Source organism: Anaerococcus sp. HMSC075B03 (assembly GCF_001815585.1).
GTDB classification, from domain to species: Bacteria; Bacillota; Clostridia; order Tissierellales; family Peptoniphilaceae; genus Anaerococcus; species Anaerococcus vaginalis.
In genome coordinates, this window is sequence record NZ_KV821178.1 from 146356 (window position 1) to 192122 (window position 45767).

Consider the following 45767-nt stretch of genomic DNA (forward strand, 5'->3'; position numbering starts at 1 on the left):
GGATTAATTGAAGTTTTCCCAGCAGCAAGAGTTGGTCATATAGGAATGTATAGGGATGAAAAAACAATGAAACCTATAGAATATTATTTAAAAATTCCTAAAGATTCTAACAAAAGAGATATGTTAGTAATTGATCCTATGCTTGCAACTGGTGGTTCAGCTTGTGATGCCATCCAAAGATTAAAAGAAAAAGGCTGTACTTCTTTAAAATTATTAAATATAATTGCAGCACCTGAAGGAATTAAAAGAGTTCAAGAAGAACACCCAGATGTAGATATTTATATTGCTCAATTGGATGAAAAATTAAATGATGATTGTTATATAGTGCCAGGACTTGGAGATGCTGGAGATAGGTTGTTTGGTACTAAATAAGGGGATAGTATGAGTAAAGAAGAAATATTAGTAGTAAGAAAAAACGGACCATTAAAAGGAGAAGTTTATATTTCTGGAGCAAAAAATTCAGCTCTTCCAATTCTTGCTGCAAGTCTTTTGGCAAGCGAAGAAGTTATTTTAGATGAAGTGCCAAAATTAAAAGATATAGAAGTTATGGTGGAAATACTAAGAAGTTTAAATGCTAAGGTTGAATATATTACAGATACAAGTCTTAGAATTGATTCTTCAAATGTAGATAAATTTGAAACACCATTTGAATTGATGGATAAAATGAGAGCATCTTTTATAGTTATGGGTCCATTACTTGCAAAATTTGGACACGCAGTAACAAAAGCTCCTGGTGGATGTAATATTGGAAAAAGACCAATTGATTTGCATTTAAAAGGTTTTGAAGCTTTAGGTGCAAAAACAACTATGAATCACGAAGAAATATCTTCAAAAACAAAAAATGGTTTAACAGGAAATGTAATTTATTTGGATTTTCCTTCAGTAGGTGCTACTGAAAATATTATGATGGCAGCTACCATGGCAGAAGGGGAAACTGTAATTGAAAATGCAGCAAAAGAACCAGAAATTGTAGATCTTGCATCATTTTTGTCAAAAATGGGTGCAAATATAATTGGAGCAGGTACATCAAATATAATAATTAAGGGTGTAGAAAAATTAAAAGGAACAAGACATACAATAGTTCCAGATAGAATTGAAGCCGCAACTTATATGTTAGCTGCTGCAATTACTGGTGGAGATATTTTAATTAAAAATGTTTTGGGCTCTCACATCAGACCAGTTATAGCGAAATTAATCGAAATTGGTGCTAAGGTAGAAGAAATTGAAGATGATGATATGATTAGGGTAAAAGCTAGTAAAAAATTAAAATCTACAAGTATAAAAACTTTACCATATCCGGGATTTCCTACAGATGTCCAATCTCAATTTATGGCATTAATGACAGTATGCAATGGCGAATCTTCAGTTGTAGAAACTGTTTTTGAAAATAGATTTATGCACGTTGATGAGCTTAAAAAAATGGGAGCTGCAATAATTACTGAAGGAAATAGGGCAGTAATTGTTGGAGTTGATAAACTTCATGGAGCTGAAGTAAAAGCTACAGATTTAAGGGCAGGAGCTGCTCTTATCCTTGCTGGACTTGTAGCTGATGGAGAGACAAAAATATCTGATATTTATCATATTGATAGAGGATATAGTGATTTGATTGAAAAGTTTACAAAACTTGGTGCTCTTATTGAAAGAAAACAGGTAAATTAATAATGAAATTTGAAGGCATAATTAAAAGTATAATTTATAGAAATGAAGAAAATGGATACACTGTCTTATCCTTACAAACTTCTGACTCGCCTATAACTTGTACTGGAATTATGCCTTTTTTTAATGAAAATGATCAAGTTGTTGTTGAAGGCGAATTAATTTATCATGACAAATATGGAGAGCAAATAAATGTAGAAAGTGCTATGATAAAAAAACCTTCAGGAAAAAAAGCAATTATTTCTTATCTTTCTAGTGGAAATATTGAGTCAATTGGAAAAAAAACTGCTGAATTAATTTATGAAAAATTTGGGGACAAATCTATTGATGTTGTTTTTAATGAAACTGAAAAACTTTTATCTATACAAGGAATTGGCAAGAAAAAACTTGAAAAAATAAAAGAATCTACTATTGATGCTAGAGATAGTAGGGAGGCTTTGTTATATCTTCAAGGTTTAAATATTTCATTTAATTTGGCAAATAAAATTTATAAGGCCTATGGTGATAATACAATTTCAATAGTAAAAACAAATCCTTATAAATTATCTGAAGATATTTCAGGAATTGGTTTTGTGATGGCTGATAATATTGCTATGAATATGCAAATGAAAAATGATTCTAAATTTAGAATTTCAGCGGCTATCTCTTATATTTTAAAAAATGATGCAGAAATGAGTGGCTCTTGCGCTGTAAAAAAAGAAGATTTGTTGAATAAAACTTTTGATTTGATTAAAGTAGATAAAAATAAAATAAATGAACAGATAAATGAGGATCTTTTAAAATCAAAAATTCAAATTATAAAAATTGGAGAAGACGAATTTGTATATGATAAAGATATTTATATGGCAGAAAAATCATGTGCAATAAATCTTTCTAGGCTTCAAAATGAAAAATATATTTTTGATGTGAAAATAAATGAAGATTTTGATGCTTTTTCAAAAGAACAAGAAATTGCTATAAAAGAAGCTTTTAATAATATGCTTTTAGTAATTACTGGAGGGCCTGGAACTGGAAAAACTACAATAATAAAGGCTATTTGTAATATTTTAAATGAAAATAATTTAAAATTTAATCTTGCAGCACCTACGGGACGAGCTGCAAAAAGAATGCAAGAGTCTACAGAATATGTAGCTTTTACAATTCATAGGTTAGTAGGAATAAAACCAGAAAGCACGATTCCAGAATTTAATGAGGAAAATACTCTTGATTGCGATTATGTAATCCTTGATGAGGCAAGTATGATTGATATTAAATTAATGGATAAATTATTGAAATCTCTCTCATCAAAAACCGCTTTAATTTTGGTTGGAGATCACAATCAACTTCCAAGTGTTGGAGCAGGAAATGTTTTGAAAGATATTTTGGATACTGATATTAAATCTGTTAGATTAAAAAAAATATTTAGACAAGCTCAAGAAAGTAATATTGTAGTTAATGCTCACAAAATAAATGACGGTTTGTATCCAATTTTAAATCAAAAAAATAAGGATTTTTTCTTTATTAATTCAAATTCAAAAAAATTTCAAAACGATTTGTTGGATTTGGTAAAAAATAGACTTCCTAACTACTATAAGCTTGATCCTATCAACGACATTCAAATACTTGCGCCTAGCAAAAAATCTTTGTGGGGAATTGTTAATATAAATGATCTTTGCCAAAAAGAATTAAATAAAAATCCTAATTCAATTAAAATTAACAATAGAATTTTTAAATTAGGTGATAAGGTTATGCAAGTTAGAAATAATTATGAACTTGAAAGCTTAAATCCAGATGATTTTGATGATGGCGTTTATAATGGAGATATTGGTAGAATTATTGATATTGATAAAAATATGGAAAGTTTAAAAGTAGAATTTTATGATGGAAATATTGTTTCTTATAAAAAAGAAGATGTTAAAGATTTGGACTTATCTTATGCAATTACAATTCACAAATCGCAAGGATCTGAATTTGATTGCGTATTAATTCCAATGATGCCAGCATCTTTTATGCTTTTAAACAGAAATTTATTGTATACTGCCATAACAAGAGCAAAAAAATTGGTAATTTTACTTGGAGAAAAGAAAATTTTAAAACAAATGGTTAGAAATAATAATGAATCAAAAAGACTTACAAATTTAAGTTTTTGGATAAAAGAATTATCAGAGGCGTTAAAATGATTGGAGATTTTTTGTTTTTGGATGATAATTTGTGTCTTTTTTGCAAAGATGAAGAAAAAGAAAAATTTTCTTTGTGCAAAACTTGTCTTTCAAAGCTTGATTATGTTGACAATGAATTTGAAATTTTAAATTATAAGGCTAGAGTTTTGTATTTTTATAATCCTTTTATGGCACATTTGATTGGAGATTTTAAGTTTAATAGAAATACTTCCCTTTATAAAATTTTTGGTCAAATTATTTATGATTATATTAAGGAAAAATCTATGGATGATTTTGATTATATTCTTACGACGCCCTCATCAAAATCTGTTTTAAATAATAGGGGATTTGACCACATAAAACTTATTTGTGATTATTTTATAGATGAAACTAATATGAAATATTTAGAAAATTTTAAAAAAATAAAAAACACAAAGGCTCAACATAAACTGTCAAGAGAAGAAAGGGCAAAAAATTTAAAAAATTCTTTTGAATTTGACGGAGATTTGACTGGGAAAAAAGTTTTGATTTTTGACGATATTATTACAAGTTCCAATACTATGAAAGAAATTATAAGAACAATTGAAAAGGCAAATCCAAAAAATATAGGAATTCTTGCCCTTGCATCAAGTCATAGGGTAAAAAAATAAGGTGCATTTATAAATGCACCTTATTTCTATGCTTCTGCTTTTTCGCTTTCTTTTAAAAATTCGTGAATTTTTACGGCAAGTGCCATTTCTATTCTTTTTTTGAAAACTTTACATCCGTAATCGTAAATTTTATTTATATCGCCACCTGCATTATAATTATTTGCTGCGCAGCCTCCTGAGCAATACATTTGTGCCCAGCAGTCTTTGCATTTTTCTTGGCTATATAAATTATTTTTTTTGAAATTTTTAATTATTTCTGGTTTTTTAATTCCTTCAAAAACATTTCCTATTTTGAAATCGTCGTTTCCAACGAATTGATGGCATGGATATAATTCTCCTGTTGGTGTAACTGCCATATATTCTGATCCTGATCCACATCCCGAAATTCTTTTGTAAACGCAAGGCCCATTGTTTAAATCAATCATATAATGGTAAAAAATAAATTTGTCGTCTTTATCAATTGCATCTATTAACATATCTGCAAGTTTTTCATATTCTTCAAAAATTCTTGGAAGATGCTCTTCTTTTAGGGCGTAATCCTCTTCATTATTTCCAACAACTGGCTCAAGGGATGTTCTTTTAAAGCCTAAATCTAAATAAGTTTTTATATCTTCTGTAAAATCCAAATTATTTGCTGTAAAAGTTCCTCTCATATAATATTCTTTGTCGCCACGATTTTTTACTAATTTTTGAAATTTTGGAACAATTTTATCAAATGAGCCCTTTCCATCATGAGTTTTCCTAAATTCATCATGTTTTTCTTTTCTTCCATCAAGAGAAAGAACGACATTTTTCATATTTTTATTTAGATATTCGATTTTTTCATCATCCAAAAGCATTCCGTTTGTGGTTAAAGTGAAATTAAAATGTTTATTAAATCCTTTTTCCTTACTTCTTGCATAATCGACGGTATTTTTTACCAAATCCCAATTTAAAAGTGGTTCTCCTCCAAAAAAATCAATGTCCAAATTATAATGAGATCCTGAATTTTCCAAAAGAAAATCAATGGATTTTTTTGCAACATCATCTGTCATAATTGCCTCAGGACCATGGTATCGTCCTTCTTTTGCAAAACAATACTCACAAGAAAGATTGCAAGTGTGACTTACATTTAAGCACATTGCCTTTAGATAAGTTTTTCTTTTATCCAAATCAATGGTTAAATCCTTAAAATCATCATCTGAAAATAAAACTTTTTCGCTAACTAAACTTTTTACTTCTTCATAAGCTTCGTCAAATTGGTCTTGATTTATATTATGTAAATTTTTAATTTCTTTTTCTATGTAAGATTTTTCTTTATTTTTATTTAATAGGCTTATAATATCGTAAGAAATTTCATCAACTAGATGAACTGATCCGGAATAAACATCCAAAACAATATTATAACCCTTTGCTTTGTATTGGTGAATCATTTTTTCTCCTTAATTTATAGTAAAATACTTGGGATTTAATCCAATAAAAAAATAAGGGGCTTGCCCTTATTTATTTTTTGTGTTAACACATTCTTGGTTAGCAACTCCACAAGAAGTTTTGCAAGCTGATTGGCAAGATGTTTGACATTCGCCACAGCCACCATCTTTTTTGCTTTTGTGAAGATTTCTTGTATTTAAAGTAATAATTCTTTTCATATATGTATCTCCTTTTTCCTATAGATTCATAATAACAAAATGGATAATTTTTGTCAATTGATAATAGGAATGTGAGAATTTTCCAAAGATAAATCAATTCCCATAGTTTGAAGATATTTAATTTGGTCAATAATTTTTTTATTAATAATTTCTCCAGGAATAAGAAGGGGGATTCCTGGCGGATAAGCATAAATATATGAGGCAGAAATTTTGCCTTGAGATTTATCTAAGTCAACCAGAGAAATATTTTTACAAAAAGATTCTTTAATTGAAAGTTTTTTTTCACATTCAATAAATTCAAATGAAAAGTTTGATTTTTTATATTTTAAATTCTTGTCAATTTTAACTAGGGTATTTTTTAATCTCAAAAATCCCTCTTTTCTATCAAAAATACTTGCAATCAAAATCACATAAGTTGGGCTTGCCATTTCTATCTCGATTTTTTCTTTATATAATAAATCAGAAAGCTCATTTCCGTTAATATTTGTATTTTTGCAAGAAATAATAATTTTTGAAATATCTTTAGACTTAGAATTGATAAATTTTAAATTTTTCAATTCAGTTTTATACAAATAAGTTAAATTTTCCAATAAGTTATCCCACAGACCATAAAAATTTGAAAAATTAGAAATCATATCATCGATTGAGCCACTTACTAAATAAGATGGGGAAGATGTTTGAAATATTGCCATATTTCGTCTTAAATTTTTAATATCAATATTTTTATTTTTTATAATAATGCCACTAGCTGGAGTTAAAGCTGATAAATTTTTATGAAAAGATGTAATAGCTAGGTCGTAGGAAAAATTATTTTCATAATCGGATAAGATTGTATGAGAACCATGCGCCATATCAACAAGCAATAAAATATTTTTATCCTTTATTATTTCTTTAACCTTTTTTAAATCAATCATAAAGCCTTCATAAGAAGGAGAAGTAAGAAAAATCAAAGAATAAGAATTTTTTTCGATTTTTTCATTCAAATCCTCATAATCAATGTCATAAGCCATATCATTTTCATCAATTTTTACCTTTAAAAAATCTGCATTTAAATCAAAAAGCTCAATTGCATTAAAAATAGATTTGTGGGAATTTCTTTGGACTAGAATATTTTTATTTTTTTGGGTTAAAGCTCTTAATGATGCAAGAATTCCACAGGTTGAACCGTTAGTTGAAATTATAAAATCATTAGCTTTATAGATATGAGCAAGTTCATTTTCCATTTTTTTGAAAAGCCCTTGGGGATTATTCAAATTATCAAAATTTCTAATTTCTGTTATATCTCTTTCGTAAGAAATTTTTTTATTTAACAAATTTTTATTTCTTTTGTGTCCAGGCATAGCAAATGGATAATAATCTTCTTTTAAATAATCATCTAATTTTTCATTTAACATTTTTAATCCTTTCTTTTATCCAATATTATACTTAAAAAAATTTAAAAATAAATTTTTGAAATTAGACATTTTATTTACATAATCTGTGATATAATGTATAATTGTATTGGTAAATTTACATTAATTTAACATAAAATATATAAAAAATTCACAATTAGAAAAGAGAGGATTAAATGAATAAAAATAAAAAATTAAAAATTACTTCGTTTGTAATTTCTTTGATTGTAATGCTTTTTATTCAAAGCTTTATTGAAGATTTTTCTTTTAAAGTTTATACAAACGAAAAAATTGAAATTAGTCAATTGGAACCTAGCAGCCAATATTCGAATAATTTTAAAATTAATTCGATTTATCAAGGAGATAAACTTTTAGACTTAAACAAGGTTGATATTAAAGGATGGACAAAGGCAAATACAAAAACGGGCTATCCAATTCAAACAAATGGTTATAGCAAGGATAATAAATTAAGTATTAAACCTAGTCCAAGATTGATGTTTAATAAATTAACAGTAAATTTTGAAACAAGTCCAAAATATTCTACAGCTGTGATGACTTATTTAAAAGACCATACAATGACAATGTATGCTAGCTCATCTGATAACAGGTCATACGTAGATATTAATTACACAGACTTTTTATCAATTCTTACACAAACATTAATTTTTATCGGCTCAATTGTTCTATTTTCATTTTTTATTTATAACTTAATAAGAAGAATAGAAAAGGCGGAAAATAAGAAAAAAGAAATCTTATACATAGGTAAAGATTATATTTTGAATTTTTTAGTTTTTGGTGTATCTGTTTATGGTTTGAGTAAATTAAGAGATCATGTAAATAATGAAGTTTATTTTACTTTCTTCCATGCACCATTTACTTACAATGATTTGGTAGAATTTATATCAATTGTATTTTTAGCATCTCTTGGAATGAAAAGTATTTACAAGAGAAAACAAAACATAAAAGCACTTGATATGACAAATTGGATTTTATTTATCCTAAATCCATTCATGTCATTTTATATATTGGAGTCAGCTTACAATCCAAATTTTGCTTCAATGGAAATAATTTATATATTAATAAATGCTTTAATTTTATTCTTAATCCAAATTTTAATATATATTGTAATTAGGAAAAAAAGACTTTCAATGATTTTCATTTTAGTTTTATCAATTGCTTTTGGTATTGCTAATGATGCCTTGTATATTTTGAGAGATTCTCCACTTATACCAGCATTTTTGGGTTCCCTTGGTGTTGCAGCTGATGTTGCAAAAGATACAGTTATTCAATTAAATGGACATTCATTAATGGCATTTTCACTTGCAAGCTTGTGGCTTTTAGTAGTTTCTTCTATAAATGAAGGAAAAATTACAATTTCCAAAAAATCTTACGCAAAACAACTTGTTGGTTATTGTGCGATGTTTGGTTTGATTACTGTAGTGAGCGTAAATTATTTTATCAAGCAAAATGGAGTTGGAGTAAACTTATGGAGACCATCAAGAACTTATTATGTAGAAGGCTCCCCATACAGTTTTTATAGAATCTTAGCAAATCAAATTATAACAGCTCCAAAAGGTTATAATGAAAAAGAAGTAGAAGATACACTAGAAGAATATTACAACAAAGATATAGGAACAAAAGGAAATAAAAAACCAAACATAGTTATAATACAATCAGAAGCCCTTGCAGATTATTATGGAAAAGGAAATTTAAAACTTAGTGAAAATCCAATAGCATTCCAAAGATCTCTTGATGAAAATGCAATTCAAGGTAAAGCCTATGTTTCAGTTTTGGGAGGAGGAACTGTAAATTCAGAATATGAAACTTTAACATCAGTCCCATTAACATTTTTCCCACTAGGAGCATATCCATTCCAACAATATGTAAAAGAAGGACATACATCAGTTGCAAGAGTTTTAGAAAATCAAGGTTATCAAACATTTATAACTCACCCAAACAAACCAACAAATTATTCAAGACAAGAGGCTTGGCCAAATTTAGGTTTTAAAAATATGGCATTTTTGGGAGATTATGATAATAGTCCAGAAAGTTTTGAACCAACAAACGGATTTTTGAAAGAGTCAGTTGCTTTTGATAAAATAAAAGAACAATTTGAAAAAAAACCAGCTGACAAACCACTATTTGCATATCTTGTTACCATGCAAAATCATGGTGGATACACCTCAAATGTTCCAGGGAAAATAAAAGTATTAAATGAAACTAATGGAGATGACCAAGGTGCTAGCCACTATGTAAATCTATTAAAAAAATCAGACGAAGATTTAAAAAGACTTGTAGAATATTTCAAAGCATATAAAGAACCAACAATTCTTTGTATATTTGGTGATCATCAACCACAAAATTATGATGTATTTATGAAGCTAATTAAGTCAGGTGGAGATTATACAAATAAAGATGTATTCTATACACCACTTACTATTTGGGCAAATTATGATATTGATGAAGAAAAAGATTTAGATATATCTGTAAATGAATTGACCCCATACTTATTAGAAAAAGCTGGAGGAATTAAATTGTCAGCATATCAAAAATATATGCTAGACATTCACAAAGATTATCCAATAATTTCTACTAAGCAAATATATAATAATAAGGGAGAAGAAGTAAGTAAAGACGAAGAATTTCAAAAAAGAAATAATAAATTAAATTCTATAATTTATTATGAAATGAAGCAAGATACAAAATCAAATAAATATTTTAATGAAGCTTCAAAATAAAATTTTCCGAAACCAAGTAAATCTTGGTTTCGGTTTTTTCATGTTTAATTAATATGATATAATAGCTACATAAGAATTTAAAAAGGAGAATCAATGCAAAGTCTAATAGATTTTATTAGATCAAGTTTTTCAAATGAAATAGCCATAATAATTATTAGCATGCTGCCTTTAATAGAGTTAAAGGGTTCAATTCCTATTGGTCTTGCAATGGGATTTAAACCAGTTAAAGCTTATTTGTACTCAATTATTGGTTCAACTATTCCTGCAATTTTTATTCTTTTGTGGATTATGCCGATTTTTGCATACATGAAAAAAAATGCTAAACTTAAAAAAATTACAGCTTGGGCTTTGAAAAAGGCTGAGAAAAAAGAAGGAAAAATAAAAAAATATGAATATTTAGGTTTATTTTTATTTGTAGCAATTCCTTTGCCGGGAACAGGAGTTTGGATGGGATCTTTGATTGCATCAATTCTTGGCTTAAATAAAAAAAGATCTTTGTTGATGATAGCAGTTGGAAATGTAATTGCAGGAATTATTATTTATACTTTTTCTAATTTTTTCTTTTAAGGAGTTATATGAATATAAAAAAAAGAATTATAAAAGCAATACTGATTATCTTAATGGGATTAACAGTTTTATTTGCAATTCAACTTGTAAGAGGATTTATAGGATCACAAATAATAAAAGATGAAAATAATTTTACAGGAAGTGATCTTGGAGAAGGTAACAAGATTGAGCAAAAAAATAAAGATGAATTGCTATTTGTTTTTGCAGGTGTAGATGCAACTGGGGAAAAATTTGGTACAAGAACTGATACACTTATGCTTGTTTTGATGAACAAAGAAAACAAAACCATAGATATAATTTCTATTCCTAGAGATACAAGAGTTAATGTAGATGGGAATATGGATAAAATAAATGCTGCCCATTCATACGGTGGTATGGACGATACAATAAAAACTATAAGAAATTTCTTGTCAATCGATTTAGATTATTATGCAGAAGTTAGCTTTCAGGCAGTAGAAGATGGAGTAGATGCACTTGGTGGAGTGGATATAAATGTTCCAGACCAAATTGCAACAGCTCAAAATATTGAACCTGGTCTTCATCATTTTAATGGAAAACAAGCTCTTGATTATTGTAGATTTAGAAAAGGCTATGCAAATGCAGATTTGGGAAGAATTTCTTGCCAACAAGATTTTGTTGTACAATTTATAAAAAATATGACAAAGCTAAAAAATATAATAAAAATTCCTGGTGTAATTTCAAAAGTAAGTTCAAACATGGATTCAAATATAAGTATGTCAACTATTTTATCTTTTGCTTGGGCATTTAAAAATATAGATGATGCTCAAATAAATACACAAACAATTCCAGGATACCCAGATATGATTGATGGAATATCTTATTATATTCCCGACAATGAGGCAACAATAGATATAAGAAATAAAATATTATATAATTATTTATTAGAAGAATAAAGGAGAAATTATGGACATTAAATCAACAATAAGAGTAATTGAAGACTACCCAAAAGAAGGAATATCATTTAAAGATATAACAACACTTTTAAAAAACAAAGAGGCTTACAAAGAAACAATTGACCTTATGGCAGAAAAATTAAAAGATTTAGATTTTGATTATATTATTGGAATAGAATCTAGAGGATTTATTTTTGGAGCAGCACTTGCTGACAGATTGAATGTAGGATTTATTCCAGTTAGAAAACCAGGAAAATTACCGGGAGAAATAAAATCTTTATCTTATGATTTGGAATACGGACAAAGCACAATAGAAATTCACGAAGACGCTTTGAAAAAAGGGGATAAGGTTGTAATAGTTGATGATTTAATAGCAACAGGTGGCTCTGCAAAAGCCTGTACAAAATTGGTAGAATTATTAGGTGGCGAAATAGTTTGCTTAGAATTTTTGATAGAACTTACAAGCCTTAAAGCAAGAGAAGAATTAAAAGATTATAAAGTAATTTCATTAATTGAATACGATCATTAAAATTAAACCTTCATTAATTTGAAGGTTTTTTATTTTGGTAAATTTAAATAGATTCATAACTTTTAAGTTTTTAATAAATTTTCATAATGTTTGCCTAAAATTTTAAAGGGTATAGTATGTTTAAGGGAAAATAATTATTAGGAGGAAAAAATGGATCAATATAAGATGGTTGAAAATAAATTAAAAGAATTGGAAATAGATTTTAAAATAGTTGATCATCCGCCTGTAACAACGACTGAACTTGCTGATAAATATATAGAAGGGCATGATGGTGTTCGTACTAAATCTATGTTTTTAACTGATAGAAAAAAGAAAAATTTTTATTTGGTTATATTGGATGATTATAAAAGATTAGATATGGATCGTTTTAAAGATATAGTTGGAGAAAAAAAAGTAAAAATGGCATCTGAAAATTCTTTGATGGAAAAAATGAAACTTCCAGCAGGAACAGTTTCTCCTTTTGGATTATTAAATAATGAAGACCATGATATTAAATTTTTTATGGATAAAGAAATTGTAGATGAAGAAATAATGACTTTTCATCCAAATATAAACGAAAAAACTTTATTTTTAAAAACAAAAGATTTGTTCAAATACTTGGATAATATAGGATATGAAGTAAATATTATAGAATTGTAAGTTTAAGGCATCTAAATTTAGATGCTCAGATCGTAGACAAACCCTCAAGCACGAATATCTGACTCCAAAAATTGTTGATTTTTAAATTTCAAAATTCTAAAATCGCAAACTCGCTAACGCTCAAACAATGCGATTTTTGACGAATTTTTAAATTTGAAATCAAATCAATTTTTTCCGTATGCTATTCTTAGCATGAGGTTTTGTATACTTTGTCAACAGTCTAGGCATCTAAATTTAGATGCTTTTTATTTTTTTTATTTTAAAATAATTTTGATTTTTTTGTATAATTTTTGTAATATAAAATTGGTTTTAATAAAAATAAGTCTTAATAAAAGGAAGAAAAAATGAAAAAGAAAGAAAAAAAATTTAAGAAATTAAAATATATTTTGATAATTGTTTTTATAGGTTTTATTATAAGTTTAGGGACAAATAAATTTTTGAAAACTGATTTTGATAATTTGCCAAAGCTAGATAGACAAGTTATAGAAGAATACGATAAATTTCAAAAAAGTGATGAAAAATTATGGAAAGATTATAGGCTTGAAGATAAGGATATATTGATAATAAATAAAAATGTTGTCGGGAATTTTTATTTGCTTACTAAGGATAAAAATATAAAGTCGATTTTTGCTAAAAAAATAAAGACCAAAGAAGATAAAATAAATATTTATAGGATTTCTAAATTGTATCCAAAAAGATTTGAGTATTTAATTGGAAATTTTAATACTAAAGATAAAAATTATAAAATTTTGGGAAAGGATAATATTTTTTATGTAAAATATGATAAAGATTCAATAAATAAAAAATTTTCATCTTTACATTTTTTGCCTTTCCTAAGCCATGAGGCTTTGCATTATTATATGCAAAAAGATTGGGACAATATTACTTTTAGGGGATATTCTTACAATGATAAGGAATTGGATTTGTTGGATAAGGAGTATAAAATTTTAGGAAAAATTAAAAAAGCTCTTGATGAAAATGCTGATGTAAATACTTTAAAAAATTTGGGTAAAGAATATTTAAAGGTAATGGATGAAAGATTTGAAAAAACTAATCCTGAAAAAATCCAAGCTGAAATTTTTGAAGAAACAATGGAGGGAGCTGCAAATTATGTATCGATAAAAGCAGCAAAAATTGTTGGATATGATTATGGGATTTTGTATTTTGATAATACAAAAAATGTAAAATTTGATGAAATAGTTCCAACAATAAAAAAAGGACAAATTAATCAAAGTATAATCGGAGAAAAAATAGTTTATGAATCAGGAGCACTTTTGTGCCAGTATTTGGATAAGATTGAAGTTAAAAATTGGCAAGAAAAATTAAATAATAAGGGCAAAAAAGATATAAGTTTATATAGCATTATAAAAGAAAATTTAAATTAAGGAGTTTTTATGAAAGATGCAAAAAAAATTTCTATACAAGAAACTTATGGCGAAAGATTTCAACATTGTTGGGGTTGTGGACCAAAAAATGATAAGGGATTACATTTAAAATCTTTCCCAAGTGATGATAAAAAAACTGTAAGGGCAAAAATTATTCCAAACGAAATGTATACAGGAGGTGTCCCTCAAAATCTTTTTGGAGGAATGATTGCAATGATTTTTGATTGTCATGGCACAGCTTCAGCAGCTTATTTTGCTCATATCAACAAGGGATTGGAATTTGATGAAAATACATTAATAGGAAGATTTATAACAGCAAGACTTGAAGTTGATTTTAAAAAACCAACTCCTATGAATGAAGAGATTGAAGTAATAGCAAAGCTTGAAGAACTTGGCGAAAGAAAAGCAATTATTAATATGGAATTGTTAGCCAAAGGAGAAATCCGAGCAAAAGCAAAAATGGTTGCAGTTAAAGTAAAAGATAATATGTAAAATTAATCCAGCTATAAATTTTTTAAATTAAAAATATATAGCTGGAATTTTTTTTTAAAAATAATGTTAGCTAGTTGACAATCAAAATTCTCAAAGTATAATTTTTTCGTCAAGGAGGAAATTTTGCAAGAAGGAATTTTAAAAAAAATAAAAGATTTGGATATTTGTATGATTAGAAAAATGTCGGAACTAAAAAACTGTGCAGGACATGACCGTTCTAATGTAGCAAATCCAACTCAAGTAAAAATTTTTTCGTATTTGATAGAAAATAAAGAAGGGGATGTTTTTCAAAGAGATTTGGAAGAAGTTCTCAATATAAGACGAGCGACAATATCGAATATTTTGAAAAAAATGGAAGCAAATGAATATATTTTAAGAGAAACTGATAAAAAGGATTTGAGATCTAAAAAAATTATTCTTACAGATTTGGCTATCAAAAGGTATCAAAAGGGTTTAAATCACTTGAGAGATATTGAAAAGATAGCGACGAAAAATATAGATAAGAAAGATTTAGAAATATTTAGTAATGTTATTGATAAGATGATTATTAATATTGAAAATTATAATGGAGATATGAATAATGATAAAATTATTTAAAAATTTGAAAAAAATAGACATAATTTATGGTTTAATAGCCATAATTTTTATTGTCTTTCAAGTTTATTTAGATTTGAAAATGCCTGATTATATGTCAAAAATTACGGTGTTGGTTCAATCTGAAGTAAGTGAGCTTGATGAAGTTTTAAAATATGGTGGCTACATGATGGCTTGTGCCTTTGGTTCAATGATTAGTGCAGTTATTACTGGCTATTTGATTTCTACAGTTTCTGCCAGATTTTCTAAAAATGTTGGAAGAAAATTATTTGATAAGGTTACAAGTTTTTCAAGTGAGGAAATAAATGAATTTTCTACGCCAAGCCTTATTACAAGAAATACAAATGATATAACACAAGTACAAATGTTTTTGGCTATGGGCTTACAAATGTTAATAAAATCGCCAATAACTGCAATTTGGGCTATAAATAAAATTCTTGATAAAAGTTGGCAATGGTCAGCTGCTACAAGTGTAGCTGTAGTATTTTTGTTGGTTGTTGTAGGAATAATAATGGCGATTGTAGTTCCAAAATTTAAATTAGTTCAAAATTTAATTGATAAATTAAATAGGGTTACAAGAGAAAATTTAATTGGAATTAGAGTTATTAGAGCCTTTAATGCTGAAAAATATCAAGAAGAAAAATTTGAAGAAGTAAATACAGATTTGACAAATTTACAAACTTTTAACCAAAAAATGTTTGCTTTAATGATGCCAATTATGTTTTTTGTAATGAATTTTTTGGCTTTGGTAATTTATTTTATTGGATCAAGATTAATTGATGGGGCAATGATTGCAGAAAAAATTGAATTATTTGGAAATATGGTTGTATTTTCATCTTATGCTATGCAAGTTATTATGTCATTTTTAATGTTAGCCTTTATTTTTATGATGCTACCAAGAGCAAATGTTTCAGCAGATCGTATTAATGAAGTATTAAATACAAAAATTAAAATAGAAGATGGAAAAAAATCTTATAAAGACAATGGAATAAAAGGAAAAGTAGAATTTCAAAATGTATACTTCTCATATCCTGATGCAGAAGAAGCAGTTTTAGAAAATATTTCTTTTACAGCAAACAGGGGAGAAACTGTTGCCTTTATCGGCTCAACTGGTTCAGGAAAATCTACTTTGATAAATCTTATTCCAAGATTTTACGACGTAAGTGGCGGAAAAATTTTAGTAGATGGGATTGATGTTAGAGATTATCCATTAAAAGATTTATATAATAAATTAGGTTATGTTTCACAAAAAGCATTTTTGTTTAATGAAAGCATAGAAAATAATATAGATTTTGGAGAAGGACTAAAAGAAATTAGTGATAAAGATATAGAAAATGCTTTGGACATTGCTCAAGCAAGTGAGTTTGTAAATAAAATGGACGATGGTAAAAAATCTATGATAGCCCAAAGTGGTACAAATATTTCTGGAGGACAAAAACAAAGATTATCTATAGCAAGAGCAATAGCAAAAGATCCTGAAATATTTATCTTTGATGATTCATTTTCAGCGCTTGACTATAAAACAGATGCGATTTTGAGAAATGAATTAAAAAAATCTACAGAAAATTCTACCAAATTAATAGTTGCTCAAAGAATTGGAACTATTATGAATGCAGACGAAATAATAGTTTTAGATCAAGGAAAAATAGTTGGAAAAGGACGCCACAAAGAATTATTAGAAAACTGTGATGTTTATAGAGAAATTGCCTTATCCCAACTAAGTGAGGAGGAATTATATAATGGCTAGACATGGAAATGTAAGAGGAAAAATTGAAAAACCAAAAGATTTAAAGTCATCAATAAAAAGATTAACAAAAGAATTAAAAGATTTTAAATTATTAATAGGACTTAGCATTGTGCTTGCTATCGTTGGTTCAATTTTAACAATAATTACTCCAAATAAATTATCCGATATGGTTGATGAAATTTCTCTTGGAATTAGACCAAGAGTAGAAAATATTGAACCAATAGCTAAAAATATTCAAAAAGGAATGAAAAATAGAGGTCTTGTCTCAATCACAATAGATGGAGTTGAAATTAGCGTAGAAGATCAAATGGAATTTGCAAAAATAATGCAAAAAAACCAAGGAAAAAATATGGATATGAAAAATTTATCCAAAGAAGATCAGCTAAAAGAGCTAAAAAAATTGGAATCATTCCCAAAATCAATAAAAAAAGTAATTGAACCAAAAATGGATTTGGAAAAAATAAAAAATATCGCAATTGTAATTGCACTTTTATATTTTATAAGTTCATTTTTTACATTTATCCAGTCCATTTCAATGACAGAAGTTGCAAATAGATTTGCAAAAAAACTAAGAAATTCAATTTCTGAAAAAATTAATAGACTGCCATTGACATTTTTTGATAAAAATTCTGTTGGAGATATTTTATCAAGAGTTACAAATGATATTGATACAATTGCCCAATCAATGAACCAATCGTTGGCAAGTCTTTTCTCATCAATCGTTCAATTTTTAGGAACAATTATAATGATGTTTTACACAAATTGGCAAATGGCAGTAACTGCTATTGTTTCAAGCACATTTGGTTTTATATTTATGTTTTTGATAATTGGTAAAAGTCAAAAATATTTTTCAATGCGACAAAAATCACTTGGAAAATTGAATGGACACATTGAAGAAGTTTATTCGGGTTTAAATATTGTAAAATCATACAATGCCAAAAATTATGTTCTAGATAAATTTGATAAGGCTAATTATGATGTTTATAAAGCAAGTCAGATGAGTCAATTTTTGTCAGGATTAATGATGCCTTTAATGATTTTTATTGGAAATTTGGGCTATGTTGCAATTTGTATTGTAGGAGCTGTTTTGACAATTAAAGGGAAAATTACTTTTGGAGTAATTGTTGCTTTTATGTCTTATGTCAGATTATTTACATCTCCACTTTCACAAATCGGACAAGCTATGACATCAATTCAATCAACAGCAGCAAGTAGTGAGAGAGTTTTTGAATTTCTTGATGAAAAAGAAATGGAAGATGAAAAAGAAAAAAAAGAATATTTAGATCCACAAAAAGCCTTCGGAAATATTGAATTTAAAAAGGTAGAATTTACTTATGATGGAAATAAAAAACCAACTATTACAAATTTTTCAGCTGATATTAAAAAAGGACAAAAAGTTGCAATAGTTGGGCCAACAGGAGCTGGTAAAACAACTATGGTAAATCTTTTAATGAAATTTTACCAAATAAATAAGGGAGATATTATTATTGATGGAAAATCAATAAATGATTTAAAAAGAGAAAATATCCACGATTTATTTACCATGGTTTTGCAAGATACTTGGTTATTTAAAGGAACAATTAGAGAAAATATTTTATTTAATAGAAAAGATATTTCAGAAAAAAGATTAAATCATGTAATAAAATCTGTAAGCTTAGATCATTTTATAAAAACTTTACCAAAAGGACTAGATTCAAAAATTGATGATGACGATTCAGTATCCCAAGGACAAAGACAACTTCTTACGATAGCTAGAGCTATGATTGATGACAAACCATTTTTGATTTTAGATGAAGCAACATCAAACGTAGATACAAGAAGTGAAGAGTTAGTTCAAGAAGCTATGGATAAATTAGCACAAGGAAGAACTTCATTTATAATTGCCCACAGATTATCAACAATCAAAAATGCAGATTTGATTTTGGTAATGGATGAGGGAAATATAATTGAACAAGGAAATCATGAACAATTAATGAAAAAAAATGGGTTCTATGCTGATCTTTACAATTCACAATTTAGTTTATAAAAAGGAGAGGAAATGAAAAAAATAATAAATACAGCAATGTTTTATATGATTTATGGCTTAACAGCAGGAGCTTTTTATAGAGAATATACAAAATTTAAAGGATTTACAGGACTAACAAGTCTTTCAAAAGTCCATCCTCACGTTTTAGTTTTGGGAATGTTAGTATTTTTGATAATAGGAGCTTACGCTTACAACAAAGAAGATTTAATAAAAACAAAAAGTTTTTCAAGATTTTATAAAGTTTATAACATTGCTCTAGTAGGAACAAGTCTTACAATGTTTGTAAGAGGCTTAACACAAGTTAACGCAAGCCAATTGACAAAAGCAATGGACATGTCAATTTCAGGAATTGCAGGAGTATTTCATATATTGATGGCAGTAGCATTTTACTTTTTCTTTAAGTCTTTAAAATCTATTGCAAAATAAAAATTACAAATGAAAATTAAAAGGGACTGTAGGTAAATTATGATTATTAATAATTTTTCTATAGTCTTTTTTTTATGTAATTATTAAAAAAATAAAATAAATTGAAAGCTTTTAAGAATTTTTAAAATTTTTAAAGCTTACTGAAATTTTTAAGAGAAAAAAATTAATTCTTATTTATATTAAAAATTTAACTTAGCTATTAAAATAAAAATATTTTTAGCCATTTATTTTAATGGGTTATGATTTAATTATTTTACTTTATCTAGATAACAAAATAAAATAATTAAAATCAAAATTGACAATAAGCTCTTGATATTGTAAAATAATTATACGATAAAATTTAACATATAATTTTATCAAGGAATTATAATAAAATATAATTTACTATGAAAGGAATTAATATGAAAAAAGAAAAATCAATTAGGCTACCTAGTTTTTTTGAAGCGATTTTGCCGATTATAACTATGGTGTCTTTGATGATTTATGTATTTGCTTTTGCAAAAGAAAAAGTTGATGGAAAATTTGAATCTATTTATGATGGGGCACACATGCCTTTGATTTGTGGAATAATTGTTGCTTGTTTGGTTGGAATGATTTGCGGTCATTCTTTTAAAGAGATGATTAATGGAATGATTAATAGGATTAGCACGACTCTTGATGCAATTTTAATTTTACTTACTGTTGGGCTTTTGGTTTCTTCTTTTATGATTAGTGGAACAATTCCAGCTCTTATTTATTATGGGCTTGATTTATTAAATCCAAAATTATTTTTACCAATAGGTTGTATCATAACGGCGATTGTAAGTCTTGCTTGTGGATCTTCTTGGACTGCAACAGCAACAATTGGAATTGCATTTATGACAATAGGAAAGGGAATGGGAATTAATCCAGCGATTAGTGCTGGTATGGTAATTTCTGGTGCTTATATTGGAGATAAATTTTCTCCTTTATCAGATACTACAAATCTTGCAGCTGGTGTTTCAAAAACTGGTTTGTTTGATCACGTTACTGCAATGATTTCTACAACTGGTCCAGTTTTCATAATTTCTTTAATTTTATATACGATTTTGGGAATTAGGGCAAATGTTGTTAATTATGATCCAACAATTGCAGAAGGCATAAAAACTTCTCTTGCAAATAATTTTAATTTAAATCCTTTGGTTTTACTTCCGATTGCAATTATAATTTTAGTTTGTGTATTAAGAATTGAAGGCTTGGCTGGTGTAATGATTTCTGTCGTAGTTGGAATTATTTTTTCTTTAATTTTTCAACAGCCAAGATCTCTTGCTGAAATTTTTTCAATTTTACACTATGGTCCAGATATTGAAACAGGAAATGCTTTTGTTGATCAAGCTTTGGCAAAGGGAGGAATGGATAATCAAATGTGGACTATAAATTTAATTTTATTAGCTGTATCTTTTGGAGGAGCTTTAGAAAAATCTGGAGTTGTTGAAAAATTATTTGCTCACTTAAAAGAAAAAATTAATTCAGTTGGTGGACTTGTTTTTACAACAATGGCAACTTCAATTTTTTGCGATGCAACCATGTGTGATCAATTTTTAGGCATTGGAGTTCCAGCTCCACTCTATGAAGATAAATATGATGATATGGGTCTTTCAAGAAATTATTTATCAAGAACATTAGAAGATGCAGGTACTTTGTGGGCAGTTATGTTTCCATGGTCAGCCTGTGGAGCTTATCAAATGAAAACTTTGGGAGTAAATCCTCTTTATTATTTCCCATTTGCATTTGTAAATTTAATAAACCCAATATATGCTTTATTAACAGCGTATTTTAAAAGAAATATATTTTGGGCAGATGGTTCATACACAAATATTTTTGGAAAAACAAAAATGAAAAAGAAAGCACACGCACCAAAAGAAGTAGAAATTTATGCCACAAATCAATTAGATAAATTAAGAAAAGAAGGAAAAGCTCCAAAAATTTCACTTTAAATCCTCCATTTAAATAAGCTTTTCTTTCAAAAAAATAATGCTATACAAAAAAAAGTATAGCATTATTTTTTATTCTTCAATTTCTTTAGGATCTTTTGGAACTCTATCAAAAATTCCTGTAACCATAAGAGCTATTGCTCCATCGCCTGTTACATTACAAGCTGTTCCGAATGAATCTTGAAGGGCAAATATTGAAAGCATAAGAGCTGTTCCTGTATCATTAAATCCTAAGACAGAAATAATTAATCCTAAACTTGCAACTACTGTTCCTCCAGGAACTCCTGGAGCTGCTATTGCAAAAATTCCAAGTAATGCAATAAATACAATCATATTTGCATTTGATGGAACTTGTCCTGTTAAAATTTGTGAAACTGTCATAACAAAAAATACTTCTGTTAAAACTGAACCGCAAAGATGTGTGTTAGCACAAAGTGGAATTACAAAATCTCTTATTTTTGGATCTAATGTTTTTGATTTTCTAGCACATTTTAAGGCAACTGAAAGGGTTGCTGCTGATGACATTGTTCCTAAGGCTGTAAGGTAAGCTGGTAAATAATGACCAAAAACTTCTTTTGGATTTGTTTTTGAGAAAAGTCCTCCCAAAGAATATAAAAGTGTCATCCAAATAAAATGTCCAACTATTACTATTAAAATTATTTTCAAAAATACAGGCAATTCTTGTAAAACTACTCCTTCATAAGCTAAAACTGCAAAAGTTGAAGCAATATAAAAAGGTAGCATATTAATTACGACAACGTCTACGATTTTTAAAACAATATTATTAAGTTCTAATAATAAATTTTCCCAAGTTTGAGATTTGGTAAGAATAACTGCTATACCAAAAATAATTGATGTTACAAGAGCTGTCATAACTGGCATTATTGGATCTATTGATAATTTAAAAATAGATTCTGGAATTTCTTTTGCTCCTGCCACATTTGATGCAATATTTAAATGAGGAATAATAGCTTTTCCAGCCAAAAAACTAAATGTTCCTGCACCAATTGATGAAAGGTAGCAAATCAATAAAGTTACAGTTAGAATTTTTCCTGCATTTTCTTTTAGTGAAACAATAGCAGGTGTAACAAAACCTAGAATAATCAAAGGAACAATATATCCTATCAAATCTCCAAGAATTGTTTTTATTGAACTAACTACCAAAATTGCAGATTCATTTGAAATTTGTCCAATAATAATTCCTACAATAATTCCCATCACTAGCTTAAAAACTAATGAATTGAAAAAGCTTTTCTTTTTCATTTTTCATACCTCTTTCATTTATTTTAATAATATTCTACATTAATTCAACAAAATTACAATACCATAATAGTCTTTTATTGTAATAAATTATATTAATCATAAAGTTTTGCTTGGCTTAAATACATTTTTTTATAAAGTCCATCATCTTTCATTAGCTTTTCATGATTCCCATTTTCTGTAATTTTTTTATTATCACAAACAATAATCCTATCAGCATATTTTGTTGATGAAAGCCTGTGAGAAATAAAAAGCGAAGTTTGTCCTTTTGAAATATCTAGCATTTTTTCAAAAATTTCTTGTTCACTTCTTGGATCAAGAGCACTTGTTGGCTCATCCATTATAAAAAATTTTCCTTCATGAACAATTGATCTTGATAGAGCAAGTTTTTGTCCAATTCCACCAGAAGGTTCGACAGAATTCTTTGAAAAAAGGAAAGTTAAGAATGTGTCTTCTTTATTTATTAGCTTGTCTATCCAAGATTTCAAATTTAAAAGATAAAAAGACTCATCCATTTTTTCTCTTTGATAATTTGTAATCTCATCTAATAAATTTGCTGAAATATTTTCAGAAATTCTAAATGGAAATAATCTAAAATCTTGAAAAGTTGGGGAGAGGATTTTGTAATATGTTTTTGTATCAATATCATTTATATTAATTCCATTTATATAAATATTTCCTTTTGTGGGTTTATAAAATTTACACAAAAGTTTTACAATTGTAGATTTTCCAGCACCATTTTTCCCCACAAGAGCTACAGTTTCTCCATTTTTAATTTCAAAAGAGCAATTTTCCAAAATATTTTCCTTTGATTTTGGATATTTAAAGCTTACATTATCAAATTTAATAGTGATTTTTTCTGTGTTTATTTTTTTGATTTTTCCCTCATCAAAATTTTCTTCTTTTTGATTTAAAAAATCAAATAAGCTTTGGAGTTGAGAATTAAAGGCAATTACTTGGGCATAATTTTTTTGTATTTCCTTGCTTGCATTTATTAAACTTATTAATGAGTTAAAATATAAAGTGAAATCAGCAAGGCTTATGGCTTTTTCTATAAGCTTAACTACAAGAAAAAACAAAGATCCAAGTATAGAAAAATTAGAAAATACATTCATAAGCCCAACATAAATTCCATTTTTTGTATAATATGCGTTGGAATTTTTTACCAATTTTTGGTGAAAAATTTCAGATTTTTTTAAAATAAAATCTTCTCCATTATAAATTTTTATATCTTTAAAATATCTATGATCTTGAGAAAAATTTATAAAAAATCTGTAAGCCCTTAGTTTTGGTATATCATTTTTTTGATAGTCTAATTCATTTGTCTTAATTAGCTTTACAATTTTTTTATTTAAAAGTATTAAAATAAGTACAACAAGTACAACAAAAACCGATAAGTTCATAAGAACTACTAAAGAAAAAATACCTGTAATTGTGGAGTTTATTGTTATTGCAAATAAATCATATATTTTAAAAATTTCGAAAATAGCATAATGAGCTTTTTCCATTTCATCTTGAACTGTTTTACTATCCGATTTTTCTACTGGTAGCTTAATGGCTTTTTCACTTAATTTAAAAGTATAGACATCAAAAAAAGATTCAAAAGATTCTGTGAGTAAATTTGCATTTAACCTATTAACTAATCCTCTTATAAAATCAAAAATTAAAACTAAAAAAGCAATTATAAAAATTATTTTTAATCTTTTTTGTCCGTATATTTCATCAATTATTAATTTTGGTGCAATAATAGAGAAAAGAGGAAGTATTCCCATAAGAAGAGAAAAAATTACAAATTTTTTGATGAAGTTTTTGTGTATTTTATTTATTTTTTTTAATAATTTTAAAATATTTTTCATACTTTCTCCTTATAATTTTTTGCTTGAAGATTGTATAAATCTTTGTAATCAGAATCATTTCTCATAAGTTCTTCATGGCTTCCTGTTGATTTTATTTCCCCATTTTTAAGATAGACTATCCTGTTGCAAAATTTTGTTGATGCAAGACGATGAGATATAAAAATTGAAGATTTGTTCTTGGTTAAATCATTATACAAGGTATATAATTCTCTTTCTGCAAGAGCGTCAAGTTGGGCGGTGGGTTCATCTAAAATTAAAAGTTTTGAAGAATTTTTCTCAATACTTCTTGCCAAATATAATTTTTGTTTTTGTCCACCCGAAAGATCAACTCCATCATCATCCAAAATTCTAAGCAGAGTTTGATCATCTTTTTTGTCATAAGATTCTATAATTTTATTCAAATGAGTAAGTCCATAAGTTTTTTCTAGATTTTTATTAGAATCATTTAATAAAATATTTTCTTTAATAGAAAATGGTAAAATTTGTGAATCTTGGAAGACAGCTGAAACCAAGCTATTATAATCATAATTCAGATTTTTAAAATTTTCTCCATTAATAAAAATTTCCCCATCATAAGATTTATAAAAACCTGCAAGAATAAGAGCAAGAGTAGATTTTCCAGCTCCATTTTCTCCGACTAAGGCTATTGATTCATTATTGTTTATGGTTAAATTTATATTTTTTAGGACATATTTATCAGAGTTTGGATATTTAAATGATAAATTTACTAAATCGATTTTTAAATTTTTTGGTAAATTATTATTTTCAAAAGATTTTTGATAAGGATTTATAATTTTAAAAAACGGTTTAAATCTTGTAAGATTATCAAAAAAATCATTAAAAATCCACATAAACAAATTGTTAAAATTTACAAAGGCTAAAATAGCTGTAAAATAAACATAAAAATCGCCAAGGTCAAGCTTTCCACTCATAAGATTTGTAATAAGCCAATACATAATAAGAGCATCTCTAATAAAATTTATAAGTCTTACAAGGCTATAAATTTTAAAGGTTTTTTTATCTGTTCTAACTAGGTATTCTATCCTATCTTGGTTGGTTTTTTTGTAAAAACTTTTAAAGACATTTATAAAATCAAAAATAAGTATATCTTGTTTTGATAAGGGAGATCTTAGCTCATTGTTTAATTTTGTAAATTTATTGTAGTTTTCGTTTTGGTCATTCCAAAATTTAGAAAATTTTCTAGGAATTTTATTTGCAATATAAGTTGAAATTATTGTCAAAATAATTATCAAAAATAAAATAATTCCGCCAATTTTTAAAAAAATCCACAAAAATCCTGCAATAGAAGTTAGGGATGCTAAAAATTCTGGCAAAGTCATCATTACAGCACCTGCTCCTAGATATGGACTGTCGACAGCCTTATTTGCACTATTTATTTTTTCGGATTCAGATTTTTTCATTTTTTCTTCATAGGGAAGGTAGAGGGCATATTTTGTTACCATATTCATATATTTATATCTGATATTATTCATTTTCATACGGTAATTACCCATGATAAAAGATTCAAAAAAACTTATAATCGTTGATAAGACTAATAATAAAATAAAAAAGCCTAACATAAAATCAAGTCCATTTTGGTAATTTTTCAATATGTAGGCAGGCGAAATAATCCATATAAATGGTTTTAAGCCGATAAATATGGAGTAAAGTACGATTAATAAATACATGCTTGGCTCATACTTAGCCATTGATTTAAAAATATATTTTAATTCTTTCATAAAAAGCCTAAACGGCATCCTCCTTGGTGTAGTAAGTCAAGGAGCTTTTCCTCACTTACAAGTTACAAATTTCCTCTTTATTTTTAATATTATTGTTCATTTTTCTTCTCCTTTCTTTAGAGCTAATTTAATATTAACAATTTAATTCAATGAAGTCAAAAAAAGATGGCAAAGGCCATCTCAATTTTCTAATATTTCTATTGCACATTTTAAACCATCAAGGGCTGATGAAATTATTCCGCCAGCATAACCTGCACCTTCTCCTATTGGTCTTAAATTTTTAAATTTTAAAGTTGAATAATTTTTATTTCTTTCAATTCTAATAGGACAAGAAGTTCTTGTTTCAACTCCTGTTAGAATTGCATCTTCATCAGAGAAAGCTTTTATTTTTTTTGAAAAATCAATTAGGGCAAGTTTTATAGCTTCGTTGATCTTTTCTGGATAAATTTTATTTAGATCAGCAAATTTATAAGATGGCTTGTATGTTGGCTTAATTTCTCCCAAATCTTTAGAAACTACTCCATTAATGTAATCACAAACTTTTTGCACAGGAGCAGTAAAATTTCCTCCGCCAAGCATATAAGCTTTTTCTTCTATTTCTCTTTGAAATTTAATACCACTAAGATTATCATCTCCCAAAATTTCTGGTCCAATAGCACAAACAATTGCAGAATTCGAATTATAATTTCCTCTGTCATGATAGCTCATTCCATTTACACAAAGACGATTTTCTTCACTTGATGCTGGAACGACATAGCCACCTGGGCACATACAAAAAGTATATACAGAAATATTTTTCTTTTTATCAAAATATTTAAGGGCATAGGAAGCTTGAGGAAGCCTATCATCAATGATTTTATATTGGCTAAAATTAATATCTTTTTGCAAGTGCTCAATCCTAAATCCAACTGCAAAATTTTTCTGGCTAATATCAATATATTTATCTAACATTATAAAAGTATCGCGAGAAGAATTGCCCAAGGCAAGCACATATTCGTCGGCTTGGTATTCATTTTTATTTGTAATAAGAGATTTTATTTTGTTATTTTCAACTTTTAAATCTGTAAAAATTTCATTAAAATGAAAATTCCCTCCCATTTCAATAATTTTTTTCCTAATATTTATGATAACTTTTCTTAAAAGATCTGTGCCTACGTGGGGCATTTGGGTGTATAAAATATCTTTGGGAGCACCATTTTCAACCAAAATTCTAAAAATTTCCCTAGACCTTTTATCCTTTGATCTGGAAGTTAATTTTCCATCAGAAAAAGTTCCAGCGCCTCCTTCGCCAAATTGAATATTTGATTCGGGATTTAATTTTAAATTTTTAATAAAATTGTTGATAGTTTTTACCCTATCTTCAATTTTTTCTCCCCTTTCAATAATAGTAACTTTAACACCATTTTTACAAAGAGCATAGGCACAAAAAAGTCCACTGGGACCAGATCCAACAATAACAGCAGAATTTATTTTATTTTTATTTCCTAAAACTAAATCCTCTTCAACAAATTCCCCAATATCATTTTTTAATTTTTTCCTAGTTTTTTTATCAATTTCACAATCAATCAAAACTTGATAAACATAAAAAATACCACGCCTTGCATCGATTGACTTTTTATAAATTTTAAAAGAATCAATTTTTCTATTAATTTTTTCTTCAATAGCCTTTTTTAAATTTTCATCATTATCCAAATCGTATGGAATTTTAATATTTCTAATTATAAACATAAGACATCCTTTCTTATTAATTTTAACAGATTTTCCATGTTAAATAAATTTAAAATAATATATAATTGATTTGGAGGAACTTATGAAAGTTAGTTTAGTTGAAAATAAATTAGAAAAAGAAAATATTTCATCCTACATATTAAATGATTTAAATTCATGGTTTGAAGATGAGGATGCTGTAAAAAATTATATAGAAAAATCTAAAGATTATATTTTTTTCAAAGCAAGTGAAAATGGAAAAAATTTTGGCTTTATCGTTTATAAAAAAACTTCGGATTATACTGTTGAAATATTTGTAATGGGAGTTTTGAAAAAATATCACAGAAATCATATAGGAAGATATTTATTTGAAAAATCCATTGAAATTTTAAAAAAGTATAATTATGAATTTGTCCAAGTAAAAACTTTAAAAGAAGGAATAGACGATGGATATAATCAAACAAATAAATTTTATCAAGCTTTGGGATTTAGAAAATTTGAAGTAATTGAAGAAATTTGGTCAAAAGAAAATCCTTGCCAAATTTATGTGAAAAGTATTGTTTGAGGGAGCAATTAAATAATTTTTATCCTAAAAAATGATAATTTATAAAAAAATATTTGACAATATTAAAAACAGATCTTATAATAACCATAACAATAATTTATTTATAAAAATTTATGAAAAAAAGAGTAGGCTTGTGGAAAAGCACAGAGAGTTGGAGTTTGGTGAGATCCATCCTTTGAAATAAGTTCGAAAATCATTTTTCTTTTGCATATCTGAGTTATAGTAAGATATGTCGCCATGGTTGGCGTTATCAAAACCCGGCATTGTTTGATGCTTGAAGAGCTTATTTTTATATAAGAATAAAGGTGGTAACGCGGAATTTTCGTCCTTTGTCTAATTTTTAGACAAGGGACTTTTTTAATGAATAAATATTGTAATAAATTTTTTGGAGTATAGAATGAAAAAATTATCAACAAGTCAATTTTTACAAGTTAGTGTAATGCTATTCGGTTTATTTTTTGGAGCTGGAAATTTAATTTTCCCTCCACTTTTAGGAAATCAAGCAGGATATTTTACATTTATTTCTTTGTTAGCATTTTGCGTTACTGCTGTAATATTTCCTGTAATGGGAGCTATAGTAGTAGGAAAAACTGAAGGATTAACAAATTTATCCAACAGAGTTTCTCCTTTATTTTCTGTAGTTTTTACTACGGCAATATATTTATCAATAGGACCTGGACTTGGGATACCAAGAGCGGGATCTGTTCCATTTGAAATGGCAATCGCTCCGTATATACCTCAAGGATTTAATATAAATCTTGCAAGATTTTTATATACTTTAGTATTTTTTAGTGTTGCCTTATTTGTATGCTTAAAACCAAATAAACTTGTCAAAAGAGTTGGAAAATATTTAACACCTGCACTTTTAATAATGATAGTTTTTATGTTTTTAAAAGTGATAACAATGGATAAAAATATAGCAGCTCCTGTTGGAGAATATAAAAATGCTCCATTAGTAAAGGGATTTTTGGAAGGATATAATACTATGGATGCTGTCGCTGCATTAAATTTTGGTTTTGTAATAGCTCAATCCATAAAAAGATTTGGAGTAAAAGATAAAAATGAAGTTACAAATTATACAATAAAAGCAGGACTTGTAGCAGGAAGTGTTTTATTTTTAGTATATGCTATGCTTGCAAGTGTAGAAATGATAGGCTCATCAAAACTTGTTGGAGCAGAAAATGGCGCTGTAATATTAACTTATGCAGTAAAAAATGTTTTTGGAAATTTTGGAATAGTTTTACTTGCAGCAATATTTACACTTGCATGTCTTACAACTTGTATAGGACTTATAACAAGTGGTGGAGAATATTTTGAATCATTATTTAACCACAAATTATCATATAGAAAATGGGTTTTAGTTTGGACTTTATTTTCATTTTTGATGGCAAATTTTGGATTAAATAAATTATTAGAATTTTCAGTTCCATTATTAACAATAATATATCCAGTAGCTTTAGTTTTAATCCTAATGGGAATAAGCCATGATTTAATAAATTATTCAAAAGAATCTTACCTATTTACAGCAAGCTTATCAGTTTTAATACCATTAGTAGAAGTGTTAAATAATTCATTTGGAATAAAATTGTGGTTTGTCACAAATTTAGTTGAATCTTTACCATTATATGAAGAGGGACTTTCATGGCTATTGCCAAGCCTATTTGTTTTAGTTATAACAACAGTAGTTTTTAAATTCTTGTACACATTTAAAGAGAATGAAAAAATTAAAGAAAGATATTAGAAAATAATCGGGGAGACTCGATTATTTTTATATTTTTATAAATGGATAAAGAAAATTTACTTGAAAATTAATTTGTGATATAATTTTACTATCTTATTATGACTTTAATACATTTTTGTATTATTGTGATAAATTAAAGGAGGGAATATGTTAACAAAAATTAGTAATTTTATAGGGCCTATAAATGAAATTCTTTATTATCCGATATTAATAATTTTGTTGCTTTTGATAGGTCTTTATTTTACATTCAAGACTAACTTTTTACAAGTTAGGTTATTGAAAGAATCAATTAATGTTGTAATGGAAAAACCTGAAGAGGAAGGTGCCGTTTCTTCATTTCAAGCCTTGATGGTTTCTACTGCATCTAGAGTTGGTTCTGGAAATATTGTAGGAATTTCTACAGCAATTTGCCTAGGAGGTTATGGTGCAGTTTTTTGGATGTGGATTGTTGCGATAATTGGTGGAGCAAGTGCTTTTATTGAATCTACTCTTGCACAAATTTATAAAAAAAGAGATGAAAATAATAAATCTTATGGTGGACCTGCTTATTATATTGAACAAGGTTTAAAATCTAGAACACTTGGAATTATTTTTGCTATTAGTTTGATTTTGACTTATGCAATTGGTTTTAATATGCTTGCATCTTTTAATCTTCAAACTTCTTTTATTGCTTATGATTTTTATGATCCAAACAAAACTCCATTTATTATTGGATTAATTCTTGCTATCATTACTGGAATTTGTATTTTTGGTGGTGGGGATAGAATAATTAAATTTACATCAACTTTAGTTCCTTTTATGGGAATTATTTATATTTTGGTGGCTATTATTATGATAGTTGTAAATATTTCTTATATTCCAACTGTTTTTTCAAATATTTTTAAGGATGCTTTTAATTTTAGGGCGATTTTTGCAGGCCTTGCATCTTCTTCAATGATGTATGGAATAAAAAGAGGGCTTTATTCAAACGAAGCTGGTATTGGTTCAGCACCAAATGCTGCTGCAAGTGCAAATATTTCTCATCCTGTAAAACAAGGATTGGTTCAAATGCTTTCAGTTTTTATTGATACGCTTTTAATTTGTTCAGCTACAGCTTTTATGTGTCTTTCTTCTGGAATTGAACCAAGCGAGGCTTTAAGTGGAGCTCCTTATGTTCAAGAAAGTCTTTCAACTTTGTTGGGTGGATTTGGAAATTATTTTATTTCTTTTTCCTTAGCTTTATTTACCTTTACAACCTTGATTGGAAATTTATTTTATGTAGATAGTAACCTTGCTTATATAAATAAAAAAACACCATCAAAAGTTTTTATGATAATATTTAGATTGTTTGCAGTAATTGTAATTTTATTTGGAGCTATGAGCGAAGTTAAACTTGCTTGGGATATTTCTGATTTGTTGATGGGAATAATGGCTTTAATAAATTTACCTTCAATTTTAATTTTATCTAAAAAAGCTATTGATTGTTTAAAAGATTATGAAAAGCAAAAAGCAAGTGGAAAAAATCCAATATTTAAAGCAAAAGATATTGGTGTGAAAGAAAAACTTGATTATTGGAATTAATTACAAAAAAATAAATAAATTTTAACCGTTAGCTTGTTAAAGATTGTTGCAATTTGACAAAACAACTCATTAATGGTAGTATTCATAGTGCAATTGAACAAGCGTGATAGAGGTGCGGAAAACATTAGTAAAATATTTTTTTGGGAATCGAAAATATTTGAAAGGGTAATCCACCGAGGGATTTTGAGTCTGCCCAAGACTTAAAGTTGCCGGGACGATTGGAGAATATCTGTCGGACTGCCATATTTTTATGGAGAGCTGTCGTGGTTTATAATTATTTTATATAGTTTAATATTTAAGTCATGGCATGCGTCATGGCTTTTTTTGCAATTTAAATTCGAGAGGAGTTTTAAAATGAACAAAAAAAGAAAATTACCATTACTGTTGGTAATTTCTTTAGCACCGATAATTGTTTCAATATTTATTGTAGAAAGTGGTATTGAAACTTATGCTAGTATTTGGGCGTTATTACCCCCAGTTGTGGCAATTTTAATGGCACTTATGACAAAAGAAGTATATTCTTCTTTATTTTTGGGGATTGTAATAGGAGCTATATTAGCATCAAAAAGATCTTTGGCAAAATTTTTAGATAATATTGTTGTAAAAGGTCTAACTAATTCTATTTCACAAACTTCAGGAATTTTTATTTTCTTGATAGTTTTGGGAATTTTAGTAGTATTAATAAATCATTCTGGAGGGTCAAAAGCATTTGGTCAATGGGCTGATAAAAAGATAAAATCAAGAAAAGGCTCACAACTTGCAACATATTTTTTATGTATTATGCTTTTTATTGATGATTATTTTAATTGTTTGACATCAGGTTCTGTAATGAAACCAATTACAGATTCTCACAGAATTTCTAGAGCAAAACTTGCTTATCTTATAGATGCAACAGCAGCTCCAATTTGTATGATTGCACCAATTTCATCATGGGCTGCAGCAGTTTCTGGATATGCACAAGGCACAGGTCTTTCTGGAATTGAATTATTTATAAGGGCAATTCCTTATAATTTTTATTCTATTTTAACTTTGTTTTTTGTTATATCTCTTATTCTTTTTGGAAGAGATTATGGTCCTATGAAAGAATTTGAAGATAGGGCAATTAATGATGGAGATTTGGGAAATATAGTAGAATCAGAAGTTAGTGCAGAAGATGGTAATCCTGAAGGAAAAGTTATTGATTTAGTTTTTCCAATTTTAAGTCTTATTATAATTTCTGTTTTGTCTTTAGTTCATATTGGTGGATTTTTTGATAAATCTAGTGAATTTTATATGGATTTTGTAAATGCTTTTGCAAATACTGATTCGACAGTTGCTCTTCCAATGGGAGCAATTATAGCTTTAATTATTACGATAATTTATTTTCTGATAAGAAAAGTTATAAGTTTTGAAAAATCTATGGATGCAATCCCTGAAGGTTTTCAATCAATGGTTCCTGCGATTTTGATTTTGACAATGGCTACAAGCTTAAAAAATATTTCAAATGATTTGTTAGGCTCAACAAAATTTGTTGGCAATCTTATGACAAATGCAGCAAGTGGACTTAGCACATTTTTGCCAGCCGTCATATTTGTCGTAGCAATTTTATTGGCTTTTGCGACTGGTACAAGTTGGGGAACTTTTGGAATTTTAATTCCAATTGTAGCATCAATGTTTGATCCAACAGATCCAATATTTTTTATTGGAATTTCAGCTTGTCTTTCGGGAGCGGTTTGTGGAGATCATATTTCTCCAATTTCTGATACGACAATTATGTCATCAGCAGGTGCAGGATGCGTTCACGTCGATCATGTAAGAACTCAACTGCCTTATGGAATAACTGTTGCATCAATAGCTACAATTTCTTTTATAATAGCAGGCTTTACACAATCAGCTTTAATTCCAATAGTTTTTGGAGCAATTGTAATTTTTATTTTTATGTTGTGTTTAAATAAAAGTAAAAAATAATTTTGTGATTTTTGTAAAGGTATAAATACAATCGTCCTTAATTAGAATTTTATCTTAAAAATTTTAAAAATTAAGATTTATTTCTAATTAGGGGCGATTTTTATTTTGTAAGAGCTTTTTTACTGTAATTTATTTTTTGAAAAAATTAATTAAAAAATAAATTATTTTACATTAAAGATTAAGTCAAGTATAATTAGAAACTAACATAAAAAATATGGATAAAAATGATATTTAAGAAAGAGAGGATTTATGTTTTTATTAGATAACATAATTGGTATTGCAGATTTTTTGTGGAGCAATATTATTGGTTATGTTTTATTAGGAGTAGGTCTTTATTATACAATAAGATTAGGTTTTCCTCAGATAAGATATGCTAAAGATATAAAAGATGTTTTGAAGAAAAATTTAAAAAGTGATGATAATGTTTCAGGCTTTGGAGCTTTGGCTGCTGCTGTTGGTGGACAAGTGGGAACAGGTTCTTTGGTAGGAGTTGCTTCTGCTCTTGTAGCTGGTGGCCCTGGTGCGATTTTTTGGATGTGGGTTACTTCAATTTTAGGTATGGTAATCACATTTGCCGAAACAGTTTTAGGTCAAGTTTATAGGGTTAAATTATCTGATGGAACTTATAGGGGAGGTCCAGCATATTATATTAGAAATGGTTTGGGCAAAAGAGTTTTATCAATTATAACAGCATTTTTATATATAATTGGAGTAGGACTATGTATAGCTTTTATGCAAACAAATTCAATAGCAAATGGATTTAAGGATGTTATTGATTTTAATCCAATTATAGTAGGAGTAATTGTAACAATTCTTGCAGGAGTAATTACTATTGGTGGAGTAAAAAGACTTACAAAAGTTACAGGATTTTTGGTGCCAATTATGGCAGCTTTTTATGTAATAATTGTTTTTATAATTATAATTACAAATATTAGTAAACTTCCTTCTGTGATTGCATTAATTTTTAAATCAGCTTTTAGTCCACAAGCTGCTGTTGGAGGAATTGTTGGTCATAGTGTAATGCAAGCTTTTAGAAATGGAGTTGCAAGAGGATTATTTTCAAACGATGCAGGTAATGGAATTGCAGGAATTATGCATTCATCAGCTGACGTTGACCATCCAGCAGAACAAGGATTTTTGGGAATGTTTGGAACTTTTGTGACAACTTGTATAATTTGTTCACTTACAGCTTTCGCTATTTTATTAACTGGTGTTTTGGGAAATGGATCTGACGGAATAAATCTTGTTCAAGATGCTTTTTCTGCACAAATCGGGATAGTTGGAAGATGGGTTGTTGCTTTTGCTATGGCATTTTTTGGCTTTACAACATTAATTGCGGATTTATTTTATGGAGAAGCTAATGTAATTCATATATTCAAAGAAAATTTTAAAATTCCACTTTGGATTTATAGAATTTTTGCAGCTGTAATGTTTATAGTTTCTACAAAAATGTCTCTTGATAGAGTTTGGGGATTGATTGATGTTTTTGTAGGAATTTTGGTATTTATAAATGTAATAACATTAATGTTTTTGTTTAAATCCGTAAAAACTGTTTTAGATGATTATGAAAAACAAAAACAAGAAGGTAAAAAGCCTGTTTGGGATAAGGAAAATAATAGTCTTTATACTGATGAGGGCGAATATAAAAATTTTAAAATATAAAATTCTAAGAAGGGGCTGTTGCAGAATAAATAAATCGTCCCAAATCATTAGAGGAACCTCCACGGAAAGTCTCACTAAGCCGACGGGCTAATCGCCTCCATGAGCCGGCAGGCTATGCCAAAAATTTTCTAAGAGAACCCTCTAATGATGGGACGATAGTTATTCATAATTTTGCAACAGCCCCTTTTTATTTTTCCAAAATATTAACAAATATGTTAAGTAAAATAAGCTAGAAATTTTAAAAAATATTTCATTTAAAAAATAAAATCGTATAATCAAAAAGTAAAGTTAAGTAGATGGAGGTATTTATGAATAAGTTAGGAAGAAAAGTAGTTTTGATTGGTAGTGGATTTGTAGGATCTTCTTATGCGTTTGCCTTGGTTAATTCTGGACTTGCAAGTACTCTTTCAATAATTGATATAGATAAGGACAAGGCGATTGCAGATGTTAATGATTTGATGGATGCAAGTTGCAAAATTGAATCTCCAACTTTGGTTAAGGAAGGTTCTTATGAAGATTGTAAAGATGCTGATTTGGTTGTTTTGTGTTATGGAAATAGCCAAAAAAATCTTACAAATAGATTAAATGATATAAAAATTGCAACTAGGATGGTTGTTGATACAATTCCAAAAGTTATTGAAAATGGTTATGATGGAATAATTTTGCTTGCAACAAATCCAGTTGACGTTATTTCAAAAGTTGTTCAAAAAGTTTCAGGTCTTCCTTATAATAAAATTGTAGGAAGTGGAACAAATCTTGATACGGCAAGATTTATCCAATTTTTGGCAAAAGAAGTTTCTTGTAATCCAAAAGATGTTGAAGCTTATGTAATAGGAGAGCATGGCAATTCATCAGTTGCTTTGTGGTCAAATGCAAGAATTAAGGGAATTTCTATTGATAAATTTTTAGATGATATTGACAATGAGGATAAGTTTAAAGAAGAAGTTTCTGAAAAAATTAGGGACAAGGCTTTTCAAATTATAAAAGGAAAAGGTGCAACTCATTTTGGAATTGCAAATTGCTTGCTTGATTTTACAAGGGCAATTTTATTGGATGAAAAGAAAATTATAATGACATCAGCTTATCTTGATGGAGAATATAATAACAAGGGTTTATACACAGGAGTTCCTGCAGTAATTGGGGCAAATGGTTGTGAAAAAATTCTTGAGATGGACATTTCTAAAAAGGAACAAGAAATGTTTGATAAATCATGCAAGGATCTTGAAGAAAATTATAAACTTGCCCAAGAGGTTTTGGATGAATAAATTATATTATAAATATTTTCTTTTTGGAATTTGTGATATAATAATTTGCTTTGCTCTATATAAAATGATAAATATTTACGCTGGACTTCTTGGTTTATTTTTATCTAATATGTCTAAGGCATTTTATGAAAAATCTTTTTATAAAAGTATAGATAAGTTTAAAAAGCTAGCAAAAAATTCTAATTTAAGTTATGAACAATTATCAGATATTTGTAAAATGGATGAAAATGATATAAAAATTCTAATTGGAAATGAAAACAAGGGATTTAAAGCTGAAAATATAAAAAAAGCTATTAAAAATTTAGAAAATTATTTAAATAAATAATTAGTATAGAGTCATATTATTATGGCTCTATTTTTTGCAAAAATTTAAGCTTTATTTTACTTAATTTCTTTTTTCTACTATAATGATAATTGTAAATTAATGATCTATGGGAGCTATGTGCTGAGAGGAAGTTCGACTTCGACCATCAAACCGGACAGGATAATGCCTGCAAGGGATGAAGCATATTTATTCTCCTATAAGTAATTTTAGGAGGTTTTTTTAATTTATGAAATATAAGACACAGATGGAAGCTGCAAAACATGGTTTTGTAACTGAAGAGATGAAAATTGTTGCCAAAAAAGAAAATGTTAGTGAAGAATTTCTTTTAGAAAAAATAGCCAAAGGCGAAATTGTAATTCCTAGAAATAAAAATCACAATTCTATTTCTCCAGAAGGAATTGGAACAGGATTAAAGACAAAAATCAATGTAAATTTGGGAATTTCAAAAGACTTAAACGATCTTGATCTTGAGATGCAAAAAGTTGATATGGCACTAAAAATGGGCGCTGAATCTATTATGGATTTGTCAAATTATGGTAAAACTCAAGAATTTAGAAAAAGATTAATTGAAAAATCTACAGCAATGATTGGGACTGTTCCTATGTATGATGCTGTTGGGTTTTTGGATAAGGGTTTAAGTTTTATAAAAGCAAAAGAATTTTTGGATGTTGTAAGAAACCATGCTGAAAATGGAGTTGATTTTGTTACAATTCACTGTGGAATAAATAGGGCGAATGCTGAAATTTTTATGAGAAATAGAAGGGTAAATGAAATTGTATCTCGTGGTGGTTCACTTTTATTTGGTTGGATGAAAATGAATGATAAAGAAAATCCATTCTATGAATATTATGATGAACTTTTGGATATTTTAAGAGAATATGATGTTACCTTATCACTTGGGGATTCTTTAAGACCAGGTGGAATTCATGATGCAACAGATCCTGCTCAAATTGCAGAATTAATTACTCTTGGAGAGCTTACAAAAAGAGCGTGGGAGAAAGATGTTCAAGTAATAATTGAAGGACCAGGTCACGTTCCAATAAATGATATTGAAATGAATATGAAACTTGAAAAAAAATTGTGCCACAACGCACCATTTTATGTTTTGGGACCTTTGGTTTGTGATGTTGCTCCAGGATATGACCATATTACAAGTGCAATTGGAGGAGCAATTGCAGCAAGTCACGGGGCAGATTTCCTTTGCTATGTAACACCAGCAGAACATTTAAAACTTCCAGATGTAAATGACGTAAAAGAAGGAATTATTGCAGCAAAAATTGCAGCTCATGCTGGAGATATTGCAAAATTAAAAGATGCAAGCAAATGGGATCTTGAAATGAGCAAGAGAAGGCAAAAACTTGATTGGGAAGGAATGTTTGAACTTGCAATAGATCCTGAAAAATGTAGAAGATATAGAGCTTCATCAAGTCCAGAAGAAGAAAATACTTGCACCATGTGTGGGGCAATGTGCTCAGCTAGAAATATGAATTTAATTCTTGAAGGAAAAGATATAAAATTATAAAATTTAAAAAGTGCGAAAAGATTTCGCACTTTTTTACAATATTTTTTTAATTTCAGATAAATTTTTTACTTGATAAGTGAAATTTTTATCTGAAATTTTTTTGTCTTCCTTATTAAAATAAATAGATTTGATTTTTGAATTTTTTGCACCAATTATGTCTGATTTTATGCTATCTCCAATCATGATTAAATCATCATTTGAAAAATTTGTAAGATCCATTATTTTTTGGAAAAATTTCTTGTCTGGTTTTTCAAAACCGATTTTATCTGATACAAAAATTTTATCAAAATACTTATCAAGATTTGATTTTTTTAACCTATTTTCCTGCATTTTATATATCCCATTGCTTGCAGTAAAAATTTTGTATTTATCCGATAAATATAATAATAAATCCTCAATTCCATCGACCATTTCAATTTCATCATATAAAAATTTTACAAATAAATCATTGAAAAATCCTTTTTTTATATCTAGATTAAAATATTTACCCATCAAATAATCTCTTTTTATAAAAACTTCTTTTATATTAATCTCTCCTAATTTTTGCTTGGTCCATAAAATATCATTAACCTTATTAAAATAAGAAAAATCTTCTTCTTTAAATTTTAAATTGAATTTTTCTAAAGTTTTTAAAAAAGAATTTTTGGAACATTTTTCAAAATCAAAAATCGTATCATCTATATCAATTAAAACTGCTTTAATCATTTTACTATTTTAAATACATACATCTCATAGCATTTAATACAGCTATAATTGTAACGCCAACATCTGCAAAAATTGCAGCCCACATTGAAGTAAGTCCCAAAGCTCCAAGAATTAAAACTATAATTTTCACACCGATTGAAAAATATATATTTTCTTTTACAATTCTTAGACATTTTTTTGAAACTTTTATGGCCGTTGGAATTTTTCCTGGATCATCATCCATCAAAATCACATCAGCAGCTTCAATTGCTGCATCTGAACCCATAGCTCCCATAGCAATTCCTACATCTGCTCTGGTAAGTGATGGGGCATCATTAATTCCATCTCCAACAAAGGCAATTTTTTTATTTTCATCATTTTTATTTTCTAAAATATTTTGAAGAATTTGAACCTTGTCTTGAGGGAGAAGCTCACAATAATAATCATCCAATCCTAATTCATTAGCTACATTTTCTCCAACTTTTTTGGAATCTCCTGTAAGCATTATAGTTTTATTTATATGATTATTTTTCAAATCTTTTATAGCTTTTTTGGAATTTTCTTTAATAGTATCTGAAATAACGATATGACCTTGATATTCATTATTTATTGCAACGTGGATAATAGTTCCGATTTTTTTACAAGCTTTCCATTCTATAGAAAATTTATTCATCATTTTTGTATTTCCAACATAAACCAAATCGCCATTTACTTTTGCACTAATTCCATATCCTGAAATTTCTTTTATATCTTCGACTTTGCAATCATCTTTTTCATTTGGGTAAGCCTTTCTCAAAGAATCTGCAATAGGATGAGTTGAATATCTTTCAACATGACTTGCTATATGGAGGAGTTCTTTTTCTGATAAATTTTCTGGATGAATAGCTGTTACTTCAAAAGAACCTTTTGTTAGTGTTCCAGTTTTATCGAAAATAATTTGGTCAACTTCTGACAAAACTTCCATATAATTTGAGCCTTTAACAAGAATTCCTTTTTTACTTGCTGCTCCAATCCCCGCAAAAAAAGATAGGGGAATAGAAATTACCAAAGCGCATGGACAAGAAATTATTAAAAATATCAAAGCCCTATAAATCCAAGAAGAAAAATTTGGACTTTGACCTATTAAAAATAAAATTATTCCTGGCAAAAATGCTAAGGCTAGTGCAAGATAAACAACTACTGGTGTATAAATTCTTGCAAATTTTGTAATGAAATTTTCAGATTTTGATTTTCTTTCAGACGCATCCTCAATTAATTCTAAAACTTTTGTAACAGTAGATTCTCCAAATTCTTTTGTAGTTTTAACTTTCAACAATCCATTTAAATTAATTGAACCTGAATATATTTCTGAATCTTTTTTAACATCTTTTGGAAGAGATTCTCCAGTCAAAGCTTTTGTATCAAGAGAAGATTCTCCATCAATTACAATTCCATCCAAAGGAACTTTTTCTCCTGGCTTGATTATAATTAATGAACCGATTTCTACTTCATCTGGATCAACTTCAATTATATTTCCATTTTCATCTTCAATATTTGCATAATCAGGAGCAATGTCCATTAAATCAGCAATAGATTTTCTACTTTTGCCAACAGCATAAGATTGAAAAAATTCGCCGATTTGATAAAAAAGCATAACAGAAACAGCCTCTACAAAATCATTGCTTTTTGTATAAATAGCAAGAATAATTGCGCCAATGGTTGCAATCGACATCAATAAAGATTCATCAAAAGCTTGTTTATTTTTAATCCCATTAAACGCCTCAAGCAAAACATCATAACCTACCAAAAGATAAGATATTAAATACAAAAAAAGATTTAAAGTTCTATCAAAATTTGTAAATTGAAGAATAATTAAAATCACAGCAGATAAAATAATTCTGCTTAAATTTTTCTTTTGTTTTTTACTCATAATTTATCCTTAAAAATAAATCTCACAATCTTTTTCAATTTTTCTACAATTTTTCAAGACATTTTCCATTACTTCTTTTTCGTCCACACCATCTTCAAATGTAACTTTCATTTTTAACATCATAAAGTTAATGGTACAGTCTTTGACTCCATCTGTATTTTTAGCTTCGATTTCCATTTTATTTGCACATGAAGGGCAATCCACTTCAATTTTGTAAGATTTTTTCATAAAAATTCTCCTTTAATTAAAAATTTACAATTAAACAAATATTTAATTGTATCTAAGTTCATAATACAAGATTATTTATGTAAAGTCAACAAAAAAATTTAAATTAAATTATATTTTTGTGGTAAAGTATAAATAAGGAGAGAAATAAATGAAATTACCACATAAACATTATAAAAACGATGACAAAATTGATTTTTTATTAGAAGAAGAAAAGGCATCAGATATTTCTAAAGCTTTCAGACATTTGGGAGATCCAAAAAGATTACAAATTTTTTGGCTTTTATGCCATAGAAAAGAATGCGTAATAAATATAGCTGCAATTATGGGAATGTCATCTCCTGCTATAAGCCATCACCTAAAAATTTTAAAAACAGCAGGACTTATTTCATCAAAAAGAGAAGGCAAAGAAATGTTTTATAAGGCAAACGACAATAAACTAAGCGAATTTATGTTTAATGTAATTTTAGATACTAAAAATTTATAGGAATAAAAAAGATAAGCTAAAAAATGAAGTGAACTACTCAATCCGTATTCTGGATTTTTAGGTTCACTTCAAAAGCTTATCTTTTTTATTTTAAATATTAATTTTAATTTCATAATCCAAATTTTTGTAAAATTCCATGGAATGTTCTATGTCATGATATTTATATCCCATATCGAAAGCATTTTTTCTATCTTTGCTTGAGCCGTGAGTAAATTTATCAGGATTTATATTTGAGCCAGACATTTTTTGAATTTTATCATCTCCAATTGATGATGCAGCTTTCATTGCTTCTTCAATATCTCCTTTTTCTAAATATCCATTTTCTTTTGAAAAATATGCGTAAACTCCAGCAAAATAATCGGCTTGCAATTCTTGAGCTACTGAATATTTATTGTAATCTTTTTCGGATAATTCTTTTTGAAGTTGTTGAGTTTGATTTAATATTCCTAATTCATTTTGAACGTGATGACCAACTTCGTGAGCAAGGACATAAGCAAAAGCAAAATCTCCACCAGCTCCAAATGTATTTTTTAATTCATCGTAAAAAGAAACATCAATGTAGATAGCTTCATCAAGGGGACAATAAAATGGTCCCATACCAGATTGAGCTATTCCACAAGATGACTTTGTTGTTTTTGTATAAAGAGTCATGCTAGGCTCCTTGTAAGTTAAATTATATTCAGAAAATTTTTCATGCCACATATCTTCTGTATCAGCAAGAACAACAGAAAGAAAATCTTCCAATTCTTTTTGACCTTCAGAAATATTTTCTTCATATCTATTTTCTTGTGTTTCATTTACATTTTTATTATTTATAACAGAAGGATCTGCTCCAAGAAAATATAAAATAAGAACTAAAATAAGCCCACCAATTCCACCACCAAAAACAACTGGTGCACCAGAGCCTCTATTTACATTGGAACTTTTTCTCCTATTTTTCCATTTCATATTAACCTCCAATTTTTTTATATTAAATTAATACCCTAATTTTAAGAAGTTAATATTTATTTTTGATAATAAATTGGTAATATTTTAAAGTTTTGGTAAAATATTTTTAATAATACAAATTAAAGGAGATACAATGAAGTTTATTTCATGGAATATAGATTCCCTAAATGCTGCTCTTACAAGTGATTCAAATAGAGCTGTTATGTCTAGGGATGTTTTAAAAACTATAATTAGTGAAGACGCCGATGTGATTTGTCTTCAAGAAACAAAATTACCAAGAACTGGTCCTAGCAAAAAACATCAAAAAATTTTGGAAGAATATTTTCCATCTTATGATTATGCATGGGTAAGCTCTCAAGAGCCTGCAAGAAAATCATACGCAGGATGTTTAACGCTTTATAAAAAAAATCTTCAAACAAAAATTACTTTTCCAGTTTTGGATGCTCCAGATACAATGGATCAAGAAGCAAGAATTATTACTTTAGAGTTTGAAAATTTTTATTTGACACAAGTTTATACACCAAATGCAGGAAATGGTCTAAACAGACTTGGCTTAAGACAAATTTGGGATGAAAAATTTGCAAATTATTTGGAAAATTTAGACAAAAATAAAGCAGTAATTGCTTGCGGAGATTTTAATGTTGCACACAAAGAAATTGATTTGAAACATCCAGAAAATAATCATGAATCAGCTGGATTTACAGATGAAGAAAGAAATGGATTTACAAATTTATTAAACAAAGGTTTTGTAGATACATTTAGACATATTCATGGAGATGTTGAAGGAAAATATACTTGGTGGGCACAAAGAGTAAAGACAAGTAAAATTAATAATTCTGGCTGGAGAATAGATTATTTTATAGTATCAGATAGAATAAAAGATAAAATAAAAGAATCTAATATGATAGATTCTGGAGATAGACAAGATCATACACCAATATATTTATCAATAGATATATAATTTTAAATTTGCAGAATAAAATATTTAGAAATTTAAAAATTTTTAATATTTTATTCTGTTTTTAATTGATTTAAATTTGGGTATATTTTAAAAGTAGAAATAAATAATAAAATTAAAATAACTCACACAAGGAGATATTATGAAAAAATGTATGCTAATTGAAAATCCAAATTCAGGCGATGGAAAAAATGATGAATTTATGGAAAAATTAAAAGAAAAATTACAAGATAAATTTGATGAAATTATTGATAAAAAAACACAAAAAGAAAATGACGGAGAAAATTTTGCAAAAACTGCTTGCGAAGAAAAATTTGATTCAATATTTGTAGTTGGAGGAGATGGAACATTTAATGAAGTAATAAATGGGGTTTCCAAAATGGACTACAGACCAAAAATCGGATTATTGCCAGGTGGAACAAATAACACCTATATGCAATTAATAGGTGGTTCAAATGATCTTTGTGAGGCGATTGAAAAATTATCATTTGAAAAAACAAAAAAAGTCGATATAGGTAAATGTAACGACACATATTTTTCTTACTATGTTTGTTTTGGAAAATTAATAGAAGCAACAACATCAACAGATTCAAAAGAAAAAGAAAAATTGGGAGGATTTGCTTACGTTAAAAATGTTTTAAAAACATTACCAAAAGATGAAACAGTAGATATAAAAATTGAATACGAAGATAAATCTTTTGAATGCAAAGCATCTTTGGTATATGTTATGACAGTAAATAAAATTGGCAATCTAGAATTTTCTAAAGATGATGCGGATCTTAGCGATGGATATTTAAATGTATTTGTGATGACAGACGAAGGAATAATGTCAAAAGTAGATGCAGCAAAAGATATGCTATTTGGTAAAGTAGACGAAAATGAAAATATAAAATCATTTACCTGCAAAAAACTTTCAATAAAAAATTTGGAAGATAAAAAAATAGAATTAGACATGGATGGAGAAATAAACGAAAAACTTCCATGCCAAATAGAAATATTAGAAAAACACGTAGAAATTTATATGCCTAAAAATAATTAAATTTTATATTAATATAGATTTGCGTTTAGTAAATAACTTCATCTTATTAACTTATAAAATTTTTGTATTTCAAACTCTTGCTTTTTATTTTTTTGTGTAATATGATATAAAAAGTGACTATACATAAAAAAAGTGTGTAGTTTTTAAGATTTAAAATAAGAAATCAATATTTAAGGAGAAATTGAGTGAAGAAAATTGCAAAAATAATTAGTTTGTCAGCAATTATGTTAGTAGGAAGTTCTGCTATTAGCTATGCTGATGATGGAGTGCAAAAAGCTGTAGATCAAATATCAATAAATTATAAGATTGAATCAGATTTAAGTTCTGATGATAAATTAAATAATGAAGAAACAATAAATTCTTCTAAAGAAAATAGCTTAGAGAACGAAAATCAAAATTCTGTCGACAAAACTATAATAAATGAAAAAGAATCAATAGATGATGAAAAAGAAAAAGACAGTGATTTAAATAACAGTATCAGCAAAGATAATCAAGAAAAAATAGATAATATAGAAGATAAAAAAGATTCAACAAATATTACTAAAAATGTTGAAAACGAAGAAAGTTTGAGCATATCAGATGATAAGTCATTTGATAATGTAAAAAGTCAATCGAATCTAAATCAAAAACGTTTTAAAATTTATAAAGAAAACGGAAAAATTTATTGTATGAACATAGATAATAATAAACTTGTTGATACTGGTTGGATAGACTATGATGGCAAAAGATATTTTTGTAAAAAAAATGGAGAACTATATGTAAACCAAATAATAACCTTTGGGCCAAAAGTAGCGTATTATTTAGGAAGTGATGGTTACGTATTAAAATCTGTATTTGAAGATAACGGAGTATTAAGACATTCAAATATAAATACAGGCATATTATCTCAAACAGGT

Annotated in this window: 39 protein-coding genes, 1 riboswitch and 1 other annotated feature (1 of these 41 running past the window's edge); of the genes, 28 read left to right on the forward strand and 11 right to left on the reverse strand. The window is 27.7% G+C overall.

The features are described from left to right. The 4 genes in view from upp to HMPREF3045_RS03820 are tightly spaced (at most 9 nt apart) and all read left to right on the forward strand, a layout consistent with a single transcriptional unit that may run on beyond the window. Positions 1–372, forward strand: partial view of a uracil phosphoribosyltransferase gene (gene upp / locus HMPREF3045_RS03805; RefSeq protein ID WP_019117496.1) — the 3' portion only. Its footprint begins 258 nt before the window's first position; only the last 372 of its 630 coding nucleotides appear in the window; its start codon lies off the left edge, out of view; its stop codon occupies positions 370–372. A gap of 9 nt (positions 373–381) precedes the next feature. Further along, positions 382–1659: a UDP-N-acetylglucosamine 1-carboxyvinyltransferase gene (gene murA / locus HMPREF3045_RS03810; protein ID WP_070737116.1), complete on the forward strand. Its 1278-nt coding sequence runs from the start codon at positions 382–384 to the stop codon at positions 1657–1659. A 2-nt stretch (positions 1660–1661) separates the two neighbouring features. Beyond that, the gene (locus HMPREF3045_RS03815; RefSeq protein ID WP_070737117.1) at positions 1662–3815 is read left to right on the forward strand and encodes an SF1B family DNA helicase RecD2; all 2154 of its coding nucleotides are present in this window, start codon (positions 1662–1664) and stop codon (positions 3813–3815) included. Further along, complete coding sequence (locus HMPREF3045_RS03820; RefSeq protein ID WP_070737118.1) at positions 3812–4444, forward strand: ComF family protein; 633 nt, start codon at positions 3812–3814, stop codon at positions 4442–4444. The genes HMPREF3045_RS03815 and HMPREF3045_RS03820 overlap by 4 nt, the downstream gene beginning before the upstream one ends. A gap of 26 nt (positions 4445–4470) precedes the next feature. Here the strand turns inward: HMPREF3045_RS03820 and scfB are convergent, their stop codons facing one another. The 3 genes from scfB to HMPREF3045_RS03835 form a co-directional block, all read right to left on the reverse strand. Continuing rightward, the gene (gene scfB, locus HMPREF3045_RS03825) at positions 4471–5856 is read right to left on the reverse strand and encodes a thioether cross-link-forming SCIFF peptide maturase (protein WP_070737119.1); all 1386 of its coding nucleotides are present in this window, start codon (positions 5854–5856) and stop codon (positions 4471–4473) included. Positions 5857–5922: 66 nt separating this feature from the next. Then, entirely contained in the window at positions 5923–6072 is a 150-nt protein-coding gene (gene scfA, locus HMPREF3045_RS03830) for a six-cysteine ranthipeptide SCIFF (protein WP_004817312.1), read from the reverse strand. A 53-nt stretch (positions 6073–6125) separates the two neighbouring features. Beyond that, a complete protein-coding gene (locus HMPREF3045_RS03835) occupies positions 6126–7466 on the reverse strand; it encodes an aminotransferase class V-fold PLP-dependent enzyme (RefSeq protein ID WP_070737120.1) in 1341 nt (446 codons plus the stop codon). A 173-nt stretch (positions 7467–7639) separates the two neighbouring features. Between HMPREF3045_RS03835 and HMPREF3045_RS03840 the strand changes: the two genes are divergently transcribed. The 12 genes from HMPREF3045_RS03840 (at position 7640) to nhaC (ending at position 21475) form a co-directional block, all read left to right on the forward strand. Beyond that, complete coding sequence (locus tag HMPREF3045_RS03840; protein WP_070737121.1) at positions 7640–10201, forward strand: LTA synthase family protein; 2562 nt, start codon at positions 7640–7642, stop codon at positions 10199–10201. Positions 10202–10294: 93 nt separating this feature from the next. Next, the gene (locus tag HMPREF3045_RS03845) at positions 10295–10768 is read left to right on the forward strand and encodes a COG2426 family protein (protein WP_070737122.1); all 474 of its coding nucleotides are present in this window, start codon (positions 10295–10297) and stop codon (positions 10766–10768) included. 8 nt (positions 10769–10776) lie between these two features. Further along, positions 10777–11682, forward strand: a complete 906-nt coding sequence (locus tag HMPREF3045_RS03850) for an LCP family protein (protein WP_070737123.1) — start codon at positions 10777–10779, stop codon at positions 11680–11682. Between the two features lie 10 nt (positions 11683–11692). After that, positions 11693–12211: an adenine phosphoribosyltransferase gene (locus tag HMPREF3045_RS03855; protein WP_070737124.1), complete on the forward strand. Its 519-nt coding sequence runs from the start codon at positions 11693–11695 to the stop codon at positions 12209–12211. A 150-nt stretch (positions 12212–12361) separates the two neighbouring features. Next, positions 12362–12850 carry a prolyl-tRNA synthetase associated domain-containing protein gene (locus tag HMPREF3045_RS03860; RefSeq protein WP_070737125.1) on the forward strand — a complete coding sequence of 163 codons (489 nt, stop codon included), beginning with the start codon at positions 12362–12364 and terminating at the stop codon, positions 12848–12850. Positions 12851–13194: 344 nt separating this feature from the next. Beyond that, positions 13195–14235, forward strand: coding sequence for a hypothetical protein (locus HMPREF3045_RS03865; protein WP_070737126.1), 1041 nt, complete (start codon positions 13195–13197; stop codon positions 14233–14235). Between the two features lie 9 nt (positions 14236–14244). After that, positions 14245–14727 carry a hotdog domain-containing protein gene (locus HMPREF3045_RS03870; RefSeq protein ID WP_070737127.1) on the forward strand — a complete coding sequence of 161 codons (483 nt, stop codon included), beginning with the start codon at positions 14245–14247 and terminating at the stop codon, positions 14725–14727. A 123-nt stretch (positions 14728–14850) separates the two neighbouring features. Beyond that, positions 14851–15324: a MarR family winged helix-turn-helix transcriptional regulator gene (locus HMPREF3045_RS03875; protein ID WP_070737128.1), complete on the forward strand. Its 474-nt coding sequence runs from the start codon at positions 14851–14853 to the stop codon at positions 15322–15324. Then, the gene (locus HMPREF3045_RS03880; RefSeq protein WP_070737129.1) at positions 15308–17068 is read left to right on the forward strand and encodes an ABC transporter ATP-binding protein; all 1761 of its coding nucleotides are present in this window, start codon (positions 15308–15310) and stop codon (positions 17066–17068) included. Before HMPREF3045_RS03875 ends, HMPREF3045_RS03880 begins: the two co-directional genes overlap by 17 nt. Beyond that, the gene (locus HMPREF3045_RS03885) at positions 17061–19094 is read left to right on the forward strand and encodes an ABC transporter ATP-binding protein (protein WP_070737130.1); all 2034 of its coding nucleotides are present in this window, start codon (positions 17061–17063) and stop codon (positions 19092–19094) included. Before HMPREF3045_RS03880 ends, HMPREF3045_RS03885 begins: the two co-directional genes overlap by 8 nt. Before the next feature lie 12 nt (positions 19095–19106). Beyond that, complete coding sequence (locus HMPREF3045_RS03890; RefSeq protein WP_070605061.1) at positions 19107–19520, forward strand: DUF2871 domain-containing protein; 414 nt, start codon at positions 19107–19109, stop codon at positions 19518–19520. 401 nt (positions 19521–19921) lie between these two features. Beyond that, the gene (gene nhaC / locus HMPREF3045_RS03895; RefSeq protein WP_070737131.1) at positions 19922–21475 is read left to right on the forward strand and encodes a Na+/H+ antiporter NhaC; all 1554 of its coding nucleotides are present in this window, start codon (positions 19922–19924) and stop codon (positions 21473–21475) included. A gap of 69 nt (positions 21476–21544) precedes the next feature. Here nhaC and HMPREF3045_RS03900 read toward each other — a convergent pair whose 3' ends face one another. The 4 genes from HMPREF3045_RS03900 to HMPREF3045_RS03915 all read right to left on the reverse strand — a co-directional run bounded on the left by HMPREF3045_RS03900 (position 21545) and on the right by HMPREF3045_RS03915 (position 28055). Further along, positions 21545–22735, reverse strand: a complete 1191-nt coding sequence (locus HMPREF3045_RS03900) for a dicarboxylate/amino acid:cation symporter (RefSeq protein WP_070737132.1) — start codon at positions 22733–22735, stop codon at positions 21545–21547. Between the two features lie 92 nt (positions 22736–22827). Further along, positions 22828–24588 carry an ATP-binding cassette domain-containing protein gene (locus HMPREF3045_RS03905; protein WP_070737133.1) on the reverse strand — a complete coding sequence of 587 codons (1761 nt, stop codon included), beginning with the start codon at positions 24586–24588 and terminating at the stop codon, positions 22828–22830. After that, positions 24585–26345 carry an ATP-binding cassette domain-containing protein gene (locus HMPREF3045_RS03910; protein WP_083316577.1) on the reverse strand — a complete coding sequence of 587 codons (1761 nt, stop codon included), beginning with the start codon at positions 26343–26345 and terminating at the stop codon, positions 24585–24587. Before HMPREF3045_RS03910 ends, HMPREF3045_RS03905 begins: the two co-directional genes overlap by 4 nt. Positions 26346–26507: 162 nt before the next feature. Then, complete coding sequence (locus HMPREF3045_RS03915) at positions 26508–28055, reverse strand: NAD(P)/FAD-dependent oxidoreductase (RefSeq protein ID WP_070737135.1); 1548 nt, start codon at positions 28053–28055, stop codon at positions 26508–26510. A gap of 82 nt (positions 28056–28137) precedes the next feature. On the opposite strand from HMPREF3045_RS03915, the gene HMPREF3045_RS03920 reads away from it, so the two are divergent. From HMPREF3045_RS03920 to thiC, 8 genes are all read left to right on the forward strand, one after another. Then, positions 28138–28599, forward strand: coding sequence for a GNAT family N-acetyltransferase (locus HMPREF3045_RS03920; protein ID WP_070737136.1), 462 nt, complete (start codon positions 28138–28140; stop codon positions 28597–28599). Positions 28600–28702: 103 nt separating this feature from the next. Beyond that, positions 28703–28932 (forward strand) — a binding site (T-box leader). Between the two features lie 64 nt (positions 28933–28996). Continuing rightward, complete coding sequence (gene brnQ, locus HMPREF3045_RS03925; protein ID WP_070737137.1) at positions 28997–30340, forward strand: branched-chain amino acid transport system II carrier protein; 1344 nt, start codon at positions 28997–28999, stop codon at positions 30338–30340. A 147-nt stretch (positions 30341–30487) separates the two neighbouring features. Continuing rightward, complete coding sequence (locus tag HMPREF3045_RS03930; protein WP_070737138.1) at positions 30488–31900, forward strand: alanine/glycine:cation symporter family protein; 1413 nt, start codon at positions 30488–30490, stop codon at positions 31898–31900. 99 nt (positions 31901–31999) lie between these two features. Further along, positions 32000–32169: riboswitch (Lysine riboswitch) on the forward strand. Between the two features lie 85 nt (positions 32170–32254). Next, complete coding sequence (locus HMPREF3045_RS03935) at positions 32255–33847, forward strand: Na+/H+ antiporter NhaC family protein (protein WP_070737139.1); 1593 nt, start codon at positions 32255–32257, stop codon at positions 33845–33847. Positions 33848–34096: 249 nt separating this feature from the next. Beyond that, positions 34097–35509, forward strand: coding sequence for an alanine/glycine:cation symporter family protein (locus HMPREF3045_RS03940; RefSeq protein WP_070737140.1), 1413 nt, complete (start codon positions 34097–34099; stop codon positions 35507–35509). A gap of 308 nt (positions 35510–35817) precedes the next feature. Further along, positions 35818–36774: an L-lactate dehydrogenase gene (locus HMPREF3045_RS03945; protein ID WP_070737141.1), complete on the forward strand. Its 957-nt coding sequence runs from the start codon at positions 35818–35820 to the stop codon at positions 36772–36774. After that, complete coding sequence (locus tag HMPREF3045_RS03950) at positions 36767–37099, forward strand: hypothetical protein (RefSeq protein ID WP_004838998.1); 333 nt, start codon at positions 36767–36769, stop codon at positions 37097–37099. Before HMPREF3045_RS03945 ends, HMPREF3045_RS03950 begins: the two co-directional genes overlap by 8 nt. 226 nt (positions 37100–37325) lie before the next feature. Continuing rightward, the gene (thiC, locus tag HMPREF3045_RS03955; protein WP_070737142.1) at positions 37326–38621 is read left to right on the forward strand and encodes a phosphomethylpyrimidine synthase ThiC; all 1296 of its coding nucleotides are present in this window, start codon (positions 37326–37328) and stop codon (positions 38619–38621) included. A 33-nt stretch (positions 38622–38654) separates the two neighbouring features. On the opposite strand, the gene HMPREF3045_RS03960 is transcribed toward thiC, so the two are convergent. Genes HMPREF3045_RS03960 through HMPREF3045_RS03970 form a run of 3 tightly spaced genes read right to left on the reverse strand, consistent with a single transcriptional unit; the run spans position 38655 to position 41442 of the window. After that, positions 38655–39326, reverse strand: coding sequence for a YjjG family noncanonical pyrimidine nucleotidase (locus HMPREF3045_RS03960; RefSeq protein ID WP_070737143.1), 672 nt, complete (start codon positions 39324–39326; stop codon positions 38655–38657). Positions 39327–39330: 4 nt separating this feature from the next. Next, the gene (locus HMPREF3045_RS03965; protein WP_070737144.1) at positions 39331–41214 is read right to left on the reverse strand and encodes a heavy metal translocating P-type ATPase; all 1884 of its coding nucleotides are present in this window, start codon (positions 41212–41214) and stop codon (positions 39331–39333) included. 9 nt (positions 41215–41223) lie between these two features. Next, complete coding sequence (locus HMPREF3045_RS03970) at positions 41224–41442, reverse strand: hypothetical protein (protein WP_070604963.1); 219 nt, start codon at positions 41440–41442, stop codon at positions 41224–41226. Positions 41443–41590: 148 nt separating this feature from the next. Between HMPREF3045_RS03970 and HMPREF3045_RS03975 the strand changes: the two genes are divergently transcribed. Beyond that, positions 41591–41926 (forward strand): ArsR/SmtB family transcription factor, encoded by a 336-nt coding sequence (locus HMPREF3045_RS03975; RefSeq protein WP_004838993.1) that lies wholly within the window; start codon positions 41591–41593, stop codon positions 41924–41926. A 90-nt stretch (positions 41927–42016) separates the two neighbouring features. Here the strand turns inward: HMPREF3045_RS03975 and HMPREF3045_RS03980 are convergent, their stop codons facing one another. Continuing rightward, positions 42017–42874, reverse strand: a complete 858-nt coding sequence (locus HMPREF3045_RS03980; protein WP_070737145.1) for a KPN_02809 family neutral zinc metallopeptidase — start codon at positions 42872–42874, stop codon at positions 42017–42019. 133 nt (positions 42875–43007) lie between these two features. Between HMPREF3045_RS03980 and HMPREF3045_RS03985 the strand changes: the two genes are divergently transcribed. The 3 genes from HMPREF3045_RS03985 to HMPREF3045_RS03995 all read left to right on the forward strand — a co-directional run. Further along, positions 43008–43835, forward strand: a complete 828-nt coding sequence (locus HMPREF3045_RS03985; RefSeq protein ID WP_070640143.1) for an exodeoxyribonuclease III — start codon at positions 43008–43010, stop codon at positions 43833–43835. Positions 43836–43974: 139 nt separating this feature from the next. Continuing rightward, a complete protein-coding gene (locus HMPREF3045_RS03990) occupies positions 43975–44871 on the forward strand; it encodes a diacylglycerol/lipid kinase family protein (RefSeq protein ID WP_070737146.1) in 897 nt (298 codons plus the stop codon). A gap of 185 nt (positions 44872–45056) precedes the next feature. Next, the coding region (locus tag HMPREF3045_RS03995; RefSeq protein WP_218970138.1) for a hypothetical protein at positions 45057–45767 on the forward strand (711 nt) is incomplete at its 3' end.

Excerpts from the sequence above, each read along its gene's own strand:
- murA (WP_070737116.1), top strand. The coding sequence starts at position 382 with ATGAGTAAAGAAGAAATATTAGTAGTAAGAAAAAACGGACCATTAAAA.
- HMPREF3045_RS03815 (WP_070737117.1), top strand. The coding sequence starts at position 1,662 with ATGAAATTTGAAGGCATAATTAAAAGTATAATTTATAGAAATGAAGAA.
- HMPREF3045_RS03820 (WP_070737118.1), top strand. The coding sequence starts at position 3,812 with ATGATTGGAGATTTTTTGTTTTTGGATGATAATTTGTGTCTTTTTTGC.
- scfB (WP_070737119.1), bottom strand. The coding sequence starts at position 5,856 with ATGATTCACCAATACAAAGCAAAGGGTTATAATATTGTTTTGGATGTT.
- scfA (WP_004817312.1), bottom strand. The coding sequence starts at position 6,072 with ATGAAAAGAATTATTACTTTAAATACAAGAAATCTTCACAAAAGCAAA.
- HMPREF3045_RS03835 (WP_070737120.1), bottom strand. The coding sequence starts at position 7,466 with ATGTTAAATGAAAAATTAGATGATTATTTAAAAGAAGATTATTATCCA.
- HMPREF3045_RS03840 (WP_070737121.1), top strand. The coding sequence starts at position 7,640 with ATGAATAAAAATAAAAAATTAAAAATTACTTCGTTTGTAATTTCTTTG.
- HMPREF3045_RS03845 (WP_070737122.1), top strand. The coding sequence starts at position 10,295 with ATGCAAAGTCTAATAGATTTTATTAGATCAAGTTTTTCAAATGAAATA.
- HMPREF3045_RS03850 (WP_070737123.1), top strand. The coding sequence starts at position 10,777 with ATGAATATAAAAAAAAGAATTATAAAAGCAATACTGATTATCTTAATG.
- HMPREF3045_RS03855 (WP_070737124.1), top strand. The coding sequence starts at position 11,693 with ATGGACATTAAATCAACAATAAGAGTAATTGAAGACTACCCAAAAGAA.
- HMPREF3045_RS03860 (WP_070737125.1), top strand. The coding sequence starts at position 12,362 with ATGGATCAATATAAGATGGTTGAAAATAAATTAAAAGAATTGGAAATA.
- HMPREF3045_RS03865 (WP_070737126.1), top strand. The coding sequence starts at position 13,195 with ATGAAAAAGAAAGAAAAAAAATTTAAGAAATTAAAATATATTTTGATA.
- HMPREF3045_RS03870 (WP_070737127.1), top strand. The coding sequence starts at position 14,245 with ATGAAAGATGCAAAAAAAATTTCTATACAAGAAACTTATGGCGAAAGA.
- HMPREF3045_RS03880 (WP_070737129.1), top strand. The coding sequence starts at position 15,308 with ATGATAAAATTATTTAAAAATTTGAAAAAAATAGACATAATTTATGGT.
- HMPREF3045_RS03885 (WP_070737130.1), top strand. The coding sequence starts at position 17,061 with ATGGCTAGACATGGAAATGTAAGAGGAAAAATTGAAAAACCAAAAGAT.
- HMPREF3045_RS03890 (WP_070605061.1), top strand. The coding sequence starts at position 19,107 with ATGAAAAAAATAATAAATACAGCAATGTTTTATATGATTTATGGCTTA.
- nhaC (WP_070737131.1), top strand. The coding sequence starts at position 19,922 with ATGAAAAAAGAAAAATCAATTAGGCTACCTAGTTTTTTTGAAGCGATT.
- HMPREF3045_RS03900 (WP_070737132.1), bottom strand. The coding sequence starts at position 22,735 with ATGAAAAAGAAAAGCTTTTTCAATTCATTAGTTTTTAAGCTAGTGATG.
- HMPREF3045_RS03905 (WP_070737133.1), bottom strand. The coding sequence starts at position 24,588 with ATGAAAAATATTTTAAAATTATTAAAAAAAATAAATAAAATACACAAA.
- HMPREF3045_RS03910 (WP_083316577.1), bottom strand. The coding sequence starts at position 26,345 with ATGCCGTTTAGGCTTTTTATGAAAGAATTAAAATATATTTTTAAATCA.
- HMPREF3045_RS03915 (WP_070737135.1), bottom strand. The coding sequence starts at position 28,055 with ATGTTTATAATTAGAAATATTAAAATTCCATACGATTTGGATAATGAT.
- HMPREF3045_RS03920 (WP_070737136.1), top strand. The coding sequence starts at position 28,138 with ATGAAAGTTAGTTTAGTTGAAAATAAATTAGAAAAAGAAAATATTTCA.
- brnQ (WP_070737137.1), top strand. The coding sequence starts at position 28,997 with ATGAAAAAATTATCAACAAGTCAATTTTTACAAGTTAGTGTAATGCTA.
- HMPREF3045_RS03930 (WP_070737138.1), top strand. The coding sequence starts at position 30,488 with ATGTTAACAAAAATTAGTAATTTTATAGGGCCTATAAATGAAATTCTT.
- HMPREF3045_RS03935 (WP_070737139.1), top strand. The coding sequence starts at position 32,255 with ATGAACAAAAAAAGAAAATTACCATTACTGTTGGTAATTTCTTTAGCA.
- HMPREF3045_RS03940 (WP_070737140.1), top strand. The coding sequence starts at position 34,097 with ATGTTTTTATTAGATAACATAATTGGTATTGCAGATTTTTTGTGGAGC.
- HMPREF3045_RS03945 (WP_070737141.1), top strand. The coding sequence starts at position 35,818 with ATGAATAAGTTAGGAAGAAAAGTAGTTTTGATTGGTAGTGGATTTGTA.
- HMPREF3045_RS03950 (WP_004838998.1), top strand. The coding sequence starts at position 36,767 with ATGAATAAATTATATTATAAATATTTTCTTTTTGGAATTTGTGATATA.
- thiC (WP_070737142.1), top strand. The coding sequence starts at position 37,326 with ATGAAATATAAGACACAGATGGAAGCTGCAAAACATGGTTTTGTAACT.
- HMPREF3045_RS03960 (WP_070737143.1), bottom strand. The coding sequence starts at position 39,326 with ATGATTAAAGCAGTTTTAATTGATATAGATGATACGATTTTTGATTTT.
- HMPREF3045_RS03965 (WP_070737144.1), bottom strand. The coding sequence starts at position 41,214 with ATGAGTAAAAAACAAAAGAAAAATTTAAGCAGAATTATTTTATCTGCT.
- HMPREF3045_RS03970 (WP_070604963.1), bottom strand. The coding sequence starts at position 41,442 with ATGAAAAAATCTTACAAAATTGAAGTGGATTGCCCTTCATGTGCAAAT.
- HMPREF3045_RS03975 (WP_004838993.1), top strand. The coding sequence starts at position 41,591 with ATGAAATTACCACATAAACATTATAAAAACGATGACAAAATTGATTTT.
- HMPREF3045_RS03980 (WP_070737145.1), bottom strand. The coding sequence starts at position 42,874 with ATGAAATGGAAAAATAGGAGAAAAAGTTCCAATGTAAATAGAGGCTCT.
- HMPREF3045_RS03985 (WP_070640143.1), top strand. The coding sequence starts at position 43,008 with ATGAAGTTTATTTCATGGAATATAGATTCCCTAAATGCTGCTCTTACA.
- HMPREF3045_RS03990 (WP_070737146.1), top strand. The coding sequence starts at position 43,975 with ATGAAAAAATGTATGCTAATTGAAAATCCAAATTCAGGCGATGGAAAA.